Here is a 57,671-nt window from a genome sequence, read left to right on the forward strand (position 1 = left end):
TGGACCACTAAAAATTAAAATTGTTGCATAGTCGATCATGGCTCCTATCTCGCCAAATCACGCAACTCAGGGTTATTTGGGTATACATTCTGTAGATGCAACTGCATAATTCATAGATAAATAACAAACCTCTTCATAGTCATGAGCCCTTTTAATAAACCACCACAGAAAATCTGTATCCTTAGACTCTCTGCGATTGGTGACGTTTGCAACACCATCGCAGTTGTGCAAGCTATACAAAAGCACTGGCCAACTACGGAGATCACCTGGATCACCGGAAAACTGGAGGCTGAGTTACTTGAATCAATTCCAAATATCAACGTAGTGGTGTTTAACAAAAAGAATGGCTTTTCCGAATATCTAAGGGTTTGGAAGCTACTTAAAGGCACACGCTTTGATGCTTTGTTGCACATGCAGTATGCCATCAGAGCCAGCCTACTGACGATGGGGATCAAAGCCAAATACAAGCTTGGGTTTGATGCCAAGAGGAGTCAAGACGGTCAACGCTTGTTCACTAACGTCAAGGTCCCCTCTCCTGAGTCCAATCATGTTTTAGATGGCTTACGCCAGTTTGCGATTGAGCTTGGTGTGCCTGAATTCACCCCATCATGGTCGCTGGAATATAATGATGACGCACGAAGCTGGGCGACTAAACACCTTTCCAACGACAAAACAAACGTAGTGATTGTTCCTGGTGCGAGTAAGGCCTACAAGAATTGGACGGCTGCGGGGTATGCAGACGTGATTCATCATGCCATGGCGAACAATCTGAATGTCATTCTTGCCGGAAGTCCTGCGCAAGTTGAAAAAGACCTTGGTCGTGATATTGAACAAGCACTTGATACGCCTGTCACCAACCTTATTGGCCAAAGCTCACTGCTTCAAATGCTGGCATTGCTCGATAAAGCCGATGTTGTGATAGCGCCAGACACCGGACCAACACATATGGCCAATGCCATGAGCACTCCTGTTATTGGGCTCTATGCACATCATAATCCAGAACGTACCGGGCCTTATAACTATCGCTCGTTGGTCGTTTCAGCGTACAACGACGCGCTGTGGGCGGAGACTCAAAAACTGCCTTCTCAGGTCGACTGGCGTACCAGAGTGCAAGACGAAAAAGCGATGGAAAGAATTACCAGTGAGTCCGTCATTGCCATGCTGGATAACGTTCTAAATAACCTTCAATGCGAGCAAGTCAAAGCATGAATATCTGCCACGTGAATTTAGCGTCAGGGTACCACGGTGGTGAAAACCAGACGCTTCAGCTTATCAAACAGCAAGTTAAGTTAGGCTATGACCTCACTGTTGTCGCCAATCCTAAAAGCCCTTTCGCTGATGCCGTCCGTCAACTGGACGTAAAGCTGGTGCTCGCGACGCACTTTACTAAAGCTCATGCAAAGTCGATAACTCAACATTGTGCATTGGTCCATGTACATGAAGGCAGAGCCATTTACTGGGCTTTGATTCAGCACATGCTGTATGGCACATCATATATTGTCACTCGCCGTATCGACAACGCTTTAAAAAAGAAATGGTTAGCGAACCTGGCCTATTCTAAAGCAGAAGCAGTGGTCGGCTTAAGTACCGAGATTGTTCAGCGTGTTAATGATGCCTATCCCGCTTTACAGACACACAAAATCCCGAGCTCTCCTGTCCAATATCCGATTGACGAGAAAACCGTTCAATCAATTAAACAAAGATTTCCGGGCAAGTTTTTGGTCATTCAGGCCGCGAATATGCTTAAACATAAAGGGTTTGATATCACCATTTCTGCGGCAAAAAAACTCGAAGAATCCAGCCTGCCCATACAGTTCTGTTTACTCGGTGATGGCCCAGAGCGACCTGCTCTTGAGCAACAAGCTACATAATCAATTCAAGAAAATAAAGTTGAATGATGCATTTGTTATTGATACTAAGGGCATTTGGTAACTAATTTATAAAAGTGTTAATTATAATGGTTAGTGATTGTATTTATCAATTTTAGTTCCGAAATGAACTGATTTTACAATAAATAATATATTGATTATGGGACGGTTTTTATAAAGCTTTTATTTATTGCCTTCTTTAAAGTATAATAAAAAAGTGGGCTGTTACAGGTTTATATATTAATCGAAGTATCAGTTAATATGAATGACAATTGTAAAAACATTGTCCTTAGGAAAGTTCACGTACTTGTCAATATTTAAAGGGTTTGTGGCATACCAATTGCTCATTTTTGGATTCCCACTGGTTTGTGTTATCTCACTCTCGCCATTTAGCCAATTTATAGATTATTTACATTTAATTACTCGCTTGTTTCTTTTAAGCGATAAAATAGTAAAATGATTGAAACGCTACTAATGATTAATTTAAATATAAAATTATGTGTTTGTTATTAAAATAAACTTGGAATTCTTGAATTTATGAAACACCAAATCGTTATGGACGAATTGAAAGAAAAGTTGGACGATATTTTAAACCTACTGGAAAATAAAGATAAAGTCGTTTTTGTTGATTATCCAATATATTTAAATATAGGTGATCTAATCATCTGGCAAGGAACAGAAGATTTTTTTGAGAAAAATAATATTAATATAGTTGCTAGATACTCAGACTTGAATTTCGATATCAATGTAATAAATGAATACTTTTCAGACTGTGTCATAATCTGCCAAGGTGGTGGTAACTTTGGTGATACCTACCGAACACACCAACACGTGCGAGATGAATTAGTTAAGAAGTTTGAAGGAAAGGTAATCGTTCTACCTCAATCTGTTGATTTTAAATCTCAAGACAATAGTTCAAAAACCATTGAGCTTTACCAAAGTAAGAAAAACTTGTTTTTGTGTGGAAGAGATGAGTACAGTTATAATTATTTTTCAAAAATAAATCGTAACACACTCTTATTACCTGATATGGCTCACTATTCTTGGGAAAGTCATATTTCTTATAAAAAAGGAAATGACGAACTGTTTTTTATAAGAAGAGACTATGAGGCATCCGAAACAAACTTTCGATATATGACAGATAGAGCTGTTGATTGGATGAACTATTATAGTTATTTTGACAGATTTATGTTGAAGTTATGCAGGACAGTCGCACCCTACTGTAAATCACCTCTGAGAGCAAAAATTCTTTCAAAAGTTTGGAAGAAATACAGTGATTTCAAATTATGGAAAACAAAAAAATTCTTTCTTAATTATAAAAATGTAATAACATCGAGATTACATGGACATATTTATTCCTGCTTACTTTCAATACCAAATAAAACTATTGATAACAGCTATAAAAAGAACTCTAGATACTATAAACAATGGACATCTAGATCAGACATTACGGATTTTGAATCTTGATGAATTCAATAATCAAAATAATGCGTATTGCCAGTTTTAGGGTTTTTGCAGCAGCAGTAGGGTTTATTTTTAATATTGTTTTAAACCGGAAGTTGGGTATAAATGATGCTGGTTTATACTATGCTTACGTTGCGGTAGTAGAATTTGGTGTTGTTATATTTTCTTTAGGGTTAGTCAATATTATTTTGAAAAACTCATCCAGAGCGTCGGGTGAAAAACAGTCAGAAAAGATCGGCTTTTTGTTGTCAAGTTTAGCTATTATATTGATTGTTTATTTGGTTTTTTTACTTTCTGAATTAGTAACAGGTCAGGTCGTCTTAAGTCTGGCAAATGAAAATCTAATTACTTACAAAAATTATCTATATATTTCAATAATTTGTTTAATATTTTCTAGACTAATCGGAGTCTATCTTCAGGGTAGAAACCGTGTGAATATATTCATATTTATAAGTAGTGTATCTGTACCACTAATATTAATCATCAGTTTCTTGGTTTTTAACATTAGAGAAGTTTCTGAAGCTATAAAGTTCTATTGTATTTCTGTTATCGGAACGTTAATCATTGCTGGTTATTTTTGCTTATCGAGTAACATAAAAAACATCAAGTTGTCGTACAAAAGGGAAGATTATAATGGCCTTAGCGCCTTTTGGATAACAAGTATAATGACTGCGATAACTACGTCAGGTCTTGTTATTATAATGTCGAAATACTTAGAAAACTCTGATATTGCAATTCTCTCTGTTTCTAACAAAGTGGTGTTTTTACTTTCGTTTATTTTATCTACCATCAGTATAGTTTATGCCCCTAAAATAGGATTATTGAAATCAAAAAATGATATGCCTGGAGTTTTTAAACTTTATATAGATTCTACAAAAATAATTTTGTATATTTCTATACCAGTAGTCATATTGTGTACCTATTTTAGTACAAACATTTTAAATTTTTTTGGTGAAGATTATAGCGAAGGTAAGTTACCATTTCTGATCGTACTCTATGGTCAGTTTATAAATATATCGGTTGGTATTGTATGGACTGTTTTAAATCTAACTGGATATGAAAGAGTTGTAAAAAATGCAGTACTTTTTTTCTCAATTTTATCTCTTTGTGCCTTACCATATTTGAGTGCTCATTATGGAGTAGTTGGTGCGGCAAGTGTTATCTTTATATTTACGGCTGGAACAAATATATATTTATTTATTTATACAGTCCGAATATATTTTAAGACTATAAGGTAGGGATTTGAATTTGAAGTACTTTAATACACTAAGATGGTACGTGAAAACCTCCTATAAATACTTTGGTTTGTGTATAGGAAATAAAATCCCTAGATTTGGCGCTTTTAATAGATTTAGGTGTGTTTTTTATAGAACTGCCGGGATAAGTATTGGTCGGAATAGTATAATAACAGGTCCAATAGAGATAAGACCCGACGCAACTGAAATGGTCGAGATAGGCAACGATACTTATTTAAACTTCAATACAAGGTTTGGAGTTTTTGATAGTCGTGTGATTATCGGTTCAAAGGTGTTGGTTGGCCCAAATGTTTCTTTTGAAACTGCGTCGCATAGTCTTTCAATAACGCGAGAGTTGTTTACGAAGCCAATTATTATTAAAGATAACGTATGGATTGGTGCAGGTTCAATAATAATTCAAGGTGTTACGATTGCAGAAGGCTCTGTTATAGGAGCAGGTTCAATTGTGACTAACGATACTGAGCCTTTTTCTGTATATGCCGGAGTGCCTGCAAAGAAGATAAAGGACATTCAAAATGATCAATACCATAGAGATAAATGATATGCCTAAGTTAGGAATTTCGATTGTTGTTCTGAGTTATAATAGAGATGACATCATAATAAGTAACCTTGAAAATTTGGATTTGATAGCCTCAAAAAATCCGGAGATAAACATCGAAATTTTAGTCGTAGATAATAACTCGACTGATTCTACAAGAGTAAAATTAGATGAGGAAAGGTGGCAGTCGAACGTTAGATTAATTTACAATGATTCTAACTATGGCGTCGCTAAAGGCCGTAATATAGGAATCCTAGAATCTCAGAACGATTGGGTCTTGATCCTTGATGATGATTCTATACTGAGCAAAGATGCGTTCGCTAGATTAATTGAGTTTTTAAATCAAATAGATAATAAATCGATTGGATTAATTGGTTTGAACGTTATTGATATGAACAGTAAGTTATCAGTTAGTGATAGTATTCTGGACCACAAGAAGCTTTCAAACTTCCATGGTGCCGGCCATTTAATAAATAAAGAACTTGTGAAAAGTATTGGTTTATTAGACGAAAAATGCACTTTCGGTGGTGAAGAGTTAGACTACTCTATTCGTTGTCGTAAAGCCGGATTTAAATTAATTTTCGCTAAAGATGTTGAAGTAAATCACTATTGTAAAGTGAGAAATGATACTGATGGGCTGGAGCGAAGATATCGATGGCTATTCAATTATACTAGGGTTATATTCAAGCACCTTCCTTTTCAATATGCAGTTATTTATTCTTTTAGATATCTAATTGGTTATTTATATTCATGCATTAAGGTTTTTGGTTTTTTTACGTCATCCATATTGTTTAAAAGTTATATTATTGGTTCTTATAAAGGAAGAAGCGTTTACAAGAAAACCAAAAATACGGAACTTGATTTTTACTTTGATGAGAATAATAGGCCAGAATATGGAAATGTCTCGCTATTAAAGAAAATTAAAAATAGAAACTGACAATGAATGTTTTATTAGCCTTTACGCTTTCTCTAGGACCATTTTATTGGTTTTTCGGTATTGGTCCTAGTGCATTTATGCTTATTAAACTGGTTCTTTTATTTTGTCTCATCTTTGTCAGTGTTACTAAACTGAATGTGAGGATTAGTAAAGAAGTTTTAATTATTTGCTTACTACTTACTTCTCTAAAACTTATTTCAAGTTATGATCACGTTTTAGAATTATCAACATTAATTAAGCTCATATATCCACAAGTTTATATTTTTTTCATTTCCGTGGTTTTTTGTCATGCAATAGAAAATGAAAAATTTAACATTAATAAAATATTTATTTACATGAATGTCATTATATTTATTTCATGTTTGATTATTGTCATTAGTAACATCATTGGCATGACAATTATTTCTCCGTATGGCATTGGAACTATAGAGTTTTCAGGTTTTGGTTCTCTTAGAACTGGTTGGTCCGGCGGTTTAGCCATGTTTGTAGTCGCTAATTTATATTATTTAACACTTTGCAAGCACAATAAGACTATTTTTATAGGTGTTATTTTAAGTATAGTTGTGACTATTTATACCCAATATTTGAGTGGCGGCCGTGGTGGATTGCTTGCATCAATGCTGGCAATTTCAATATTTGTATTATTCAATTTTAAAAATAACCCTATTTTTTATTCTTCTTTTATTTTTTGTGGTGTTTTTTCTATATCTAATATTGTTTTAGTTAACGGTGTTGATGAACTTATAAGAGTAAATCATGATTCTGGAGATATATCTGCCGGAAGAATTCATCAATATATTGTTTCTATGTCTCTATTAGCTGAAAATTATTTATTGCCTATGGGTTATCATGGTTTTATTCCTCGATTTATTTCTTTGGGTATGGAACCGATAGAAATACATAATGTTTGGATTGGATTTGCAGTTCAATATAGCTTCATGTTCGTGATGATTTTTGTGTACTTTTTAGGTAGTCGAATTTTTCTCTCTGAAGTTAACTTTGTCGGTAAGTTAATGATTCTGTGTGGTTTGATTCCTACATTATTCGAACCCTCAGCTATTTTGGTTAATATTTCAAATTATATAGTGTGGTGGTTTGTATTTTTTACATTGAACTATGCTATTAGTGACAGTAGTTCTAATAATGTTATTTTTAAAAGGGCGCCCTTATGAAATTATGTATATGGATGAACATGCCTTCTCATCATCAAAGCGCTTTATTCAGAGAAATTCATAATACAGATGGTATCGACTTGCGTGTCTGTTATTACAATTCTATTACAGAGAAGAGAATAAAATTAGGTTGGGATAAAAATACAAATCTAGAATGGGAATATGATATTTTTGAATTAAATTCGATTGATTCATTGATAGTAGATTGGAAAGAACGAATACATGTAGTACCTGGTTTATCTTCTGATTTTACCAAGAACCTTGTTAACAAACTTTGTTCAAATAACGTGAAATGGATACATTGGAGTGAAAAGTCTGGGGTTAACTTTTCACGTATACTTGGATTCAACCCCATTTTAACAAAAATACTCAAGCCGCTATTCTTCTTCTATAAGGGTTATTATTCTTATGGGCAATCGATAAATCGTAATGCAATAGGTGCTTTTGCTATTGGAAATTCAGCTAAAAAAGATTTCTATCGTTGGGGAGTAAGACCCACTAAGATTAGAGTGGTCCCTTACGCACTAGATCCTTTATCTCATAATGCGCCACCTGATTTTTTATCAAAGAAAGAATTTATTGAGTTTTTGTATGTTGGGAGTTTGGAGAAGAGAAAAGGTATATCATTACTTCTAAGAGCATTTTCTCAACTTGAACATAGAGAATCTAAAATAAAACTTAGACTCGTTGGTAAGGACTACTCAAGCGGAAGGTATAAAGATTTAGCGAAGAAACTTGGTGTGTTAGAGCAAGTAGATTTCGATGGTGTTATTCAATCCAAGTTTATCAACCAAGTAATTAGTAACTCTGATGTGTTCATATTACCGACACTGTTCGACGGTTGGGGAGCTGTTTTAAATGAGGCAACTTCTTTAGGAAAGCCTATTATATCAACTAGAGAAGCAGGAGCTAGCGAGCACTTAGTAGAAAGCGGTGTTAATGGGTATATAATCGACTCTGGAAGTGTTGAACAACTTCGTATTGCAATGCAGTCTTATATCGATAATCCCAATTTGATTGATGAGCATGGAAAGTATTCATTAAAAATTTATAAAAATATAGCCCCATCGAACGTTGCAAGTTTGTTTATAAAGTCTGTTCGAGAATTAATAATATGATAGTTTTAATCAATCTTTCAAATCTTTCTGTTGGAGGTGGCGTTCAGGTAGGGATTTCTTTTATCCAAGAAATTAGCAAGTTATCTGAAGGTGATCAATATCATGTTGTAGTAAATGATAAAGTTAGAAGTTTGATAGGAAATAGCATTATTTCTAACGAAATTCATTTTCATAGTGTAAAAAATAGCCCAGCACAATTAAATACAAGAAGAATCATTGTAAATCAACTTCGTAAGATAGAAAGGGAGGTGTGTCCAGAGGCTTTGTTGCGTAATTCGATGGAACTAAATCAAGAAACTACGATCTGAGCGGCTACGCCCATCAATCGTCGTAGCCTCATGCCTAAACCTCGTTACAAAACAACTAACTGGAAGCAGTACAATAAATCCTTAATCAACCGTGGTTCTCTGACCTTTTGGATTGATGAGGAAGCGATAGCTGAGTGGAAGCAAAACAAACAAGGCAAGCGTGGTAGACCTCGCCGATTCAGCGACTTAGCCATTACTACCGCACTGATGGTGAAACGCGTTTTCTCTATGCCCTTGAGAGCGCTGCAAGGTTTTCTAGACTCCGTATTTAAGCTGGCTAACATCCCGCTTGTTTGCCCGCACTACACCTGTATAAGCCGCCGAGCTAAGGAAGTTGAAGTTTCATTTAAAACCAAAACCAGAGGAGCAATACAACATCTGGCCATTGATGCCACTGGCCTCAAGGTTTATGGCGAAGGTGAATGGAAGGTCAAGAAGCATGGAACTGATGGGAAGCGAAGAGTCTGGCGTAAGCTGCATATCGCGGTAGATACAAGCACCCACGAAATAGTCGCAGCAGAGCTGAGCTTATCTAACGTCACTGATGCCGAAGTGCTCCCCAACTTACTCAAGCAAACACGTCGTAAAATCATTGAGATATCAGGCGATGGCGCTTATGACACAAGGAATTGCCATGATGCCATACGGATCAAGCGAGCTGTTCCGCTCATCCCGCCAAGAGAAGGAGCAGCCTTCTGGGAACAAGGGCATCCTCGTAACTTAGCGGTAGGTTGCCAGAAGCTCTACGGCTCCAACAAGAAGTGGAAAAAGCGGTATGGCTATCATAAGCGCTCTCTGTCAGAGACCGCAATGTACCGAGTAAAACAGTTGCTAGGTGGGAAATTAAGTCTAAGAAATTACAACGCTCAGGTTGGCGAGACTTACGCCATGATCAAAGCACTGAACAAACTTACAGGGCTTGGTATGCCTGAAACTCAGTATATTGTATAAAAGTCGCTCAACTTTAGGAGGTTTGGTTTCTCGTCTGAATTACGCAACAAAGCCTTGATTATGATCCACCAACATCACATGGATATCAGTCTTACTCAGTGATTCATCAAGAGTTACTAAACGTATATTTTCTTCGTTCAAAGATTTGATATTTGGTTCAACAGCCAGAACTTCAGATGAGTGCTGAATTGCAATTGTTCTCGCGATTGATAGTGCAGGGCTTTCACGTAAATCGTCGATATCCGGCTTAAATGCTAATCCATAACAAGTGATGGTTACATCTTTCGCAGTTTTACTTGGATTAGCTTGCAAGAAATCAGCAATCGCAATTTTAACTTTTTCGATAACCCACTCTGGCTTGTAGTCATTTACTTTACGTGCAGTGTGAATAATTTTCGCTTGCTTTGGTGTCTTCGATACAATGAACCATGGGTCAACAGCTATACAGTGACCACCTACACCTGGACCTGGTTGTAAAATATTCACGCGGGGATGGCGGTTAGCCAAGGCGATTAATTCCCACACATCAATATCTAATTCATCACAGATAATAGAAAGCTCGTTAGCAAAAGCGATTTGAACATCACGAGAGCTGTTTTCAGTTAATTTCGCCATTTCCGCAGTTCTTGCGTTAGTAATCACGCACTCCCCCATGACGAAAGTTTTGTACAACTCAACAGAACGCTCTGAACAACGCTTTGTCATACCGCCAATGACACGGTCATTTTGAACTAACTCGGTAACGACTTTACCTGGTAACACTCGCTCTGGGCAGTGAGCAACGTTAATATCGGCTATTTCTCCCACTTGTTGTGGAAATGATAAGTCATCACGGTATTCAGCTAACCATTCTGACAATTGCTCAGTTGCCCCGACTGGTGAGGTTGACTCTAGAATAACTAAGTCGCCTTTTTTTAACACGGGTGCAATGGCTTTAGCCGCGCTGTGGATATAGCTTAAATCCGGCTCAGGAATATCACCTTCGTTACATGGTTTAAACGGTGTAGGTACAGCAATTAAAAAAGCATCTGCAGACTTCGGGGCAGTAGTCGCTTCAAGATAACCCTGTTGCACAGCCGCGCTAACTAACATGTCTAAATCAGGCTCAACAATATGTATTTCGCCTTTATTAATGGTATCCACCGCATGCTGATTTACATCAACCCCTATCACTTTTTTCTTACGGGAAGCAAACATGGCCGCAGTTGGCAAACCAATATAACCAAGACCAACAACTGAAATCGTTTCAAATGACATAATTTTTCCTAAACTTAGTTTACTAATTCGTTTAAAATTCTTTCACAGGCTTTGCCATCACCGTAGGGGTTGTGCGCAAAACTCATCTCTTTGTATGCTTCTTTGTCATTTAATAGTGAATCGAGACTGGACGTGATTTTTTGTACGCTAGTACCAACTAATTTCACTGTACCTGCGGCAACAGCTTCAGGACGTTCTGTTGTATCACGCATAACGAGTACTGGTTTACCAAGAGATGGCGCTTCTTCTTGGATACCACCAGAGTCCGTTAGGATGATATGGGAACGACTCATTAAGTAGATAAATGGAAGGTATTGTTGCGGTTCAATTAACAACACATTTTCAACATCTCCTAAAATTCGGTGAACTGGTTCGCGAACATTAGGGTTCAAGTGCATTGGATAAAGAATTTGTACATTTGGGTGTTGTTTCGCCGTTTGAGCTAATGCCTCGCAAATACGCTCAAAGCCACCACCAAAGCTCTCTCTGCGATGCCCTGTTACCAAGATTAGTTTCTTGCTTTCATCCAAGAATGGAAATTGCGCCGCTAATGTCGCATTCAAATCTTGATTAGTGTCGATCTTATCTTTCACCATTAGCAGAGCATCAATAACCGTATTACCCGTAACAAAAATGTCTTCTGGCGTGAAGTTTTCGCGCAGAAGGTTTTCTTTGGAAGTTTCAGTTGGGGCGAAATGATAGTTGGTGAGTACACCTGTCAGACGACGATTTGCTTCTTCCGGCCATGGCGAGTATATGTTACCCGTGCGAAGGCCTGCTTCCACGTGACCAACTTCAATTTGTTCGTAATATGCGGCTAAGCTAGCAGCAAAAGTCGTCGCCGTATCTCCATGAACCAAAACGACATCTGGCTGAAATTCTTGAAGGACAGGCTTTAGCTCTTGTACTATTCGAGCTGTCACATCATTGAGCGTTTGACCCGCTTTCATCAAATTCAGATCGTAGTCCGGCGTGATCTCGAATAGCTCGAGTACCTGGTCTAGCATTTCTCTGTGCTGAGCAGTTACGCAGCATTTTGCTTCAAAGCGATCATCTGCTGCTAATGCGTGAACAAGAGGGGCCATTTTTATAGCTTCTGGGCGAGTGCCAAAAACCGTAAGGATTTTCTTTTTAGTCATTCATATTTTCCTAGACAACCTAAATCCCCTGGACGTAAGGGGCATATAATGGTTTATATTTACCAACACAAGACCAGACTGAAAACGTACTGGCGTTATCAAACCCAACGTTTGCAGCCAGCGTTTTCTTATTGATTTTTTTGTCTGTGTTTATTGCCGCATGCCCATTTTGTTAAATAGAAGCGGTTTTTAGAGAAGTGTCTGTAGAATTCTTCATCTTAAATCGTGCATTTTTTCTACATTTCATCTCAGACTTCGGATGAGCTTGAGACAGTTTTTATTCATTTTGAGACAGTAAATTTTCACTAACTGCTTGTAATTGCTTGATTTGACCTATTTTGACTACCCCGCCCCAATAGGCCCTTCTGCAGCAACATACGGTGAGACAGATACCTTTGTTGAAGAACGTGAATACGAAGGTGCACTTAACGTCTACGGTTACTCGAAGCAACAATTTGATAACTACGTTCGTCGCCTATGGCAAGATGCTGAAGAGCACGGTGAGACCCTGTCTCAAATCACGGGCTTCCGTTACTTCAATGTCTACGGCCCTCGTGAAGATCATAAAGGCAGCATGGCATCCGTTGCCTTCCACCTAAATAACCAGCTAAATGCAGGTGAAAACCCGAAACTGTTCGCAGGTAGCGAGACCTTTAAACGTGATTTCGTTTACGTCGGCGATGTATGCAAAGTAAACCTGTGGTTCCTGGAAAATGGCGTATCAGGCATCTTTAACTGTGGCACAGGTCGCGCAGAGTCATTTGAAGAGATTGCAAAAGCAGTTATCACGCACCACGGCAAAGGTGAAATCGAAACGATTCCTTTCCCAGAGCACCTAAAAGGCGCTTATCAGGAGTTTACACAAGCCGATCTAACTAAACTACGCGCAGCAGGTTGCGACGTAGAGTTCAAGACGGTTGCTGAAGGTGTGGCAGAATACCTGGCCATCCAAAACCGCTAAGTATCTTTGTTCGCAATTATGAGGTGGCGGTGATTATGACCTGCCACCTTTACTCAGTCTCAATAGCCTGTATCATTTCCTTTATCTGCATTTAAATCACTCGTCCTCCTACATATAGGTAACTAGACTCCCCATGACCAATAAACGTGATGATTTCGATCCCAAAGCCTATAACCCTGAGTTTGAGTACTCCTTTCTCAAGCCTAAATATTGGGGAACTTGGCTCGCTGTTTTTAGCTCCGTCCTTATCGCATTGCTGCCCCTCGCTTTTCACCAGTGGCTGGCAAAGATGCTGGCATCACGTTTAGTTAAATCTAAAGCCAACTCAGTCAATAACGTAAAGACAAACTTAGCGCTGTGTTTCCCTCATCTAAGTGAACAAGAGCGCGACCAGCTGGTTTACAAGACCCTTTATACCGCAGGCGTATTTACACTTAGGTTTGGCCTAGTCTCTTTACGATCACCAGAATGGCTTCAGTCAAAGTGTGATTTTGTGAACCCAGAACAGTTGTTCGACCTTACAGCACAAGATCAAAAAGTGATGTTATTAGTGCCACACTCTTGGTCAATTGACATACCTGCGGTGCTGCTTGCTTCAAAAGGCTTACCCGTTTCTGCAATGGCGAAAAGGCAAAAAAACCCAGTAACAGACTGGTTAATGCACCGTCAGCGTGTGCAATATGGCGGCCGCGTGTATGAGCGCTCTGGAGGGATTAAACCCTTCATAAAATCAATTAAAGAAGGTTACTTAGGTTACTACCTTCCGGACCAGGATCATGGTGCTGAACTCAGTGAGTTTGTGGATTTCTTTGCTACAACCAAAGCGACACTGCCAGGTCTGACAAAACTGGCAAGGCTGTCAAAGTCCAAAGTAATCCCGACTTTTGCTTCACTCGATCCGGAAACTGGTCGCTTTAGTATTGAGTTCATGCCAGCGCTGACGCTTCAGGAAACCGATAGCGACGATGCTCGCTCACTCAATGAAGCTGTTGAGTACTTTGTGACGAAAAACCCAGAGCAATACATGTGGACCCTGCGTCTACTGCGTACTCAGGCGGATGGCAGCAATCCATACAGTGAAATGCGTGAGCATGGCTTTATTAAAGAGAAGTGATATCAACATGTCGAAAAACAAAATTCTAATTATTGGTCCTTCTTGGGTTGGCGATATGGTGATGTCGCAATCCTTATATATCGTTTTAAAGCAACTGAACCCTGAAAGCGAAATTGATGTGATTGCTCCCGGATGGTGTAAACCAATCTTAGAGCGCATGCCCGAGGTAAACCAAGCGATACAAATGCCGATTGGTCATGGTGAGTTTAACCTTCTGGGTCGCCGTGAAATTGGTAAGACACTACGTGAGAAGAAATATGACCACGCTTACATCCTACCAAAATCGGCTAAGTCGGCACTGATACCTTGGTTTGCTAACATTCCTCTTCGCACCGGCTGGAAAGGCGAAATGCGCTATGGCTTGCTGAATGATATTCGTCCAAACATGAAATCGTTCCAATACATGGTGGAGCGTTATGTGGCTTTAGCTTATCCAAAATCGGAGATGGTGGACTCATCATCACTAGGTGGATTAGAGACGCTGCCTCGCCCTCGCCTTGCTATCAATACAGAAGAGCAACAAGCCACTATCCAGAAGTTCAATCTGAATCAAGAACGTTCGATTATTGGCTTGTGTCCAGGTGCAGAATTTGGCCCGGCGAAGAAGTGGCCAGAAACCCATTATGCGGAAGTGGCCACACAGATGTGTAAAGAAGGCCATCAGATCTGGTTGTTCGGTTCGCAAAAAGATCTAGAGACTTGCAATGGCATTCGGGCGCTCGTTCCACCACAGTTCCATCAACATATTCATGTTCTAGCCGGACAAACCAGTTTGATCGAAGCCGTTGATTTATTGGCTGCGTGTAAAACCGTCGTAGCAAATGACTCAGGCTTAATGCACGTGGCAGCCGCGGTTGGTTGTAATGTCGTCGCAGTATATGGTTCGACATCGCCAAAATACACGCCGCCACTTGCGGAGAAAGTCGAGATCGTACATACCGATATTGATTGTCGCCCATGTTTTCAACGTGAATGCCAGTTTAACCACCTTAAGTGTTTAACGGAACTGTCTCCAAAACAAGTACTGCACAGTATCCAAAAGCTCGAAGCCATTACCATTAGCTCATGTTAATTCGTCTAATATATACATTACTGCTAGCACTAGTGTCGCCAATTCTTTTGTTTGGTTTGTACAAGAGCAAGCCAAACAAGCCTAAATTTGGTTCGCGCTGGAAAGAGCATTTCGGTATCACACCAAAGCTCAATACTGATCAACGCCCAATATGGATCCATGCCGTATCGGTCGGAGAAAGCATCGCTGCGGCACCACTAATAAAAGCGTTAAAAAAGCAAAATCCTGGGCAGACGATTCTGGTTACCACGACAACCAGCACCGGGGCTGAGCAAGTGGCAAAATTAGGTGATTTAGTTGAACACCGCTACACGCCGATTGACTTTAGTTTTGCGGTAAAAGGTTTCTTGAAAGCCACAAATCCAAAGCAAATGCTGATTATTGAAACCGAACTCTGGCCAAATACCCTAAATACGGTACACAAAGCCGGAATTCCAATCACTGTCGTTAATGCACGCTTGTCTGAAAAGTCATGCCGCAACTACGCCAAAGTGCAGACTTTGTTTAACCTTTTGCATCCAAAACTTACTCAGGTGTTGTGCCAAACCGAATCGGATGCTGAGCGTTTTTCGCGCTTAGGCGTCGATAGCAATAAACTATTCGTGACAGGTTCAATTAAGTTCGATATCCAAATTTCAGACAGTGTGAAAGCAAAAGGAAAAGAATTACGTTCTGCTCTTGGCGAACACAGACCTGTCTGGATAGCGGCAAGCACTCATAAGGGCGAAGACGAGCAGGTATTAGAGGCTCACAAGCAAGTGCTTAAATCAAATCCAAAGGCCTTACTAATCCTAGTCCCTCGCCATCCGGAGCGTTTTGATAGCGTCTTTGAACTTTGTCAGGGTCAAGGCTTTGAAACCATTCGTCGTACATCACAGTCAGAGGTAGCTGAGTCAACTCAAGTTTACCTCGGCGATACCATGGGTGAGATGTTGATTTTAATCGGCGCAGCTGATGTTTGCTTTATGGGCGGAAGTTTAGTTGGTGATAAAGTTGGTGGACACAATGTGTTGGAGCCAGCGGCTTTGGGGGTACCAGTGATCACCGGCCCTAGTTACTTTAATTTCGCAGAAATCGTAGATAAGTTTATTGCTCTAAATGGGTTACTTGTTGTCTCTGAGGAAACCGAATTAGCGAAAATGATAAATCAACTATTTCAGTATCCAGAACAGATAGAGCATTATCAAACCATCGGCGCACGTATCGTTAACGATAACCGCGGCGCACTCCTCCGTACCGTTAGCTTTATCAACCGTTGATACCAAAAAGAAAAACGGCGTTAAGCCGCTTTTCTTCAAACAAATAAACTTCGGTATTAGTTGTTAGATGAGAAAAACTCTTCTATTGCACTGACGACAGCATCCACTTTCTGCTCTTCAAGACCATACCACAATGGCAATCTCACCAATCTTTCACTTTCTTTAGTTGTGTAATTATCTACACCTGCAAACCGGCTGAAACACTCTCCTGCTGGAGCACTATGCAGTGGTACATAATGAAAGACACTAGCAATGCCTCTGTCTTTTAAGAAGCTGATAAACTTGGTTCGCTCTTCAAGGTTTGACAGCTTAACATAGAACATATGCGCATTATGCGTGCATTCGCCAGGAATCGTCGGTAGAGATATTTTTCCTGCATTGGCAAAATCAGATAGCAAACGACGATACCTTTCCCAAGATGCTAAACGGTTATCGTTGATCCTATCGGCAGCTTCAAGTTGTCCCCATAAATAAGCCGCTTGAAGCTCACTAGGTAACATACTGCTACCCAAATCAACCCAAGTGTACTTATCTACTATGCCTCGTTTAAACTTACTACGGTCGGTGCCTTTTTCTCTCAATATTTCAGAACGCTCGACAAACTCTGGATTATTAACAATCAGCAGACCACCTTCACCACCGCTGGTATAGTTTTTCGTATCATGGAAGCTAAAAGCACCAATATCCCCAATAGTGCCAAGTGGGCGACCTTTATAGCTAGACATCACACCTTGAGCCGCATCTTCAATAACAAATAAGTTATGTTTCTTAGCGATCCCCATTATGGTGTCCATTTCGCAAGCAACACCAGCATAATGAACAGGAACAATAGCGACAGTTCTATCTGTAATGGCTTGCTCAATGAGTGTTTCGTCAATATTCATCGTATCGGGACGAATATCAACAAAAACGATTTTAGCCCCTCTCAGAACAAAAGCATTTGCCGTACTCACGAAAGTGTAGCTAGGCATGATCACCTCATCACCTGGCTTGACATCGATTAGAAGAGCAGCCAGCTCAAGTGCATGCGTACAAGACGGAGTTAACAGGCTTTTGGCACAGCCAAGGTGATTCTGGAACCACTGATGGCACCTCTGAGTAAACTCACCATCACCAGAAAGAATCGGCTTTTTCATTACTTCCGTAATGTACTTATCTTCATTTCCGGTATAAGGCTTGCGGTTAAATTCGATCATTTTTCTTTCTTCAGTAAACTTTGTAAAGACGTGACAGTAGGCTTTTCTGCTAGAAGAGTATAATTCTCCTTTATTTTATCCAAAGACCAACTCCACCATTTTAGCTCTAGTAATAAACTAATGACGTCATCCGTAAATCGATACTTTATAATTTTTGCTGGTGATCCTGCGACAATTGCATAGGGAGGAACATCTTTCGTCACAACGGCATTAGCAGCAATGACCGCCCCATCACCAATTGTCACTCCTCGCGTAATAACAGCGCCTGCAGCTACCCATACGTCATTTCCAATAATAACTTGCTCAACAAATCGATCATATGCAATCGGCATGTTATCTGGCCGAATGTTATCCACACCATTGTACAGGAAAGAGTGCTGAGTCATTCTAGTATAGTCATGATCAGCGCCACCAATCGACACGTTCCAAGATATGGAACAAAACGCAGAGATATCCGCACACATAACCACAGTCCCCATCCCTGTGTAGCTGTGTCTTCCTATAGTGCTGGAGTAAATATGATTATTTCTGTCGATTCTTACATTATTATCTAACTGTGAGTAATCAACTCGGCTAAAATTTCCAACCACGCATAGTTCACCTAACTTCGAGGCTTGAACACGAGATCCTTGATAAAGTGCACATGTGTTTGGGACAATACTATTTATTTTTTCCACTGTCATATTTTAATCACAATAAAAGTTAACATATATATCTTCTATCGCCATTTTTATACTGTAATCAGGCTTCCAGTCAAACGTGTCATAGAACTTACTAGAGTCCATAAGAGAATTTTCCACAACTATTTTTCTGTTTTCTTTAATAGAGAACAAATAAGGCTTACCAAATACTAAACATATATTTTCAGCAATACCTTCAATACTATTTACTTCTCCAGTCCCAAGATTAAATATTCCCGATTTTTCTTTATCCATAATAGAAGAAGATAATGATGAAACCACATCCTTTATATATATATACTCTCTAGAGACGCCTTTTACACTAACTTCCAAAGGCTTATTATTTTTAGCATTGTTAAAGAAAACATTTAATAACCCACCATTAAACTCATCATGAGAAAAAACCTGAGCCAAACGCAATACTTTTATCTTCGTATTAAAATTTTCATTAAAATATTTTGCGTTAATTTCAGATACAACTTTAGATAAAGAGTAATCACTAAGAGGAGCAACTTCTTCCGATTCCTTCCATGGTATTGGCATATTTCCATAAACGGTTCGAGAGGATATAGACGTAACATTGTCGATACCTAGATCTGCTGCTACTTTATAGACTAAATAGTCTAGCTTTGTGTTTTCTAGGTAACAACTACCTGTAGAATAAGGACGTACAGATGCTAGATGCAATATCGCATCTATGCCTCTACATATATTCATCAATGAATCATAGCTGTAGTCAGTTGAGACCCAAGTAACCTTGTCCGGACATTGTTCCGGTGTAATTTTATTTCTCGTTAGTGCGGTAATTTCATAATCACCAGCGCAATGCTCAATAAAATGACGCCCAATTAATCCATTTGCACCTGTAACTACGACTCTCATGTTTACACCTTGAACTTACGCTTCGTTCAAAGGAAAAATGCAGTATCCACACTTTTCCATTTTTCCATTCATCTCTTTAACTTGATCGCCAACCTTGTAGTACAACTCTTTGTAGATATAGCTATCATGGTCTAGTGGTAAAGAGAATTGCTCTTTAGGGGGTTGACAGAAAAACTCTAAACACATGTCATCGACCGGCCAACTTTCTGGGATGTTTATGTCCGCTCCCATAAGGTGCTGAACAGCAAGATCGAGTAAATTAACTCCACAAGCAAGACTTATCAGTCTCCACATATGGCAGCCATCCAATCTGGGAGTAACTTCAATTAAATATGGGGAATCTTGTTCCATCTTTATTTGAAAATAAACAGGACCATTATTTATCTCGAGCGCTTTTGTTGTTTCTTCAACCAGTTTTCTGACATTTTCTATAGCTTGAGTAGATAGCGTTGAAGGCAATAAATGTTTATGGATGATGCCACCATCAAACATATCCCAAGATACTCGACCTGATGGAAGAAAGAACTTCAATTCACCGTCAATGACATAAGCATTTACAGATATTTCTTCACCTTCTATCTTCTTCTCAACAATCACTTTTCCGGATTTAGAGTATGTGATTGCTTTTGCAAAAGAGGCTTTGAGTTCTTGAATACTTTGGGCTGTAGAAACACCACGCTGCCCTTGACTATCGACTGGTTTTACAATCAACGGAAATGGAAGATACACTTGTGTATCTTCGTCTTCCATTACAGTAAAAGGTACGGAACCGAAACAATGCTTGAGCTTTTCGCGAAATACATTTTTGTTGTTGCAGCTTACAGCCGTCTCGTAAGAAACAAAATGAGGAAGATCTAACTCTTCACTTACATATGCCACCGTTGGCATTGCCACATCAGAACCGACAGAGTAGATGATTTCAATTTCATGCTCAGCACAGTAGTTTTTAACTTTCTCTTTATCGGTAATGTCAATTAAGCTGAAGTGGTCAACATAATCTAAGCCTCTGCCATCATTTGAGTAACTTAAGGCATGAACTTCATAGCTACGACTTTCATTTAGCAGTCTTAATACATCGACTTGCGCATTACCAATACCAAGAATTGCAATTTTTTTCATTTTTATTTCACCAAGTTAGCTAAATATCTCATTCAAGTTTTTGATAAGGTTATCTTTTGAGTAATAGGCTTTGATTGCATTAGCATTTCTATTACTTTCTTCCTCAGAGAGCGCTAAGTTGAATTCATTAATATCTGATACTTTTGCACCAATATCAGTTAGAGTTTGATAAGAAGAAGTGCTTTTTCTTAAATATACTTTTTTTCCTAGTCCAAGTAATACCCTAATATTACTCATTGCCTGTTGCCTGTTGTGGTTAAAAATAGCAATATCTACAGTAGACAACAAATAGATATAGTCATCATACTTCATATAATCTAGAATAGGTTCAAATGAAGTACCAAACAGTTTCGAACCAAGTTTAGTAATTTTATCGGCGTGCGTTTTTCCACCATAATTCAATGGACAAATCACTCTCACCTTGTCATTAATATAAGGCTTAATGATATTAAACACTTCTTCATGATTGTTTGAAGGATCGGCTGAATTACCAACTAATATAGTTATTTTATCGTCTTTTTTTTCAGGCACATCTACATCGTGGTACAAGCTTGCTGGGTACATAAAATAAGGTAAATGTGGAGCCTTAGTACCATACCATTTAACTGCATTTTCATAGTCACCCTTAATACTGGTAATGATATACCCCATATCTTTGATGACTTTTTTTCTAAAAAACTCTCGATATCTGCCTTTTCGCGTCAGTAAGTTTTCTTCTCTACGGTAAAGGTCTCCTCCCCAAATAGCCCAATGACACTTAGGTAAAAGGAATCTAAACACCCAAAGTAGTTGAACAACTTTGAACTTCACCAAACCATGAAGAATGATTTTTTTTGATTTACTGCCATGCTGAATAAATTTCTTTAAGAACACTAGGTAGTCAAAAAAATTATTTTCTTTTTTACTATAACTATAAACATTCGGATGTATCTTTATTGGAAACCTATGATGACTGCGAAATATAAAAAAAACATGCTCATCAAAATTTAGATTTTCTTCTACAAAATCTAAATAGTCGGCGGTGAATTTATCATCGTTCATGATGTTGACAAATTTCATTGCTACTTCACCAATGCTTTTAAATATTGACCATACGAGTTTTTGTCTAGTTTACTTGCTAGTTCTAATAGCTGATCTTGGCCAAGCCAACCGTTCTTAAACGCAATTTCTTCTAAACACGCGATCTTCAATCCCTGAACATTCTCAATGGTTTCTACGAAGGAAGAAGCTTCATGCAAGCTGGCATGGGTGCCTGTGTCTAACCAGGCAAAACCACGTCCGAGTAGTTTGACGTTTAGCTTGCCGCGGTCCAGATACATCTGATTCAGCGTAGAGATCTCCAGTTCACCTCGCTCAGATGGCTGGACTTGCTTTGCCAGCTCAACGACGTCGTTATCGTAAAAGTACAAGCCTGTAACCGCATAATTTGATTTCGGTACCTTAGGCTTCTCTTCAATAGAAATGGCTCGCATGTTGTCGTCAAATTCCACAACACCAAAACGCTCTGGGTCTTTCACTTGGTAACCAAATACCGTCGCCCCTTCTAAAGAGCTCGCTGCATTTTTTAGAATTGGAGTAAAACCTTGACCATAAAAGATATTATCCCCCAACACTAAGCAAACAGAATCGTCACCAATGAACTCTTCACCGATGATGAAAGCTTGTGCTAAACCTTCAGGCTTTTCTTGAACCGCATACGTTAGGGAGATACCAAAATCAGAACCATCCCCAAGTAAACGTTTGAAGCCCTCTTGGTCTTCAGGAGTCGTGATAATCAAAATATCTTTAATTCCCGACAACATTAATACAGACAATGGGTAGTAAACCATTGGCTTGTCGTACACTGGTAATAACTGTTTTGATACACCACGTGTAATTGGATAAAGTCGAGTCCCAGAACCACCCGCAAGAACAATACCTTTCATTTTCAGACCTTTTTCAATTAGTTACCGAGGCGTTCTAAGCTATACGAACCATCTAAAACACGCTGCCACCAGTTTTCATTAGCTAAATACCACATAACGGTTTTACGCAGACCTGTTTCAAAGGTTTCTTGCGGAGTCCAACCTAGGTCGCGCTCAATCTTAGAAGCATCGATGGCGTATCGAACATCATGCCCCGGACGGTCTTTAACGAAGGTGATAAGATCTCGGTAATGAGCAATACCTAGCGGTTTTTCTGGCACCAACTCTTCCAACAATTCACATATAGTTTGTACGACATCAATATTCGCTTTTTCGTTGTGCCCACCAATATTGTATGTTTCACCAATCCCGCCTTCTGTCACGACTTTGTATAGCGCTCTTGCATGGTCTTCAACAAATAACCAATCGCGAATCTGCATGCCATCACCATACACTGGTAACGGTTTTCCTTTTAGCGCATTCAAAATCATTAATGGGATCAGTTTTTCAGGAAAATGATACGGACCATAATTGTTTGAGCAGTTAGTGATAATTGTCGGAAAGCCATAAGTGCGTTGCCACGCTCTTACTAAGTGGTCACTCGAAGCTTTAGATGCGGAATATGGTGAAGATGGCGCATAAGAGGTATCTTCTGTAAACAGCTCATCAGTGCTGTCTAAATCTCCATAAACTTCATCAGTCGAAATATGGTGGAATCGGAACGCTGCCTGTTTCTGTGAATCAAGTTGCTTCCAGTATGCACGCGCTGACTCTAGCAACGCATAAGTGCCAACAATATTTGTTTCAATAAACGCAGCAGGGCCATCGATAGAGCGGTCAACATGGGACTCAGCTGCCAGGTGCATAACCATGTCTGGATGATGTTGCTCAAATACGCGATCAAGCTCAGCACGATCACAGATATCGACCTGTTCAAACGCATAACGCGTATTATCAGACACTTCAGTCAAAGACTCCAAATTCCCGGCATAAGTTAGCTTATCGAGATTAACAACAGAATCTTGAGTATGATTGATGATATGACGCACAACCGCAGAGCCTATAAAGCCTGCACCGCCAGTAACTAATATCTTCATTTGAATAATTTCCAACGTGAAGGTCAATCAGTCGTTTATTGTTTTAGTTAAACGGAAGCCATAGCGTCAAAACGTTCTGCAACTCATCGACCTAAAACATAAACACTGATTTATTGTCTAAACCTGATGGGGAGATTGTAGAGCAGTGAGTAATTACCGCAATTACTTTCTAAATGGACTCATATACCCAAGTAACTTCAAGATGAAGGATTCAGAGTCTTATCATCGGTGCAAGTTCAAGAATAAAGACAGTTTTTTCGATTCCAAGACGTTACACCAACTTTGTTCCATCAGTTTCCACATGCCTCATATTAACAAGTGATGTTTTCACCTATACTATGTGCCTTGTCAATAGCTCATGAGTAATGATCTACTCTTAGGTGGCGTGGATATACCATAGAAACCTACCTGTAAAAGCTCCTCAGTATAGTTCCAAGTCCAAAAGTATGCAGTTTAGAAAAGATATCAATGCACTAAGAGCATTAGCTGTAATCTTAGTTGTCGTTTACCATTTTAATTCCAGTTGGGCGCCCGGAGGATTTGTTGGCGTTGATGTGTTCTTTGTCATTTCGGGTTTTTTGATGACCTCGATAATCCTCCAAAGAGAGGAAGTAACCCTATCATCATTAATCAATTTTTACATAGCACGGTTAAACCGCATTGTACCTGCGCTCGCATTCCTTTGCGTCGCATTATTAGCCTTAGGCTGGTTTTATTTTGCTGGAGAAGAGTATGAGACTCTAGCCAAACATGCCAGATACAGTTTAACGTTCTTATCAAACCAAGTTTATTTAGGAGAAGCGGGATACTTTGCTGCTGCCTCCAAAGAAAAGTGGTTGCTACACACATGGTCACTTTCTATCGAATGGCAGTTTTATTTACTTTACCCGATCTTCATTGGCATCGTATTGAAGCTATTTTCGAGGTCTCGCCTTGCAGTCGCTATCAATACATTACTCCTAATCAGTTTATTTTACTGCGGATATTTATCATCTAGTGGTGATACAAGTGGCTACTTTATGCTTTCAGCACGTGCTTGGGAGATGCTTTTAGGTTCATGGGCGGTTCTTTACAAGCCGAGGAGACCTTACCCAGTGTATGTAGGTTGGCTGCTAGTTTTGAGCTCGGCATTGGTAATCAATAAGGATTACGTATGGCCAAGCTTGGTAACGCTGCTCCCCACACTCGGTGCACTCATTATTTTATGGGCAAACCAGAACAGCCGGGTGAATGACTCTTATGTTGTCCAACAGATAGGTTTATATTCGTATTCGATCTACTTATGGCACTGGCCTGTCGTTGTTCTTTTCTACAAACTAAACTTAACCACTCCGTTATGGTTGTTTGTTGGAATCACACTGAGTCTATTATTAGGTGGCTTCAGTTACCATACCGTGGAACAAATCCGATTCACTAAAAACATACATTCCGCTAAACGCCTACTTCTTCAATGTAAGCCTTTGTGGATAATTCTAATTTTGGTCGGTACTACCAAGTTCATAGCAGAAGAAAAGGGCTTTCCAACAAGAGGCACGTTAGAACCGGAACTCGTAGAGCTATATGAAAAGTTAAGCAAAAAAGCACAAATGAGTCCATTCCGGGCCAAATGTCATATCGTTAAATATACAGGGCAACAACCAAAGGATGCCTGTACTTTTTCTTCTAAAGACCCTGAATGGGCTGTTATTGGTGACAGTCACGCTTCAGAGTTAGCGTTCTCATTAACGAACCAGTTAAACAAGATAGATAAAGACTTAACCCAATTTACAATGTCCAATTGCCCCCCGTCGTATAAGCAAGCTGAAAGCTTTAGCCTCTGTACACGCTGGACAAACGATGTGGTAGATTTTGTGGCATCCTCGAATCAGATAAAGAAAGTCGTTGTAGCATACCGATATTCTGATCATTTGTTCGGTAGGAATGAAGATTCTTACCCAGAGCTGCCCAAAAACTACTCAGATGAAAGAAGAGAGCAGGTGTTACAATCACTAAAACTCACAATAAATACTCTTCTCGAACAAGGAAAGGAAGTGTATTTAGTTATGCCAGTGCCAGAAATGGGGATTAGTATAAAAACCCTTGTGGACCAAGCATACATGCAGAAAAAAGACCTAACGAATATTCCGTCTGTCACAGTCTCGTACTATGAACAACGAAACCAATTGTTTTATTCTTTTATGTCTAAATCAACTTTTAAACCGGGATTACACCCCGTTGAGATAAGAGACTTCTTCTGTGATGAGAGTCAGTGCTACGCTGTTAGAGATAAGGTGCCACTCTACTTTGATGATGATCATCCAGGTCTATCCATTACCAATGATATAGCTGCTAAGATTCTTAACAGCAAGAGTTAGTCTATGCGTGGGACATTGGCTCATGTTGTGAGAAAAATATCAGGGAAACCATAAACATGAGGTGCGAGGGAAAATAAGAACGAAAGCGCAGGCAGGTTTTTATCTCGTTCGTCGTACAACTAAGCCAATCATCTGTCACTTATATCCAGCAAGAAGATGATTAAACTCATCTTCTTGCCAGTGAATTGATCGCTTGCGCTGTTCTTTGCGAAAAGAACGCAACAACCTATCTAAGTTCGTTCTTTGCCATTCTGAGCCAGCTTGTTGGCAGCACTTATCAAAATCAATAATCCAAACTTTCTCGTGAGTATCGATTAGAATATTATGAATATTCAAATCCGTGTGGTTAACACCAGCACCGTGCATCTTGGCAATCTCTTGCCCAACTTTACGGTACGTCTCCGCCGGTAAAGCCTGCTCTTGAAGGATACTGACTAAATCTTTCGCATTGGGAATACGCCCACTGAGTAAATCTGCCTGATAGGTTAAGCCTGTTTTTACTGCTCTTGCTGCGATGGGCTTAGGTACGTTAACCCCCGCCTCCGTGAGCGTGAGTAACAGCTGAAACTCCTCGGCACTGCGCGTCTTGTCCCAACCAGAAAACCAGTAATGATCTTTCACTAACTTTCCGAACAGACCACCACGTCGATAATGACGCAGCGCAGCTTGCATGGTATCAAGTTGAACAAACCAAGTGGTTCCACGCCCAGTTGCACTGCCAACAACCGCGTTCAGACTCTGCCAGTATTCAATATCAAACAGCGCTTTTTCCGGCTCTGAAACTAATGACTCGTCATACCAAACTCGAGTATTGCCGTGATGAAAAAGTTTCATGGTGTTCCTTAAAAAAAGAGGAGCGTTGACCAAGTAAACGCAGCCAAAAGCAACGCAACCATCACCGCTGCCGAGCCAATGTCTTTCGCCCGGCCACTGAGCTCATGTTGCTCCACGCCGATGCGATCCACTACCGCTTCAATGGCAGAGTTAAGTAACTCGACAATCAGCACTAATATGACACTACCAAGCATCAAAACACGTTCTGTCGAGGACAAATCCAGCCAGAACACGATAATGGCAGCACAGACGAATAAGGCCATTTCTTGTCGAACGGCCGCTTCATGTTTGAATGCCGCTTTTAGTCCTTTAGCGGAATAAAAAGTTGCGTTATAGATACGTTTAAGCCCAGTCTGACCAGGCTTTCCTGAAGTGTTTTCGCTAGTTTTTTTCATGTAGCCCCATGATTAAGTTTCAGCTCAAGCGTCACGCGGAGTATTCTACATGGTTATGATGACAGTACCAATGGAGCTGAATGGAAGATCCTTTCTCTTTCTGGCCCAGAAAATACAGCATTAACAGCATCTTTACTCGACGACCTTTGGTAAACTTAGAGCATCAGCTAACATAAAAACCATTTTCTGTTTTAGGGTTCATAATGAAGATTGCACTGATTCACATGCGTCACGCTAAGGTTGGCGGCACAGAACTGTTCTTAAATCAATTGTCCAAATACCTGTGTGAACAAGGTGAAGATGTCACCATTATTTGCCGTTCTCACGAAGAGCCAAGTCACCCAAACATTAAGTTTGTCACACTAAAACCGATAAGCATTGGTAAAGCGCATCGAGCCTATCGATTCGCAAAAGCGGTTGAAAAGCACGTCAATGAAAATGACTATGATATTGTTTATGCGTTGGGGAAAACCTGGACACACGACTTGATTCGCGTTGGTGGGGGCACTCGTAAACACATCGTTGATTTGAGAAAAGACAAGCGCCCAACACCAAGGGATCGCGTCTCCATGTATATCGAACGTAAAGCATTGTCGTCTGCCGATAATTTATTTGTAGTATCGAACTCGCATAAAAGCAGTACTGAAATCATGGAAGATTACGGGGTGTCTCCGGAGAAAATCGCCACTATTCATAACGCGGTTGATTTGAACCGTTTCTCGCGTAAAAACTGCGCGTCACAAGTCGCGGAGTTAAAGCAGAAACTGAAAATTGACGATCAGCACCCTATCTTCCTATTTTTAGGTTCTGGCTATCACCGCAAAGGGTTGGAGCCGACACTCAGGGCATTTAGCCTGCTTAACGAACAGGCAAGCCTGGTTATTGTGGGTAATGAGCAACACCCTCAACAATACAAAGATCTCGCTAAAGAACTTGGTATTGAAGATAAATGTTACTTCTTAGGCAAACAAAGCACCCCTGAAGTCTTCTTTAGCATGGCTTCTTGTTATGTTTTCCCAACTAAATACGAGCCATTTGGTTTTACTGCTATTGAAGCGTTATCAAGCGGCTGCCCTGTGATTACCACTGTTGACTGCGGAGCAAAAGAAGTGATGAACGACGACGTCAGCTCTATTCTTGAATCTGACTTTTCGCCTGAAAAGCTCGCAAAAGAAATGAGTTATTGGGCAAACAAAGCAAGAGCTGACGAATTCCGAGAAGCCTGCCGTGAGTCAGTCGCACCACTGGACGTGAATAATATCATGGAAAAGAACTATCAACTGATCAAGCAAGCGTGGAAAAAGAAACAGCAATGATACTTAATGCCGTTCGTTTAACAGCGAATGGCATATTTAACTCTCTTCTTCCTGAACAGCGGCGAAGGAGCGTGATTCAGGATCTAACTTCCGAGCACTTTATAGCCAAAGTGATTTCATTTAGCTGCTCAGCGCGCTGCCATTAGATTCCTAGTCTCGCTAGGGCTCGCTGGAATGACAAAGATAAAATCGTTAAGTGATTTGTATTAAGCAATGATACTGCAATTAACTCAACATCTTAAAGGCTTCTTACTGACCTCGATAGATGCTAAGAAGCCTTTTGCCATATAAGTATCTGGTTGGCCGAACAGGTTAGCTTTATACCGCCGCCGCCGGCGGAGTGTTTCGACTTAACTCCATCAAAGATAAGCTACTCACCCTTTCTACAGATATAGATTCTATAGACTTGCTACACTCAGAAGGGAACACACACCAAGAATGATCAGTACTGTGGTACCACTCTGGTAATACGAAATAAGGCGCCTTTGCCGAATTTTTGCAAAACTCCCAACCCCAAATCATCACCATCGGCACTTTCATCATCTGGAAGATATGGCACGGGCCACAATCGTTCGACAACGTTAGCGCAGACTCATTGGCAATATCGACTAATCGAGAAATAGAGGGAGAGTGCTTTATTTCGTATGGTATGTCTTGTAATAAGTTATCTACAATTGCTGACTTCGAGCTTTCTTGAGGACCAAGAATAACATTCACTTTTTCAATCTTATCTGACTTAAGGTAGATCTCTTTCGCAGCTTCACAGTACTTTTCAATTGGCCAGACTTTAAAAGCACCAGCGCCACCAGCTGGCACCAAAGTTAACGCGCTTTTCTTTGCATCTTGTCCGGTTTCGGAGCCCAGCATATTTATAATCGTGGTATCGTAGTTAGTACCAAATGCGACATTAGCTAAATCGAGATTGTTTTTTGCGATGTACTGTCGACCTTTTGGCGTAAATAAATGCTTGCTATAGAAACCACATTTATTCAAAAACCTGGAGTTACTAAACGCGTATTTTTCTTTTGTTTTCGCCAGAAGTAGTGCCGCATGAACACGCTCAGAGCCGGAGTAAATATTAAAAACTTTATCAAATTTATTCGAATTGATACTCGTTACTATTTTTAGAATATTCCAACCTTTGTAGTTAATGACGTTATCTGCAAGTCCATTACACACAAGAAGTTGACTGCTTTTGGCCTTGGTATAAATCGTAATATTTGCGTCTCCAATTTCTTTCCTTATGGCGCAAAGCAATGGAATTTGCGTTGTGATGTTTCCAAATTGTGCTCTGTGTGGAACAAATACAGCCACGTTTGTCATTAATATATCCACCAATTACGATAAGTATATGTCACTTTCCTTACAGCAAAGACTAAAGTATGGGTCTAGACGCATAAGGCCAAGTAAAGTTTAAATTTATTTTTAATAGAAAACAGAGAAATAATATCAAAAACTGACCTGGTTTTTACAATTAGCACTCTATTCTGTGCTCCTGAAACCAAAAATTCATCCTAGTTCAACTTTTTGGCAAAAGACTGTACTTAGATCAAGCAAAATGATTAAAGAAACCTCTTAATACTCAAGGGTTGGACCACTAAAAATTAAAATTGTTGCATAGTCGATCATGGCTCCTATCTCGCCAAATCACGCAACTCAGGGTTATTTGGGTATACATTCTGTAGATGCAACTGCATAATTCATAGATAAATAACAAACCTCTTCATAGTCATGAGCCCTTTTAATAAACCACCACAGAAAATCTGTATCCTTAGACTCTCTGCGATTGGTGACGTTTGCAACACCATCGCAGTTGTGCAAGCTATACAAAAGCACTGGCCAACTACGGAGATCACCTGGATCACCGGAAAACTGGAGGCTGAGTTACTTGAATCAATTCCAAATATCAACGTAGTGGTGTTTAACAAAAAGAATGGCTTTTCCGAATATCTAAGGGTTTGGAAGCTACTTAAAGGCACACGCTTTGATGCTTTGTTGCACATGCAGTATGCCATCAGAGCCAGCCTACTGACGATGGGGATCAAAGCCAAATACAAGCTTGGGTTTGATGCCAAGAGGAGTCAAGACGGTCAACGCTTGTTCACTAACGTCAAGGTCCCCTCTCCTGAGTCCAATCATGTTTTAGATGGCTTACGCCAGTTTGCGATTGAGCTTGGTGTGCCTGAATTCACCCCATCATGGTCGCTGGAATATAATGATGACGCACGAAGCTGGGCGACTAAACACCTTTCCAACGACAAAACAAACGTAGTGATTGTTCCTGGTGCGAGTAAGGCCTACAAGAATTGGACGGCTGCGGGGTATGCAGACGTGATTCATCATGCCATGGCGAACAATCTGAATGTCATTCTTGCCGGAAGTCCTGCGCAAGTTGAAAAAGACCTTGGTCGTGATATTGAACAAGCACTTGATACGCCTGTCACCAACCTTATTGGCCAAAGCTCACTGCTTCAAATGCTGGCATTGCTCGATAAAGCCGATGTTGTGATAGCGCCAGACACCGGACCAACACATATGGCCAATGCCATGAGCACTCCTGTTATTGGGCTCTATGCACATCATAATCCAGAACGTACCGGGCCTTATAACTATCGCTCGTTGGTCGTTTCAGCGTACAACGACGCGCTGTGGGCGGAGACTCAAAAACTGCCTTCTCAGGTCGACTGGCGTACCAGAGTGCAAGACGAAAAAGCGATGGAAAGAATTACCAGTGAGTCCGTCATTGCCATGCTGGATAACGTTCTAAATAACCTTCAATGCGAGCAAGTCAAAGCATGAATATCTGCCACGTGAATTTAGCGTCAGGGTACCACGGTGGTGAAAACCAGACGCTTCAGCTTATCAAACAGCAAGTTAAGTTAGGCTATGACCTCACTGTTGTCGCCAATCCTAAAAGCCCTTTCGCTGATGCCGTCCGTCAACTGGACGTAAAGCTGGTGCTCGCGACGCACTTTACTAAAGCTCATGCAAAGTCGATAACTCAACATTGTGCATTGGTCCATGTACATGAAGGCAGAGCCATTTACTGGGCTTTGATTCAGCACATGCTGTATGGCACATCATATATTGTCACTCGCCGTATCGACAACGCTTTAAAAAAGAAATGGTTAGCGAACCTGGCCTATTCTAAAGCAGAAGCAGTGGTCGGCTTAAGTACCGAGATTGTTCAGCGTGTTAATGATGCCTATCCCGCTTTACAGACACACAAAATCCCGAGCTCTCCTGTCCAATATCCGATTGACGAGAAAACCGTTCAATCAATTAAACAAAGATTTCCGGGCAAGTTTTTGGTCATTCAGGCCGCGAATATGCTTAAACATAAAGGGTTTGATATCACCATTTCTGCGGCAAAAAAACTCGAAGAATCCAGCCTGCCCATACAGTTCTGTTTACTCGGTGATGGCCCAGAGCGACCTGCTCTTGAGCAACAAGCTAGCGGACTTAATAACGTTAGCTTTGAAGGTAAACAAACGAATATGGGTGACTGGTTTAGCGCTGCAGATCTGCAAATCCACCCGTCATACACGGAAGGACTTGGTTCAGTAATCTTAGAGGGTATGTCTGCGGGTTTACCTGTGATTGGCTCGAACACCGGAGGGATCCCAGATATTATTGAGCACGGCTATAATGGCTTATTAATAGAGCCCGGAAATGCCGATGCATTAGCCGATGCCATTGTGTCACTCTATGAAGACGAACAAAAACGAGCAAGCTTCATACAAAACGGCATTAAAAAGCTCGAGACGTTCGACATTCGTTATACTTCCCAGCAGTACCTTGAGCTTTATAAGAAAATAGAAAAATGAAAAGAGTAATATACCCAGGAACTTTTGATCCAATTACCAACGGCCATCTGGACCTGATAGAACGTGCCGCTGATATGTTTGATGAAGTGATTGTCGCTGTCGCCGAAAGTCCAAGTAAAAACACTATGTTTACACTGGAAGAGCGCGTCAACTTTGTCAAAGATGTCACCGCGCATCTCAACAATGTATCTGCCCAAGGCTTTTCCGGACTGATGGTGGACTTTGCTCGTGATGTCAATGCGAACGTGCTGATACGCGGCCTGAGAACCACAGTAGACTTTGAATACGAATTCGGTTTAACCAATATGTACCGCCGTTTACTTCCCGGGTTAGAAAGCGTGTTTCTCACTCCGGCCGAAGAGTATGCGTTTATCTCATCGACAATCGTTCGCGAAGTCGCTATTCATGGTGGTGACGTCAGTGCATTCGTACCAAAAATAGTCGCGAACGCGATGCACAGCAAAAAGCGCCATTAATGGAAAAGCCTGAATTAACCATGTTTGGTTACTTCAGGCCTCCGCTTCTCCACAATCCATTTATTTCAAAGCACTTCTAGCGAAAAATTTTACTTCTGGCATTCATCGCAGAAAAAAGTATTACGCTGACCAATCTTCTGCTCTTGAAGCGGCTCTCCGCATTCAGGACAAGGATTTCCTGCTTTACCATATACCAACAGCTCCTGGGCGAAGTAACCGGGTTTACCATCTGCCTGCGCAAAATCCTTAAGGGTAGTACCACCTTGATTGATTGCGATTTCTAGCGTGGCTTTGATGTGGGTAACCAGTAACTTCCACTCTTCTGCCGTTACTTGGCCTGCAGGTCTGGTTGGATGGATCCGCGACTTAAACAGGGATTCATTCGCGTAGATATTACCAACGCCGACAACAACTTTGTTGTCCATAATGAACTGCTTTACAGCGACACGCTTGCCGTGAGCTTTTTCTACCACATATTCAGCATTGAATTCGTCCGTTAACGGCTCAGGCCCCATATGATCAAGCACGGTGTGAGACTCACCTGGCGCGCACCATAACCACGCTCCAAACCGACGTGGGTCGTTGTAGCGCAATACTTTGCCATTAGTCAGCTTCAGATCCACATGATCGTGTTTCGCCGGAGGAAAATCGGCATCAAGCACACGTAGCGAGCCCGACATGCCGAGATGAACAATCGCGGTTCCCATATCTGTCTCAATAAGCAGGTATTTAGCACGACGCTTGATTGCGCGAATAACCTGCCCTTCAAGCTGTTTCAGTTCCTGGGGGATATCCCAGCGTAGTTTGGGGGTACGAAACACAAACGCCTGGATCGTTTGATCAAGCATATGCGGCGTGATTCCCATACGGCTGACTTCGACTTCAGGTAATTCAGGCATTGTTGGCTCCGTTCAATTGTCTATTCTTATTAATCTGCTCGGCTAGCATAATCGAAAACTCGTGGATAAATACAGGGATGATTCAAGCAGTCATATTACTTAGGAAGGAGGTAACCATCATCCACTGAAATCGCAATCCATTTATCTTGCCAGTTCTTGAACAGCCAAAAATCGCTTAAGCGGTAGAAGGTGATACGCTGTGGTTCATCAAGATCCTGATACCATACTTCGATCGACTCTGGCGCTTTAAGTTGATGTTTCAACGCCTCATATTGCTGCTCAGTAAGCTCCGTGCCCTCTAAAGACTGCCAGCGAGCCACAAGCTCTTCAGAAGGAATACTCACTTTAATATTGGCCTGCCACTCGCCGTTCTTAAGTTCTAATTCCCAACCGCTATAGTAAATCGCACTCACCTGATGATCAGATCGTAGTAAATTAGGATATGGATTCACCTCTTCTGATAATAAGTAGGTTTTGATCCACATCGGCGCATTTAAGATCACGATAAAAGCGATAACACCTAGGATAAGGATATTGTTCCATCGGCGACGACGAGCCGGACTAATGCGCATAATCACTCCTAATTTCTGTAAGTCACAGTAAATTAGCAAAGCAGATAAATATTGACTAGAAAATCTGTAAACAGATGCTGAAAGCAGTGAGGAAGAGTAATTGGGATGGGAGCTAGGAACTGGAGGTAATAAAAAACCCAACTCGAAAGTTGGGTTTTTCAATTCGTAAAAGAGTCAGAAACCAATTACTTGATTTTTGCTTCTTTGTACATAACGTGCTGGCGTACAACTGGATCAAATTTCTTGATCTCAAATTTGCCTGGCATGTTACGCTTGTTCTTATCAGTTGTGTAGAAGTGGCCAGTACCTGCAGAAGATACTAGACGGATTTTCTCACGAACGCCTTTCTTTGCCATTGCTTATTTCCTCTTAAACGTTTTCGCCACGTGCACGCATATCAGCAAGAACAGTATCGATACCTTTCTTGTCGATGATGCGCATACCTTTAGCAGATAGACGTAGTTTAACAAAACGTTTTTCGCTCTCTACCCAGAAACGATGAGTTTGTAGGTTCGGCAGAAAACGACGCTTAGTAGCATTTCGTGCGTGTGAACGGTTGTTACCCGTTACTGGACGCTTACCAGTTACTTGGCATACTCGTGACATGAATGTCTTCTCCAAAATCGTTTCAGCTCGATATCAACCTTGGTGGCCGAACCTCTCTATCTCTCAAAAAGAAGTTAGAGGTTAAGAACCGCTATGGAAAATCCATACAAGGCTATCAAAGGTCGCGCATTATACTAACTTGACATGCATTGCTCAAGACCCGAACAGATCCTTTTTACAGGTTTTCGTGATCTTTTTTTAGACAGCAGGTTTTTTCTAGCAGTCCAAGCTGAATTCAGTTTAAAATTTAGTGGCGTGGATGATAGCAGATTTTTTGCAACTAACAACCTAAAAAACGCACAGTTATATCCATCCTCTTTCAGCAAAAGAGACACTTTCTCCATCACCGATGACGAAATGGTCCAAAATGCGAATATCTACCAGTGCTAAAGCGTCGATTAAACGGCGAGTAATTCTTCTGTCAGACTGGCTCGGCTCCGCCACACCAGACGGATGATTGTGAGCGAGAATCAAGGCTGCCGCGTTATGATGCAAGGCTCGCTTCACCACTTCTCGCGGATAAACCGACGCCGCATCCAACGTTCCTTCAAATAAGATTTCATCTTTTATAACTCGGTGCTGGTTATCGAGAAAAAGAATGTAAAAAGCCTCTCTTTGTCGATCTCTTAAAATGGAGGAGAGGTACAACTTTGTCTGTTCCGGACTGGTTAAGGCATCACCACGCTTTAAAGTTTCCGCTAAATAACGCTGAGTCATCTCAAGCACGGCTTGTAGTTGAACATATTTAGCTTGCCCTAAACCTTTATGTTGGCAAAAGTCTTTCTCTGAGGCCGAAAACAGCTGCCTGAGCGAGCCAAAATCCTGAATTAGGAAATCCGCCAACTCAATCACATTCATGCCTTGCGTGCCCGTACGCAGAAATATAGCGAGTAATTCAGCATCGGTTAGCGCTTGTGGTCCTCTCTGGAGCAACTTCTCCCGAGGCATCGACTCATTCGGTAAGGATTTGAGTATCATCGACTGTCTCTTTATAGGTAAGAGCCCCTATTCCACAAAACAAAAAGCGAAAGTCGAGTATGACTTTCGCTTTTTTAGTTCCGTTCTGATTTTCTGTGTAATTTAGTGGTTCATCAAAGTTTAAAATTACCAACCAGATCGTTAATCTCAGTTCCGGATTGCGACAGCTTAGTACTGATCGTCTCCGCGTGTTGCAGGGTGTCAGTAATGCTATTTACGATTTGTTGAATCGCAACCAAGTTATGATTGATGTCTTCAGAGACCGCGCTCTGTTCTTCGGCTGCCGACGCAGTCTGAATTCCCATATCCCTGATGGTGCCAATGGATTGATGAACGCTCGACAGAGACTGCTGGATAAGCGCTGATTCTTCTGCCGTTTTCACTCCGCGTTCTTGGCTTGCAGACATGGTGGTTACAGCACGTGAAACGCCGCTTCTCAACAGTTTCAACATGTCTCCAATTTCATGGGTGCTGTTTTGCGTACGGCTGGCAAGCGAGCGAACTTCATCGGCCACCACAGCGAAACCTCTCCCTTGCTCTCCCGCTCGCGCGGCTTCGATCGCAGCGTTCAACGCCAGTAAGTTTGTTTGCTCAGCAATCTCTCCAATCACATCCAATACTTTAGTGATTTGATCTGTCTGCTGGCTCAGCGCCAAAATAGCATCCGATGTGCTGTTAATTTCCGCAACTAAATCAGTGATGCCATCAATCGCCTGCTCTACTTCACGCTGAGCTTCCGTCACTTGGCTGTTCGCATCTTCTATTGCCTCTGCCGTTGCACTGGTATTACTGGCGACTTCTTTTGCGGTCATACTCATTTGTGTTACCGCTGTCACCACTTTATCGGTTTCCAGGCAATGGTTTTGCATCTGGTCACTCGCTGTGATGGTTTTGTCATTTAGCTCTTTAGAAACACTCTGTACAGTCGATGCAGAACGGTGAATGTCTGTCATTAGCGGATGCAGCTTATCCATGAATTCGTTAAATGCTGCAGCCAATTCCCCTACTTCATCTTTGCTTTCTACTTTTAACCGAGCGGTTAAATCACCACCGCCAGCTGCCACATCTTTCAGAGAGTTGGCCACATGCTGTAAAGGCTTGATGCCTTTAGAAACCACGATGCTAGTTAGGATACTGGTAAAAATGAGGCCAATGACCGAGATCATCACGGCAAATAAAGTGTTTTGATTCAGCTCCTGGATGCGTAGCTCACGCTGCTTGGCAACCTGATGGTCAATATCATCAATGTAAATGCCAGTACCGAGAACCCAATCCCATTTCGACAAATACTCTGCGTAACCTAACTTAGGTGCTTGTGCGTCGATGGTTGGTTTATGCCAAGAGAAAGACAAAAAACCATCGCCTCTTTTTGAAGAGTCAATTAAGCCAGCAATCACTGCAACGCCATTTTCATCTTTAAGGTTATATAAGTTTTTGCCTTCTAGTGATGGCTTGATGGCATGCAACGTATTCACGCCTTTGGAATCGTAAGCAAAGAAGTAGCCATCACTTTCAAAGCGCATCGCCCTTAAAATTTCTTTCGCGGCCTTTTTATTGCTACCGTTTATGTCAGCGTCATAAAGCGGCTTAATCGCGGTTACCGCCATCATCATGTGGGCAGCCAGCTCTTTCTTGCGAGTCTCGAACAACTCATGCCTATCGCGAACCAACTCCTCTTCTAGACTGTTACTACTATTGATGTAATACACCACCGATATCAATGTAGTGATCAACAGTAAGGGAATTAAAGTGATCAGCAACAATTTATTTCGACTTTTTAATATCATGAACTATGACCTTATTTTTCTTTTCAATCATTCAAACTAGGTTCAAATTTGCCGGGAAGTATGCGGAATTTTTATGGCTGCTCAACCGAATACTATTCCGAGTTTGATTTCGATTAGTTTCTGGAGAGAAATACCCCAAAATGACTTCAAATTAAGAGTTCAGAGCGTGGTAACTGAGCGCTATTGCCAAGTAATTCGATATAGGAATGGTGGTTGCGACGGTGTTTTCAGCACGAGCTTAAACCGCTTCTCAAGGTTATTTGGGGTTATACGGGGTGGCAGAAGTTTGAGTTGTGCTAAACTCGTCGCCAGAAAAATTGGAGATCTCACATGCAAACACTAGCAGGAAAGAAAATTCTACTCGGCATCAGTGGCGGTATTGCCGCGTATAAATGTGCGGAGCTAACCCGTCGCTTAATAGAGAGAGGCGCACAAGTACGCGTCGTGATGACCAAGGCGGCTCAGGAGTTTATTACTCCACTCACCATGCAAGCGGTCTCTGGCCACCCAGTCTCTGACAGCCTATTTGATCCCGCCGCTGAAGCGTCGATGGGGCATATTGAATTGGCAAAATGGGCCGATTTAGTCCTGCTTGCTCCAGCAACGGCAGATTTGATTGCTCGACTGTCGGCAGGGATGGGGAACGACCTAGTGACAACGTTAGTGTTAGCTACTGATTCGCCAGTTGCGGTATCTCCGGCAATGAACCAACAGATGTACAGTAACGTGGCAACACAAGAGAACATCGCCACCCTAGCTCGTCGCGGCATGCACATTTGGGGCCCTGGTGCCGGTGAACAAGCATGTGGCGATGTCGGTCCAGGTCGTATGTTAGAGCCAATGCAACTGGTGCATCTGTGCGAGCAGTTTTTTCAGCCTAAAGTACTCGAAGGAAAATCCGTACTCATCACTGCAGGTCCAACCCAGGAAGCCATCGATCCCGTGCGTTACATCAGCAACCACAGCTCTGGTAAAATGGGCTTTGCACTGGCGAACGCAGCGGCGCAACTGGGGGCTAAAGTCACTTTAGTCAGTGGTCCAGTCAGTTTAAGCACACCTGCTGGCGTTGAGCGCATTAACATCGCAAGCGCTCAGGAGATGTTTGATGCAGTGATGGAACGCGCCACCAGCCATGATGCATTTATCAGCTGTGCTGCCGTAGCCGATTACCGACCTGAAGAAATCGCGTCTCAAAAGTTGAAAAAGACCGAAGACAACGACCAGATGGTCATCAAAATGGTAAAAAACCCTGATATTGTTGCGTCAGTTGCAGCAATGACAGATAAGCGTCCGTTTACCGTCGGCTTCGCCGCAGAAACCAATGATGTCGAAACGTATGCGCGAGGCAAGTTAGTGAAGAAAAACCTCAACATGATCTGCGCCAATGACGTATCGGTTGAAGGTCAGGGGTTCAACAGCAATGACAATGCGATGACGCTTTTCTGGCCAGAGGGTGAACTCGCTCTCGCTCTCGAATCAAAACAAGCACTGAGTTTTAGAATCCTCGAAAAAATGCACGCATTAATGTAATTAGTGTTCATTTTTTGATAGCTGCTGATTTTTTAATAAAAGTTGGCGAAAATTTAGAACATCCATGACAACTGAGGGTGTTATCTCTCCCAATCCACCCTCAGTAGTCTAGTTTGATCCAACTTAGCGTTTTATAATCCCTCCGCTCAACTTTGTATTTTGAAAGGAAATAACTAATGGCCGGCAGTAAAAAATCCAATCGTCGTGAAGAGATCTTGCAAGCTTTAGCACAGATGCTTGAATCTACAGAAGGTGCTTCACGTATTACTACGGCAAAACTGGCGAAGCAAGTTGGCGTTTCAGAAGCGGCGCTCTACCGCCATTTCCCAAGTAAAGCGCGCATGTTCGAAGGTTTGATAGAATTTATCGAAGAAGCGTTAATGACGCGTATTAACCGCATTCTGGACGACGAAAAAGATACCTTAGAGCGCATTCGTATGGTGATGCACCTGATTTTGGTTTTCTCAGAACGTAACCCTGGATTGACACGCATTCTGTCAGGTCATGCTCTAATGTTTGAGAATGAACGGCTGCGTGAGCGAATCAATCAGCTATTCGAACGAATTGAAACGCAACTGCGTCAGATCCTACGTGAACGTAAACTTCGTGAAGGGAAATCTTTCCCTGTAGAGGAACGCATTCTTGCCGCGCAGATCCTGGGGCAAGTTGAAGGAAGCCTGAACCGATTTGTTCGTAGTGACTTCAAATATCAGCCTACTGCCAACTTTGATGAATATTGGGCATTGCTCAGCGCACAAATTAAGTAGAGATTATGAGTAAAGACAAACTAACGCAGCCAAAGTTTTCTCTTTCCCTTCTCCATCCACGTAACTGGGGCGTGTGGATAGGGTTTGGTCTACTGGCGATCATCGTTAATATTCTTCCTTATCGCTTGCTTCTGTCGTTGGGCCAATCCGTGGGTAAGCTCGGCATGCGTTATGGTAAAAAACGGGTACACGTCGCAAAGCGTAACCTTGAGCTGGCTTTTCCGGACAAGTCTCAAGAAGACATCGATCGTATCGTTACCGAAAACTTCAAAAACACCGGCATGGCACTGATCGAAACCGGCATTACCTGGTTCTGGCCAACTTGGCGCTTTAAAACGCTGCTAGTGGAAAAAGATGTTGGTGCTCTGAAAGAAAAAGCGCAAGAAGGCAAAGGCGTCCTACTCTGCTGTGTGCATGCATTGAACCTTGAAATCACCGCACGTGCTTTTGCAGTCATGGGACTGGCTGGCTACGGCGCTTTTCGTCCACACGATAATCCAGCTTACAACTTTATTCAGTACTGGGGTCGTACCCATAACGGCAACAAACTGATTGACCGTAAAGATGTGAAAAAGATGATTCGCGTCTTGCGTAGTGGTGAACGTCTGTTCTATCTACCTGACCACGATTACGGACGCAACAAATCGGTGTATGTGCCATTCTTCGCTGTAGAAGATGCGTGTACCACCACAGGTACGAGCATTCTGGCTTATACGTCGAAGTGTGCCATCGTTCCTGGCTCTGGTTTCCGCAATGAGCAGGGCAAGTATGAAATCATTGCAGATAAATGCATTGAAGCCGATTATCCGCAAAAAGACGAAGTTGCCGCCGCAGCGTACATGAACAAATACGTGGAAGAAGTCATCTTACGCGCTCCCGAGCAATGGATGTGGCTACATAAACGCTATAAGACCATGCAGGATGAAAACGTGCCAAAAGGCATTCGTTATAGATAACCCAAGGTCCTAAAGGTCCTAGGTTCACTTGTTGGGATTACGGATTACGGATTACGGATTACGGATTACGGATTGTTTTTTAACCACCCAAGCCCAATGTCAAGCATTTCGGTATTCCGTAAGCGAAGCGCCCTGTATTCTGTATTCCAAAACAACAAACACCTGATCTTATATTTCTAACTGAACTTACTACAAGCTCTTCTAGGACCTAGGATTCTAGCAACCTAGGTCCTTTCCTTTCTTAAATCCCGTATTCCGCGCGGTATGCTTTTACAGCATCTAGGTGCTCTGCAGCGTTGCCTTTCTCTTCAAGGTAAGTCACTAGGTCACCCAAACTCACGATAGAGATAACCGCACAGCCGAAGTCGCGCTCAACTTCCTGAATCGCAGAGAGCTCACCCTTGCCTTTTTCTTGACGGTCGATAGCCACCAACACGCCAGCTAAGTCAGCACCGTTCACCTTGATGATTTCCATCGATTCACGAATTGCGGTACCTGCTGTGATCACATCATCAACCAGCATAATGCGACCTTCAAGAGCTGAACCTACCAGGTTGCCGCCTTCACCGTGGTCTTTCGCTTCTTTACGGTTAAAGCAGTAAGGTGTGTCGATATCATGGTGATCCGCAAGTGCGACTGCTGTTGTCGTCGCGATAGGGATACCTTTGTACGCTGGGCCAAATAGCACGTCGAACTCGATACCCGAGTCTGCCAATGCTGCTGCGTAGAAACGACCAAGACGAGCAAGGTCGCGACCTGTATTGAAAAGACCAGCGTTAAAGAAGTAAGGGCTCTTACGGCCTGATTTCAAAGTAAACTCACCAAACTTAAGAACTTCTTTCTCAAGTGCAAACTCAATAAATTCACGCTGGTATGCTTTCATGGATTTCTCTCAATTTTCAGTGTGTGGATATCAGTATTAAAGTTCTAGGACGAAAGTCCTAAAAATACGCAAAAAAATAGCTTCCTTTGCGGGGAAGCTATTTTTAAAAATTAATTTTCTAACGCCGCCTTCTGCGCCGTGACAATTTCGCTAATGCCGATTTTCGCCGACTCCAGCAGAGCCATCAGTTGCTCGTGACTAAACGGTTCACCTTCTGCAGTGCCCTGGATTTCAATCATCTTGCCTTCTTCAGTCATGACCACGTTCATGTCAGTATCCGCGGCTGAATCTTCAACATATTCAAGGTCACACAGTACTTCATCACCTAGCAAACCAACAGAAACCGCCGCTACGTGGCCTTTCATTGGGTTTGCTTTTAGCTTGCCGCTCTCAATTAGGTGCTGGAACGCATCTGCCATCGCAACGCTTGCGCCACTGATTGAAGCAGTTCTTGTGCCGCCATCCGCTTGAATCACGTCACAGTCAACGGTGATCATGAACTCACCCATCGCTTTTAAATCGACAACAGCACGCAGACTGCGAGCGATAAGGCGTTGGATTTCCATCGTGCGGCCACCCTGCTTACCGTTTGCCGCTTCGCGACGAGTACGAGAGTGTGTTGCACGTGGCAGCATGCCGTATTCTGCAGTTACCCAGCCTTTACCTTGGCCTTTTAGCCAGCGTGGTACAGATTCTTCGACGGTCGCATTACACAACACTTTGGTATTACCGAACTCCACTAATACTGAGCCTTCAGCGTAAGCGGTGTAGTTACGAGTAATTTTGATTGGGCGAACTTGGTCCGCCTTGCGATCGTTTGGACGCATGGGCATCTACCTTAAATATGAGGAGAAGACGATTTGGTTGGGCGAGGATTATAGCGGAATCGATTCCGGATTCCTAGGTCACAAGTCATGCAATCGATGCACATTTCCCTAGTACATCGCGCTACATCCCGCGCACCTATTCTCACTCCGTGATACACTCTCTAAGTAATTTTCAAAAAATTGAAGACAGGAAAATTCGATGATTTACAGTATGACAGCGTATGCGCGCAAAGAAGTGAAAGGCGACTGGGGTTCGGCGGTATGGGAAATCCGCAGTGTAAACCAGCGCTACCTGGAAACTTACTTCCGCATGCCAGAACAATTCCGAGCACTAGAACCCTTGCTACGCGAGCGTTTTCGTAAGCGCCTAGCTCGCGGTAAAGTTGAGTGTAACCTTCGTTTTGAAGCGAACCCAGCCGCGAAAGGTGAACTTAGCATCAATGAAACTCTGGCAAACCAAGTGATTAAAGCGGCAGAGCAAGTGATGCATATGACGGGCGAACTAAGCCGCATCAACCCATTCCAAGTCATGCAATGGCCAGGTGTGATGGAAACGCCAGAGCAAGACATGGATGAAGTAAACAAGGTTTTACTGAGTGCTTTTGATGAAGCTTTGAGTGAGTTTATTGATGCTCGTGGCCGTGAAGGCGACAACATGAAAGCGCTTATCGAACAACGCCTAGACGCTATAACGGCAGAAGTGGTAAAAGTTCGTGCGCGCATGCCAGAAATCCTGGAGTGGCAACGTGAGCGTCTGTTCTCTAAGTTTGAAGATGCCAAAGTGGAACTGGATGCTTCTCGCGTGGAGCAAGAGCTTATCCTTTTAGCGCAAAAATCTGACGTCGCAGAAGAGCTGGATCGTCTCGACTCTCACGTAAAAGAAACCACTAACATTCTGAAAAAAGGGGGCGCTGTCGGCCGTCGTCTGGATTTCATGATGCAAGAGTTCAATCGTGAGTCGAACACTCTAGCGTCTAAATCAATCAGCACGGACATCACAGCGTCTGGCGTAGAATTAAAAGTTCTGATTGAGCAAATGCGCGAGCAAATTCAAAACATCGAATAAGCTTCTAACCTACCTATTAGCATGTTTAAAGCCCTTTTTTATAAGGGCTTTTTTATGTGCTTGACCTACAACACCGAACCTAACCAATCAAAAAACAGAACAATAATTAAACTTTTTTTGATTAAATATTTGACACCTATCACACCAGTAGTAAAATACGCCCCGTTCTTAGACACGTACCAATAACTACGGTGAAAAAATGAACTCAGCACTTTTATCAATATTAGACGGTAAAAATAATCTTGAATTAGGAAAAGTGTTAACGCCTTCAATCTCTGCTGCACTGATGTGTTTTTCAACAACAGCAGTTATTGGACTGTTAAGTCTAATTTCTATGGCATAGTTTACTGCCCGTCAGAATTCAAAATAGAAAAGACGCTTACCATAGCGTCTTTTTGTTTGATTACCCCAGTCCAACATCCGTGTCTGTCGCCCCTCGGACCAGACTAGAATGCATACAAAATTGTCATACCACTTAAGGTATCCTCCTGCTTTCCTGCACCCAAATTATCTTCTTCTGTTTTTCTAACTTCACCAGAAATAATCAACTGCGGTGTCGCATGGTAGCTTAAACCAAATGAGTAAATGCTACGTTCCCCATCCATATTTACCGAACTGTCATCAAAATCAACTTGCGAAAGGTAAATATAAGGACGTAAGCCAATGTTGAAGTAATAGTGTGCATACATATCGTAAGCGCTAGCGTCAGCATAAAGGTTTGCTTTAGTGCTTTCGGTCACACGGTAATACAATAAATCGGTTTCATGCGCTTTCTTACCATCAGTAAATGCAGCGGAAATTTGAAAACCTTCATATGCATATTTTGCTGCAACTGTCGTCAGTTCCTGGGAGTCGCCATCATTAAGTCCGGCAAAAGAGCTGCCCTCCACTTTGTTTTGCATATGAGTTGCGCCAAGACTTAAACCAAAGTCAAAATCATAGCTTACCGCCAGGGCAACGTTGTTATCTCGACCTAAGTTCTGATTGTATCGGTTGTTTACCCCATTAAAGCCATACTGAGCAGAGACATTCAGCGAATCGAAGCTCTTGCGGTAAACAACCAGGTTGTCACCACGAGCTGTGGCCATAAAGCCACCATCTTTACCATCACTGAATAATGGTGTTGCATCCGGATCGAACACAATAAGGTTATCCATGTATCCCGCGACATCATGATACGCGGAATATTGCTTACCGACTCGAACACTACCGAACTCTTGATTTGCAACCGTTATATAGCCCAGCCGACTTCTGAACTTATCACCATTCTGCGTTTCAAATTCGTTCGAAGGAGGGTTTAGAATCGTATCCCACTCAAATTTTACATCGGTTGACCAACCGTTCTCTAATTGACGCTCGATCGCAATACCTAACGTACTGCGGCTGGCATTAAAGTAGTGATCAAGGAATTGAGCGGGTTGCCAATAATCCATTAAAAATGCGCCAGATACTTCTACCTTGTTTACGTCATCTTGATACACCGTTAGCGCATACGATTGATTTGAAAGAATTAAACCAGAGATGAATAGTATATTTTTATTATTTAGTTTCATTTCACGTTCCAACATTTATAAAAAACGGGCACAAAAAAAGCATGACAATAAATCACATTATGAAATTATCATGCTTCTATTTTTAAATAGGTGTAGAGGTGTTAAAGCGTATTCAGCGGTCGTTATGTCGTTGCTATCACTTCAATTTCCACTTTTGCATCCATGGGTAAACGAGCGACCTCAACACAAGATCGAGCAGGGAATGATGCGTTGTGATTCTCAAAAAAGTCACCGTAAACTTTGTTAACAACAGTAAAGTCATTTAAGTCTTTAACAAATACGGTTGTTTTCACAATATTTTTGGCGCTCAACCCGGCCTCTTCTATGATGGCCAAAGCATTGTTTAATGATTGCAGCGTTTGTTCAGCGACATCCTCCGACATCTGTTTTGTTTCTGGGTTAATTGGAAGCTGACCCGAGGTCATGATCATGCCACCTAAATTAACACCTTGAACATATGGACCAATAGCTAAAGGCGCTTTTGAAGTACTAATAATATTTGTCATTTTTTATCTCAAGTCAGTTGTAAAAGTTGCGATTTGTTGAGGACTAAATGCTAAACACAGGGAGAAGGTTCAACATTGACATGAAATGGAACACCGCTGTCAGCACACCAAACAGAATCAGTACGCCAACCATGGCATTCCCTCCAGGGGCGACAAATCCTTCATGGCTTCCCTCTAGACGGCGTGACTTGCGAGCTAATAACGCAGGGATCAGACATGCCCAAACCGTAGCTGCCGCACCGGCATAACCAATTGCAATAACGAAACCAAACGGAAATAACAAAGAAAGCACCAGAGGGGGTAAAAATGTAGCCAGCCAGGTTTTTGTTCGGCCTTGTTTTGTGTCTTCAAACTTGAATAAGTCCGCTAGGAAATCGAAGACGCCTAACCCGACCCCAATAAACGAGGAAAGAATGGCAGCCATAGAGAAGGTGTTAATGGCGTTGGCCACTTTGTCAGAATCAATTGCTGAGCCTAATGCTGATAATAATGCTTCTACATTACCGCCTTGCTCAATAACAGGGCCGAATTCACTGCGTGGCAGATTGCCGTAAATACTCACCATCCATAAGAAATAAAGTGTCAGCGCAATGACCGTTCCACCTAAAATGGCTTTTTTTGCACGATGCTCGCAACCGTAGTAAGAGCGCATACTTGCGACGGAGTGATGGTAACCAAATGAAGTCAACGCGACAGGCAGCATCGCCATTGCATAAGGTGCATAGCTGGTTTCTTGATTGACGCGGTCAAACAGAATCGACATATCGATATTTGCAGCTAAGCCAGATACACCGAAAATAAAACTGAGGCCCATAAAGGCAATAAGAACAACGGAAATTCTATCTACCGCTCGAGTGGAGTGCCATACGAAAAGAGAAAATATTGCAACAAATAAAACTGAAGCTACTTTATTATTGAGACCTAATACGCCTTCTAAGATTAAACCCGAAGAGGTAATATAGGCATAAAGTAAAATACCACCAACGAAATATACTGCTAAATTATTAATTCGGTTAACGGTACTCCCTAGCATATCTTTCGTTACCGTATTAAAAGATACTTTTAAATCATAGCGCTTAAAAGCTTCTAACAGCATCCAGCCTGATACTGTCATCATAATCATGGTAAAGGTAATTGCAATTAATGACCATGCGGTCCAAGCACCTGCGCCTGCGCTTGGTAAACCAAGCATTCCCGCCCCAACACAGACACTTGCGATAATACAAGATCCGCCGACTAAAGATGGACTATTTTTCATGACCTATGTCTCTATAATAGTGTTTTAAATAGGTATAAACAATCAGCCAACATTTACAATTTATATTTAATGTTATTTGTAATTTTATTTATAGTAAGAGGTAGATATTAAGAATAAGTGCGCCTCAGCAGAGGGAAGAGACGCACCCATTATTTATTGCTTAATGATTTACTATTTAATTACCAGGAATTAAATTTCTTTTAGTCGGGCAGTGAAGTGACGAAGTACTTTCGGTTCGTAAGTAAAATCGAGACCTTTCACGTTTTGGGCATTGGCTTTCACTTTCTCAAAGGCTTCGATAACAAAGTCCATGTGTGTTTGTGTATACGTCGCACGAGGAATCGTCAGGCGCAGCAATTCAGCCGGACATTCATGCTGCTTACCCGTTGCTGGATCACGGCCTAGTAACAGAGAACCGATTTCAACGGCACGAATACCCGCTACTTTATACAGTTCACAAGCAAGAGCATGCGCTGGGAATTGATGCGATGGAATGTGAGGCAACAGTTTACCTGCATCTACGAACGCCGCGTGACCGCCCGCTTGCTGACAAACAACACCAATTGCTTCTAGGCCATCAACTAAGTACTGAACCTGACCGATACGATACTCCAGCCACTCCTGACGCATACCGTCATATAGACCAACCGCTAAGCGCTCCATAGCGCCACCTTCAAGGCCACCGTAAGTAGGGAAGCCTTCCTGTACAACACAGAGAGTACGAGATTCGGTGTATACATCCATCATAGATTCGTCTTTGAAACACAGCAGGCCACCCATTTGTACCATTGCGTCTTTCTTCGCTGACATGGCTAGCGCATCCGCGTACTTGTAGGTTTCGCGAGTGATCTCTTCAATCGTCCAGTCTTGGTAACCTGGCTCACGCTGTTGTACGAAATAAGCGTTCTCCGCATAACGAGCCGAGTCCATGATAACTGGGATATCGTAGCGTTTAGCGATTTCATAAACCGCTTTCAGGTTTGCAATGGAAACGGGTTGGCCACCTGCTGAGTTACAAGTAATCGTACTTACAATGTACGGAACGTTGGCAGGACCCGCTTCTTCAATCGCCATTTCCAGTTTTTTCAGATCGAAGTTCCCTTTAAAGTCGGCATTTACTGATGTGTCAAAGGCTTCGTCTGTATAAACGTTTTTTGCTACACAGCAGTTCACTTGAGTGTGGCCTTGCGTTGTATCGAAGAAGTAATTAGACAGAGCGACCATTTTAGAACGGTCGAGGCCTTTCTCCTGCTCACGCTTCTTGATAAGAATTGGAATATAAATCTGCTCTGCACCACGGCCCTGGTGAGTAGGAATTGTCAGTTCATAACCAAAGATATCTTTAACCGCATTGGCAAGCGCGTAGTAGCTGCGACTACCACTGTAGGCTTCATCACCCATTAACATTGCCGCTTGCATTTTTTGTGTGATCGAACCAGTACCACTATCGGTGAGTAGATCGATAAATACATCTTCACTGTCTAATAAAAATGGGTTCATACCCGCCTTTAAAATGGCTTCTTCACGGTATTCTCTGGTCGTGGTTTTTACAGGTTCAACAACACGGATACGGAATGGTTCTGGTAGATGCTTAAAGTTTTCCATAATAATACCTATAAATATATTTTTTATTATTCAGACGATATTAATTACACCTGAAATTTAATTTTGGTGTACTAGACCGCACTGAATAATGAATCAGTTAAATTAAAATTTAAATTTAGATAAAATACGACTAAGGAGCTGAATTAGTAGTACAGAACTGTAATGTCGGATTTTAAAATGATGTCAAAGGGATTACGAACATTTAGCAAAAAAATTAGTTGCTAAAAACACGCATTAATTAGGCATGAAGACAAGAAGGAAGAATTTTTAGATCAAAGTCGTGCGTATACCAAGCTAATGAGCTTGACCATAACTTATTTTGATTTTTTAGATTTTCACTCATTTCTAATTCCATCATTAGTTATAGCTAGTTGACCAATGCATTCATTTTTGGCCAAAAGATAAATAAAGTAAATTACACAGAATAATAAATGTGACAAATATCCTTATACATGATCTTGGAATAAGTTGCATGTCACAAATAAACGAGCACATGCAGAACACAGACTCATAAGAACTCATACGAAAAAGAATCGTCATTCATAATCCTGATAGTTAATAACGATACTCCAACTCATTGACAACATAACCCTACCCAAAAAGCCAGAAAGCAAAAAGGGCGGTGCCTACAAAAGGAAACCGCCCTTTAATATTACTTTTTAAGCGACTTACCGCTCTTGTTCCAACAAACGAAGATAAGCGTTTCTCATTCGCTGTTGATAGGTATTGAAGTACGCTGGCGTTAACCTAGAACGGTTAAGGTACTCACGTTCAAGACTGTGTTGCAGCTCAACAGACTGACCAAGTCCGGTGTTGATATTGTTGTGAGAGTCATTAACTCGAGTTTGTACCGTCAGTTCATACTGATCGATACCTCTGACTTGCAAGTAGCCTGGCTTCATGTCTCGCCATGGCGTCAACGGTAAAGAGACGCCAAGAGTCAGAAACTCTTCATCTTCGCTGCTTAAGTATTTCGCAAAGAATTTAGCATCACCGAGCCAATGCGTTGTGGTGATATCATAACCTTGATCCCCACGCCAGTACTCTCCACCTCGCAAGCTTAGCTGCCAGTTCCAATCTGGTCTTGAATAGGTATAGTTAGCTAAACGAGTGGCTTTGTCTTCAATTTCACGACCGCGTGAGTCAACGTCATCCTTATAGGTGAATTCGCTGATCTGAAAACCAATGCCGTGATGTCCCTCAGGTGAGTTCCACTGGGTTTCATTCATTCCTCCAAGGTAACCGCTATAGATATAACCTGCCGAAAACTGAGTCATGATATCCATAGGTAGACGAAAAGCCTGGTGAACAAGAACACGGTTAATCTCATTTTCTAAGCTTTGATTTTCCCAGTACCCACCTTCCTGATAGTCATCACTATCATCAAGAGGCAATACGTGTCGGATATCAAACGCAGCGCCTTGCCACAGAGGTGTGTACAGGTTGGAACTCAGACCAACAGAATAATCAAAAACACCATATTCCGTGGCAACGTTGTAATTCATAATTGGTGCAAAAATAAGCTGCGAACGCCCCATACCATCGTTGATATGCTGATGGATCCACTGAGTCTGTTTCCGATATTCATTCAAGTGCTGTGAGGAAAACGACGTCTGTTTACATAACTCGCCTGTCTCCAAAAAGTCTTGATAGCAGTCTAGCGTGGTGGAAACTCGCATTACTGGTATATTGTTATTCAGCAGCAGCAAGTTGATCACTGGAGCATAATCACTACCAACAATATCGGTAAGTGTATCATGGCTTAGGTTTGTTGCTATTAGGCCCAGAGCTACACCAACACCGTCAACTTCATTGTGGTTGTAACGACGGTTCTCGAGGGCAATGACCAACTGGTTAAGATGAGTACCCGTTTGAATATTAATAAAGCCTTCATTCTTAAGCGCTTGCTGCAAAGATGTCCGACTTGTCGACTTGCTAGCAGCCAACTGAGAGGTAAGACGCTGCTCGGTACTTTCTAGTTCTGGCTGTTTTAATCGCTTACGGCTATTGCTACTATATCCAACCAATGGAATGTCTGTATTGATCCCCCATAACGTCTGATCACTGTTCTCGTGACCAGTGTAAAGCTCAACATGGGCAGAAGTCTGAATACCATAGGGTAAAAAGCCCTCAGGGGTAAACACTTTCGCCGTAACATTGAGTTCGCTGGCATCGTATTCACCTACGAGTTGGGCAAAAGAAAGCGGTTGCCACTCGACCCCACCAAAAGGCCCGTCCATAATCCCAAGACTAAGATCTGACTTACCAAAACCTGAACTAACACGTAATCCGTAGCCTTCGAAGGTTTTATCTGCGACGACATAAGCCGCTCTAAAGTTACTGGCAGCACCGCCAACATCTTGAGCCCCGACGGCTAGTTGGATGCCAGTTAAGTCATAGACATAGGGTACTTGAGCCTTAAATGATGCGGATAAGTCTCGAATACCGCATCCATAGTCGAAGTAACCATTACAATCGTAAGTTTGAGTAACAATTCTCCCCCCAGCTTCAACACCGGGAAGAATACCTGCGGCAAGAAACCAGTCATCAAGTTGGGCGATACTTCCTAGATAGGGCACTCCTTGACTGAAAGAGATATGGAAATCCCCAGTGTCAATCACCTGAGCATTCGGGGTGAACCCCAACCCGGTGAAGCTCTGATAAGAAGTTAGGTTATCGGGTGAGGCAAAACTGGTACAGGGGGCAAAGAGCAAAACTGTCCGTATGCAGTTTTGTAATGAAAAGTTAGGTCTGAACATGTGATACATCCATTTATAAAAAATCACCCAAAGCGTGTGCTATGGGTGACTAATCTTTTAGCTATGATAAGGAAGGAGAAAGCTATTAAGCGCCACCGCCGCCTTCACTACCACTACCACCTGTACCACCTGTACCACCTGTAGGTGGAGTCTCAGGCTCAGGAACGGGCTCCGCTGGCTTACCCGTTGCTATATCTTCATTAAGTTCATCAAAAATTGGATCATCCTGATTGATATCTTCGTCTTGTTCTGCATCAGCAATTGTGTTGAATACAGTCTCATCTTCCAGAGCTCCAGAAAGTTCGACATAGATTTCATCACCATCGTTATTGGTCGGATAGTTTGGATGTTCATCCAAAACAACCTGACTTACTCTTCTCGTCACAGTAGTAAGTTGCTCAACAGTAACATCTGAATTTTCACCTTGAGCAGCTAGTGCATCAGAAAGAACCACTGTGGTAACCATAATTTCTGAGTAAACGGTTGGATTTGATTCTTTTAGATCACCCAATACAGTTTCAGGATCAGTGAGCAAATCGATAACATTAATTTCCACGCCTTCGTTGTTTAAATTATCAACATCGATACCCAGGCTTTTCAAAGTCGCCTTAGCAACTTCTTCAGAATAATCGTCATCACCCAGAGCTTTGGCAATAATTGTCGTCAATGGCGTTGCCGCTGCTTCTTGACCCGCTTGGAGCAAGCCTTTTGGCACACTGTAGCTTACATTCGACATGTCTTTACCGTTAGAGGTATCCACGGCACCGTCAGTTTTATTGAAGGTTACAGAACAAGTTTCAGGGCTAGTTGCGAACGTTTCATCTTCAATGGTGATAAAACCATCGTAGTCAGTAGTCCCGTTGATAGCGCCGCCTGAGCCATCAGTACAATCAAACTGACCAGTCATACCTTGAACAGCACCATCGAATGCACGTACATCCTGAGAAAACGATACAGTATCAGTGCTACTATCATTACAGCCGACTAAAATTATGGAGCCAACCGCGATTGCTAATAGTGAAAATTTCACTTGAATCTCCTTTTTTTTTGCAAGTGAGGGTATACCAATGAAGGGCCGCGATAATAGTTTCTATTATTTTTAACCTTGATTAATATAACAATTTTAGCTTTTGACCAATAATATAAGAAATACCTATGAATGTAAAAAAACTGTTTGCTTCGAGCCGACAGATAAATTACTCAAAATTGACAAGACTTGTATGCCAATTAGATAAGGCTAATCCTGACGGTTCAAACGGCTATCATGCAGTAGAGGTATAAAACTTGGCAACAAAAAAGGTAATATCTATATTATTCAGTGATATTGCTCTAAAAACAGCACCACTTACTTAGGCTTAAAAACATCAACCAACATCGACTTAAGTAACAACATTAAAAATAAAGTCCAATATTGGTGCAAAAAAATAGTCTAGATACTCAATCAACCTATATGTATCTTCAAACCCATATTTATAAAAACCTTATTTATATGGTTCACCTCACTTTCAAGCAGATACCTCGAACCAGCCCTCAAATGAGACTAAAAAGAAGAAATCAAAAGTAGTTCTAACAAAAAAGAGGCCAAAGTTAGCTTTACTCATCCTTTTCTGCTGTACGCTTATCCACATATGGCCAATAATGGTGACCCGCGCGAATTAAAAGCGTCGCCGCCGCAAGAATCAGGGCCGCAAGAGATAGCCAAACAACAGGAACCGCATCCAACTCTTTCATACCCAGAGTAATGTAACGAGCAATTGCCATCATCGCGATATAGATGGGGTAACGCACCGGAATTTTCCCGTTCATCACAAACTGCCGTACCATCGCCAACACTTCGAGATAAATAAACATCAATAAGATGTCAGTTAACAAAACACGTTTTGCAACAAAGACATGGATGAACTCCTCCGCCATGGCATACAAGGTAGCCAAGGTAATGGCGACTAATAATATCGCCTCAAAGAAGTGGAAGATTTTTAAGAACGGTCGGCTGAATGATTTCGGTAAATCTGACGCCATAGTCAATTATCCAAACAAAACCAAAGAGATAAGCCTGAGTGTAGCATGTAAGCGTAAAAAGCATACAAAAGAAAAACGCCCCGACTACTTGGCGGAGCGTTGCTTGTTTACATTCGCAGTGGCACGGCTTACGCCACTCGCTGCTTTTTTTCAGCCACACGTTTTTTCTTTCTGTATTTAGGATGCGTAATTGGGATAGCAGAAAGCAGCTTTTTGGTGTATTCGTTTTGTGGGTTAGCGTAGATTTCTTTCGCATTGCCCGCTTCGACAACCTTACCAAAGTACATCACCGCGACTTTATCTGAGACATGCTTCACTACGGACAGGTCATGGGAGATAAAAATGATCGCCAGATTCATTTCTTGCTGTAGTTGTAACAACAAATTGAGAATCTGTGCCTGAACGGAAACGTCCAAGGCCGAAACAGACTCATCACAAATCAGAAGTTTTGGTTTCAGCGCAATCGCACGAGCAATCCCGATACGTTGACGCTGGCCACCAGAAAACTCGTGCGGGTAACGATTTACCGCGGTTTCTGGCAGGCCGACTTTAACCAATAACTCTTTCACCCACTGTTTACGTTCAGCAGGCGTACCTACTTTGTGAATCACAAACGGCTCTTCCAGAATCATACCGATAGTATGACGCTGGTTGAGAGATTCCATTGGGTCCTGAAAAACGATCTGCATGTCTTTTCGCAGAGAACGCATCTGCTTTACTGACAGCTTAGTGATATCTTTGCCTTCGAAAAAGATTTTGCCTTCCGTTGGTTCGTAAAGCTTTAATATTGTTCGGCCTAAGGTACTTTTACCACAGCCTGACTCTCCTACCAGGCCCAGCGTTTCCCCTTCTCCGACAGACAGGGAAACCCCATCTACCGCTTTAATCGTGTAGCCTTTCTTAAACAGCCCTTTACCAGATACAAAGTGCTGCTTAAGATTTTCAATTCTTAATACTTCTTTTGCCATAACATCCTCTTTTATGACTCGTTCACTTTGTACTAGTGAGCAAACATACTTGCATCTATTGGTTTGATGTCGATCATCTGCTTAGGTTCATTATCTAAGCTTGGCATCAATCCCATCAAACGCTCGGTGTATGGGTGCTGCGGGTTATCAAACAGTTCAAAAATCTCTGCTTTTTCAACAATGCGCCCGCCATACATCACTGCCACGTCATCGCACACTTCTGCCACCACACCAAGGTCGTGCGTAATGAAGATCATCGCCATACCCGTCTCTTCCTGAAGATCATTCATTAGTTCAAGGATAGACGCCTGTACGGTTACATCCAGTGCAGTTGTTGGTTCGTCACAGATCAAAATGTCTGGTTTACAGGCCAGTGCCATTGCGATCATGACACGCTGACGCATACCGCCAGACAAGTTGTGCGGATACTCGTTAAGACGCTTTTCTGGCATTGGAATTTTTACTTTATCCAACATTTCAATCGCATAGGACTCGCGTGACTTCTTATCCAGCTCTGGGCGGTGTAGTTCGAGTACTTCACAAATCTGACGGCCGATGGTGTGAACAGGGTTCAATGCCGTCATTGGATCCTGGAAGATAATAGAAATGCGGTTACCACGCATTGCATACATTTCATTTGCAGGCAAATCCACCAGATTGGTTCCGCGGTAGTTCACTTCACCCTTAACAATATTGCCGTATGGCTTCGGCAGCAACCCCATAATAGACATTGAGGTCACACTCTTGCCACTGCCCGACTCACCCACTAAGCCTAGAGTGCGTCCGGCTCGAACATCAAAGTTCACACCATGGAGTACTTTTACCGGCCCATCGTCGGTCGTAAATTCTACTTCGAGGTCTTTAACACTTAAAATTACATCGTTTTCCATAACACCTCCTTACAGCTTATAGGTGTCGTCGATTTCAACTACAGGCTCGAATGTCTTACCCGATTTCATCGCTTTTTGAGTTTCTTTTTTCACATCACTGTCGATCCAGTATGTGCCGTCACCAATAACACCATCACTGTAAAGTGCTTCTGTCATACGGTTCATCGGTTTTTCTGGTAGCTTCAGCCAGCGCCAATGGCCGTAGCGAACGTAAGGCACCATGTAGCCCGAGATGATCACGTGCGCGTCGATAATATTGCGCTGAATTTCGTGTCCCAGTTTGATTTTCTTGTCCATATCTAAACCGAAACGATACTCCATGATTTTTTCATCCAGCTCTGGTGTGCTGTAATTGGTGAAGTTGTTCGTTTGCGGCTTATTGGCATTGACCGAATGGAAGTATTCCCAATAGGTTGGAATCTCAGAAGTACTCATGGTCAGGAAAGCGAGATCGTGCTTTTTCTCACGCACATATTTGAACATCGAAGAACCATCCACCAGTTTCAGTTCAATGTCCAAACCGGCCAACTTAGCCTGCTCTTTTAGATAAGCGATACGCGGAGTGTGGACAGGCGTTCCATAAGTCAACTCGAAACTCAGTCGCTGACCTTCAGAGTTAACGCGAATACCGTCAGACCCAATTTGGTCAAAGCCTGCGGTTTCAAATGCTGCAATAGCTTTATCGACATCAAAGGCGGGTGCTTTTACATCTGGCAGCGAATATTTGCCATGGCCAAAACCGGTTGGATTAGGCTTACGGGAGTAGTCACCGCGCAAGACATTTTCGATCATGCCATCGAAATCCGTCGCGTAGGTGACACCTTTGCGCACATTAAGATCATTCAATAGCGGTTGCGCCGTGTTGATCCAAAGGCCACCAGCCCCTACAGGATATTGGTTGTAGCCCCAGAACTTCTCGATGTAGCCCTTTTGATACGGTTCCGTGTTCGATTTATCATGCCACAAACTTGGTAGTATTAAGCCAAAGGCATCGAGATTGCCTTTCTCAAAGTGCTTCATAGCAATGTCATTATCACGAATGACAGTGATACGAATCTTGTCGACGTTGTAGCGGTTTTGGTAGTACTTATTGCTATAGCCCCACCAGTCTTTACCAACGTGTTTAAACGTTACGCTTTTGCCTTTCTTGATATCATCCAGGTAATAAGCGCTTGTGGTTGGTTCACTTTTAAAGTTGTAGTAACGAACAAAATCATCATGGATGCCATCGCCGTTTTCATCTTTGGCTGGATTAGCATAGAAATGAGCAGGTCGTGGACGTAACGCGCCCATTCTTAACATCAGTTCTTCTTGGTTGAACTCTTTAGCCGCAACAACTGAAAACGTGTGATCATCGAATTTAACGACGTCTGCGACCGTTTTGTTGTAGTAGTCGTTATACCAAGGCTCAAGAATATCTGCGGAACGGTAGAACTTGAGCATGAAGACAAAATCGTCTGCAGTCACTGGCTTGCCATCCGACCATTTCGCTTCCGGGTTTAGTCGGAAGTAAACCGTCTTATTATCACCAGCCAACGCCCATTCATTTGCCAGCTCAGGAATGAATTCCAAAGTATCCGGATGGCGCACCACTAAACCCGGTGTGTCATCTAACAAGAAAGCACGCAGTCCTGCGTTCGCGTCTGGCCCTACGCTACGTAATGTCTGTGGAAAACTCGACATATAAGTGCGATAAGTGCCACCACGCTTAGCTTCTGGAGAGCCATATTGCGGCTCATCCCAGTTTGTTTTCCATTCTAAGTCAGTCGGGAGCGTCGCGGACATTGCACCGAAACTCAGGGCGGTCAACGTAGACGCTAAAAGTAATCTATTCATAAAACTTCCCTTTTTTATGTTTTGTTCACACGCTTAATTAAACATAGCGTGTGAATTTTTTCGGGTCGAAAGCCGCTCGGATCGCTTCACCAATGAAGGTCACCATCACCAATACCAATACAATCGAAGTCACTACTGAAGACACAATCCATGGCGAGTCTAAATTCGACTTACCTTGTTGCAGTAGCTCACCCCAGCTCGGTGTTGGTGGCATTAGGCCAAGGCCTAAGTAATCTAACGCTGTTAGTGCAGTAATGTTAGCCGCAATAGTAAATGGAGCCAGTGTTACAATCATAACCATCGTATTAGGAAGTATATGATTAAATAGAATACGTCCCGTTGATGCACCCAAAGCACGCGCTGCCATTACGTATTCACGAGCCGATTCTTTGTAGGTCATGGTCCGCATGTACCACGTCATCCCCATCCAGGAGAAGAGAACGTTGATGGCGACGAAGAGCGCGAAGGTGGGCTGAACGATTGAAACCAGAATCATAATCACGTACAGGAATGGCACCATCGACCAAATTTCGATCAATCGCTGAACGAACAAATCGAATTTGCCTCCCCAGAAACCCATCGCACAACCGACTGCTGTACCAATCGCGTACGAGACGATCATGGTTAGCAAAGCAAATCCCATCGCGGTTCTAAAGCCATAAACCAGACGAGCTAAGATATCTCGACCGATAACGTCAGTACCTAAATAGTGCTTGTTCTCAGCGCTCGGTGCTGTTGGTGGGAAATCACCGCTGAAATCCTGCTCATACGGGTTCCAAGGAACGATCGGCAAAATGACAAAATTATCTCCACCTTGCTCTTCAAACACCTTCTGCAGTACACGGTAATCTGCTTCACTTGCGGAGTTTTGGCCGAAATCACTGCCTAAGCGTACATCACTGACCACAGGAA

Annotated in this window: 53 protein-coding genes and 2 pseudogenes (1 of these 55 running past the window's edge); 24 read left to right on the forward strand and 31 right to left on the reverse strand. The window is 42.1% G+C overall.

Annotation, left to right across the window (positions count from 1 at the left end):
• Window positions 1–141: 141 nt before the first annotated feature.
• From L9Q40_RS16350 to L9Q40_RS16395, 10 genes and pseudogenes are all read left to right on the forward strand, one after another.
• A complete protein-coding gene (locus L9Q40_RS16350; protein WP_498793957.1) occupies window positions 142–1,209 on the forward strand; it encodes a glycosyltransferase family 9 protein in 1,068 nt (355 codons plus the stop codon).
• Window positions 1,206–1,865 (forward strand): annotated as a pseudogene (locus L9Q40_RS16355) (glycosyltransferase family protein); the annotation flags it as partial. The gene L9Q40_RS16350 and the pseudogene L9Q40_RS16355, both read left to right, overlap by 4 nt.
• A 540-nt stretch (window positions 1,866–2,405) precedes the next feature.
• On the forward strand, window positions 2,406–3,335 hold the full coding sequence (locus tag L9Q40_RS16360; RefSeq protein ID WP_498793958.1) for a polysaccharide pyruvyl transferase family protein: 930 nt from the start codon (window positions 2,406–2,408) through the stop codon (window positions 3,333–3,335).
• Window positions 3,335–4,570, forward strand: a complete 1,236-nt coding sequence (locus L9Q40_RS16365; protein WP_498793959.1) for a lipopolysaccharide biosynthesis protein — start codon at window positions 3,335–3,337, stop codon at window positions 4,568–4,570. The genes L9Q40_RS16360 and L9Q40_RS16365 overlap by 1 nt, the downstream gene beginning before the upstream one ends.
• A gap of 40 nt (window positions 4,571–4,610) precedes the next feature.
• Window positions 4,611–5,129, forward strand: a complete 519-nt coding sequence (locus tag L9Q40_RS16370; RefSeq protein ID WP_498793960.1) for an acyltransferase — start codon at window positions 4,611–4,613, stop codon at window positions 5,127–5,129.
• Window positions 5,104–6,063, forward strand: a complete 960-nt coding sequence (locus L9Q40_RS16375; protein ID WP_498793961.1) for a glycosyltransferase family 2 protein — start codon at window positions 5,104–5,106, stop codon at window positions 6,061–6,063. The genes L9Q40_RS16370 and L9Q40_RS16375 overlap by 26 nt, the downstream gene beginning before the upstream one ends.
• A 2-nt stretch (window positions 6,064–6,065) precedes the next feature.
• Complete coding sequence (locus tag L9Q40_RS16380) at window positions 6,066–7,235, forward strand: hypothetical protein (protein ID WP_498793962.1); 1,170 nt, start codon at window positions 6,066–6,068, stop codon at window positions 7,233–7,235.
• Window positions 7,236–7,255: 20 nt separating this feature from the next.
• Complete coding sequence (locus L9Q40_RS16385) at window positions 7,256–8,353, forward strand: glycosyltransferase family 4 protein (RefSeq protein ID WP_498793964.1); 1,098 nt, start codon at window positions 7,256–7,258, stop codon at window positions 8,351–8,353.
• The gene (locus L9Q40_RS16390) at window positions 8,350–8,661 is read left to right on the forward strand and encodes a hypothetical protein (RefSeq protein ID WP_498793965.1); all 312 of its coding nucleotides are present in this window, start codon (window positions 8,350–8,352) and stop codon (window positions 8,659–8,661) included. Before L9Q40_RS16385 ends, L9Q40_RS16390 begins: the two co-directional genes overlap by 4 nt.
• Before the next feature lie 30 nt (window positions 8,662–8,691).
• Window positions 8,692–9,612: an IS5-like element ISVa2 family transposase gene (locus tag L9Q40_RS16395; protein ID WP_010446562.1), complete on the forward strand. Its 921-nt coding sequence runs from the start codon at window positions 8,692–8,694 to the stop codon at window positions 9,610–9,612.
• Window positions 9,613–9,651: 39 nt separating this feature from the next.
• On the opposite strand, the gene wecC is transcribed toward L9Q40_RS16395, so the two are convergent.
• Both wecC and wecB read right to left on the reverse strand, forming a co-directional pair.
• A complete protein-coding gene (gene wecC / locus L9Q40_RS16400) occupies window positions 9,652–10,869 on the reverse strand; it encodes a UDP-N-acetyl-D-mannosamine dehydrogenase (RefSeq protein ID WP_498793966.1) in 1,218 nt (405 codons plus the stop codon).
• A gap of 14 nt (window positions 10,870–10,883) precedes the next feature.
• Complete coding sequence (gene wecB / locus L9Q40_RS16405; protein WP_498793967.1) at window positions 10,884–12,008, reverse strand: non-hydrolyzing UDP-N-acetylglucosamine 2-epimerase; 1,125 nt, start codon at window positions 12,006–12,008, stop codon at window positions 10,884–10,886.
• 361 nt (window positions 12,009–12,369) lie between these two features.
• On the opposite strand from wecB, the pseudogene L9Q40_RS16410 reads away from it, so the two are divergent.
• From L9Q40_RS16410 to waaA, 4 genes and pseudogenes are all read left to right on the forward strand, one after another.
• Window positions 12,370–12,969, forward strand: a pseudogene (locus L9Q40_RS16410) (NAD-dependent epimerase/dehydratase family protein); the annotation flags it as partial.
• Between the two features lie 133 nt (window positions 12,970–13,102).
• Complete coding sequence (gene lpxM / locus L9Q40_RS16415; protein WP_264903319.1) at window positions 13,103–14,083, forward strand: lauroyl-Kdo(2)-lipid IV(A) myristoyltransferase; 981 nt, start codon at window positions 13,103–13,105, stop codon at window positions 14,081–14,083.
• A gap of 7 nt (window positions 14,084–14,090) precedes the next feature.
• Window positions 14,091–15,155 (forward strand): lipopolysaccharide heptosyltransferase II, encoded by a 1,065-nt coding sequence (gene waaF, locus L9Q40_RS16420; protein WP_319553539.1) that lies wholly within the window; start codon window positions 14,091–14,093, stop codon window positions 15,153–15,155.
• Window positions 15,149–16,414: a lipid IV(A) 3-deoxy-D-manno-octulosonic acid transferase gene (gene waaA, locus L9Q40_RS16425; RefSeq protein ID WP_498793968.1), complete on the forward strand. Its 1,266-nt coding sequence runs from the start codon at window positions 15,149–15,151 to the stop codon at window positions 16,412–16,414. The genes waaF and waaA overlap by 7 nt, the downstream gene beginning before the upstream one ends.
• Window positions 16,415–16,470: 56 nt before the next feature.
• On the opposite strand, the gene rffA is transcribed toward waaA, so the two are convergent.
• Genes rffA through rffG form a run of 7 tightly spaced genes read right to left on the reverse strand, consistent with a single transcriptional unit; the run spans window position 16,471 to window position 23,292 of the window.
• A complete protein-coding gene (gene rffA, locus L9Q40_RS16430) occupies window positions 16,471–17,610 on the reverse strand; it encodes a dTDP-4-amino-4,6-dideoxygalactose transaminase (RefSeq protein ID WP_498793969.1) in 1,140 nt (379 codons plus the stop codon).
• On the reverse strand, window positions 17,607–18,293 hold the full coding sequence (locus tag L9Q40_RS16435) for a CatB-related O-acetyltransferase (RefSeq protein WP_498793970.1): 687 nt from the start codon (window positions 18,291–18,293) through the stop codon (window positions 17,607–17,609). The genes rffA and L9Q40_RS16435 overlap by 4 nt, the downstream gene beginning before the upstream one ends.
• Before the next feature lie 3 nt (window positions 18,294–18,296).
• Window positions 18,297–19,172: an NAD-dependent epimerase/dehydratase family protein gene (locus L9Q40_RS16440; RefSeq protein ID WP_498793971.1), complete on the reverse strand. Its 876-nt coding sequence runs from the start codon at window positions 19,170–19,172 to the stop codon at window positions 18,297–18,299.
• Between the two features lie 15 nt (window positions 19,173–19,187).
• A complete protein-coding gene (locus L9Q40_RS16445) occupies window positions 19,188–20,291 on the reverse strand; it encodes an ATP-grasp domain-containing protein (protein ID WP_498793973.1) in 1,104 nt (367 codons plus the stop codon).
• Between the two features lie 15 nt (window positions 20,292–20,306).
• Entirely contained in the window at window positions 20,307–21,350 is a 1,044-nt protein-coding gene (locus L9Q40_RS16450) for a TDP-N-acetylfucosamine:lipid II N-acetylfucosaminyltransferase family protein (RefSeq protein WP_498793974.1), read from the reverse strand.
• Window positions 21,351–21,352: 2 nt separating this feature from the next.
• Window positions 21,353–22,216, reverse strand: a complete 864-nt coding sequence (gene rfbA, locus L9Q40_RS16455) for a glucose-1-phosphate thymidylyltransferase RfbA (RefSeq protein ID WP_264903326.1) — start codon at window positions 22,214–22,216, stop codon at window positions 21,353–21,355.
• 17 nt (window positions 22,217–22,233) lie between these two features.
• Window positions 22,234–23,292, reverse strand: coding sequence for a dTDP-glucose 4,6-dehydratase (rffG, locus tag L9Q40_RS16460; protein ID WP_498793975.1), 1,059 nt, complete (start codon window positions 23,290–23,292; stop codon window positions 22,234–22,236).
• A gap of 446 nt (window positions 23,293–23,738) precedes the next feature.
• Here rffG and L9Q40_RS16465 point away from each other — a divergent pair, with 446 nt between their 5' ends.
• Complete coding sequence (locus L9Q40_RS16465; RefSeq protein ID WP_498793976.1) at window positions 23,739–25,646, forward strand: acyltransferase family protein; 1,908 nt, start codon at window positions 23,739–23,741, stop codon at window positions 25,644–25,646.
• Between the two features lie 135 nt (window positions 25,647–25,781).
• Here the strand turns inward: L9Q40_RS16465 and L9Q40_RS16470 are convergent, their stop codons facing one another.
• Together L9Q40_RS16470 and L9Q40_RS16475 are read right to left on the reverse strand one after the other, a co-directional pair.
• Entirely contained in the window at window positions 25,782–26,480 is a 699-nt protein-coding gene (locus L9Q40_RS16470) for a 3-deoxy-D-manno-octulosonic acid kinase (protein WP_498793977.1), read from the reverse strand.
• 8 nt (window positions 26,481–26,488) lie between these two features.
• On the reverse strand, window positions 26,489–26,875 hold the full coding sequence (locus tag L9Q40_RS16475) for a diacylglycerol kinase (protein ID WP_498793978.1): 387 nt from the start codon (window positions 26,873–26,875) through the stop codon (window positions 26,489–26,491).
• A gap of 203 nt (window positions 26,876–27,078) precedes the next feature.
• On the opposite strand from L9Q40_RS16475, the gene L9Q40_RS16480 reads away from it, so the two are divergent.
• Window positions 27,079–28,191 carry a glycosyltransferase family 4 protein gene (locus tag L9Q40_RS16480; RefSeq protein WP_498793979.1) on the forward strand — a complete coding sequence of 371 codons (1,113 nt, stop codon included), beginning with the start codon at window positions 27,079–27,081 and terminating at the stop codon, window positions 28,189–28,191.
• 318 nt (window positions 28,192–28,509) lie between these two features.
• Here the strand turns inward: L9Q40_RS16480 and L9Q40_RS16485 are convergent, their stop codons facing one another.
• Entirely contained in the window at window positions 28,510–29,514 is a 1,005-nt protein-coding gene (locus L9Q40_RS16485) for a glycosyltransferase family 9 protein (protein ID WP_498793980.1), read from the reverse strand.
• A gap of 408 nt (window positions 29,515–29,922) precedes the next feature.
• Here L9Q40_RS16485 and L9Q40_RS16490 point away from each other — a divergent pair, with 408 nt between their 5' ends.
• From L9Q40_RS16490 to coaD, 3 genes are read left to right on the forward strand one after another with little or no spacing between them, the layout of a single operon-like run.
• Complete coding sequence (locus L9Q40_RS16490; protein WP_498793957.1) at window positions 29,923–30,990, forward strand: glycosyltransferase family 9 protein; 1,068 nt, start codon at window positions 29,923–29,925, stop codon at window positions 30,988–30,990.
• On the forward strand, window positions 30,987–32,018 hold the full coding sequence (locus L9Q40_RS16495; protein WP_498793981.1) for a glycosyltransferase family 4 protein: 1,032 nt from the start codon (window positions 30,987–30,989) through the stop codon (window positions 32,016–32,018). Before L9Q40_RS16490 ends, L9Q40_RS16495 begins: the two co-directional genes overlap by 4 nt.
• On the forward strand, window positions 32,015–32,494 hold the full coding sequence (coaD, locus tag L9Q40_RS16500) for a pantetheine-phosphate adenylyltransferase (protein ID WP_319553529.1): 480 nt from the start codon (window positions 32,015–32,017) through the stop codon (window positions 32,492–32,494). The genes L9Q40_RS16495 and coaD overlap by 4 nt, the downstream gene beginning before the upstream one ends.
• Before the next feature lie 89 nt (window positions 32,495–32,583).
• On the opposite strand, the gene mutM is transcribed toward coaD, so the two are convergent.
• From mutM to L9Q40_RS16530, 6 genes are all read right to left on the reverse strand, one after another.
• A complete protein-coding gene (mutM, locus tag L9Q40_RS16505) occupies window positions 32,584–33,393 on the reverse strand; it encodes a bifunctional DNA-formamidopyrimidine glycosylase/DNA-(apurinic or apyrimidinic site) lyase (RefSeq protein ID WP_498793983.1) in 810 nt (269 codons plus the stop codon).
• A 95-nt stretch (window positions 33,394–33,488) separates the two neighbouring features.
• A complete protein-coding gene (locus L9Q40_RS16510; protein WP_498793985.1) occupies window positions 33,489–33,965 on the reverse strand; it encodes a hypothetical protein in 477 nt (158 codons plus the stop codon).
• A 185-nt stretch (window positions 33,966–34,150) separates the two neighbouring features.
• Window positions 34,151–34,321 (reverse strand): 50S ribosomal protein L33, encoded by a 171-nt coding sequence (gene rpmG, locus L9Q40_RS16515; RefSeq protein WP_004410866.1) that lies wholly within the window; start codon window positions 34,319–34,321, stop codon window positions 34,151–34,153.
• 13 nt (window positions 34,322–34,334) lie between these two features.
• Window positions 34,335–34,571: a 50S ribosomal protein L28 gene (rpmB, locus tag L9Q40_RS16520; protein WP_005384783.1), complete on the reverse strand. Its 237-nt coding sequence runs from the start codon at window positions 34,569–34,571 to the stop codon at window positions 34,335–34,337.
• Window positions 34,572–34,874: 303 nt separating this feature from the next.
• Entirely contained in the window at window positions 34,875–35,549 is a 675-nt protein-coding gene (gene radC / locus L9Q40_RS16525; RefSeq protein WP_014230584.1) for a RadC family protein, read from the reverse strand.
• A 113-nt stretch (window positions 35,550–35,662) separates the two neighbouring features.
• Entirely contained in the window at window positions 35,663–37,336 is a 1,674-nt protein-coding gene (locus L9Q40_RS16530; RefSeq protein WP_498793986.1) for a methyl-accepting chemotaxis protein, read from the reverse strand.
• Between the two features lie 330 nt (window positions 37,337–37,666).
• On the opposite strand from L9Q40_RS16530, the gene coaBC reads away from it, so the two are divergent.
• The 3 genes from coaBC to L9Q40_RS16545 all read left to right on the forward strand — a co-directional run bounded on the left by coaBC (window position 37,667) and on the right by L9Q40_RS16545 (window position 40,589).
• Complete coding sequence (gene coaBC, locus L9Q40_RS16535) at window positions 37,667–38,866, forward strand: bifunctional phosphopantothenoylcysteine decarboxylase/phosphopantothenate--cysteine ligase CoaBC (RefSeq protein WP_498793987.1); 1,200 nt, start codon at window positions 37,667–37,669, stop codon at window positions 38,864–38,866.
• A gap of 176 nt (window positions 38,867–39,042) precedes the next feature.
• Window positions 39,043–39,633, forward strand: coding sequence for a nucleoid occlusion factor SlmA (gene slmA, locus L9Q40_RS16540; RefSeq protein ID WP_014230582.1), 591 nt, complete (start codon window positions 39,043–39,045; stop codon window positions 39,631–39,633).
• A gap of 5 nt (window positions 39,634–39,638) precedes the next feature.
• Window positions 39,639–40,589 carry a Kdo(2)-lipid IV(A) acyltransferase gene (locus L9Q40_RS16545; RefSeq protein WP_498793988.1) on the forward strand — a complete coding sequence of 317 codons (951 nt, stop codon included), beginning with the start codon at window positions 39,639–39,641 and terminating at the stop codon, window positions 40,587–40,589.
• Window positions 40,590–40,830: 241 nt separating this feature from the next.
• Here the strand turns inward: L9Q40_RS16545 and pyrE are convergent, their stop codons facing one another.
• Window positions 40,831–41,472 carry an orotate phosphoribosyltransferase gene (gene pyrE / locus L9Q40_RS16550; RefSeq protein ID WP_498793989.1) on the reverse strand — a complete coding sequence of 214 codons (642 nt, stop codon included), beginning with the start codon at window positions 41,470–41,472 and terminating at the stop codon, window positions 40,831–40,833.
• Between the two features lie 110 nt (window positions 41,473–41,582).
• Window positions 41,583–42,299: a ribonuclease PH gene (gene rph / locus L9Q40_RS16555; RefSeq protein ID WP_025533765.1), complete on the reverse strand. Its 717-nt coding sequence runs from the start codon at window positions 42,297–42,299 to the stop codon at window positions 41,583–41,585.
• Window positions 42,300–42,498: 199 nt separating this feature from the next.
• Here rph and L9Q40_RS16560 point away from each other — a divergent pair, with 199 nt between their 5' ends.
• Both L9Q40_RS16560 and L9Q40_RS16565 read left to right on the forward strand, forming a co-directional pair.
• The gene (locus tag L9Q40_RS16560; RefSeq protein ID WP_020335715.1) at window positions 42,499–43,365 is read left to right on the forward strand and encodes a YicC/YloC family endoribonuclease; all 867 of its coding nucleotides are present in this window, start codon (window positions 42,499–42,501) and stop codon (window positions 43,363–43,365) included.
• A gap of 199 nt (window positions 43,366–43,564) precedes the next feature.
• Entirely contained in the window at window positions 43,565–43,708 is a 144-nt protein-coding gene (locus tag L9Q40_RS16565) for a hypothetical protein (protein ID WP_237315949.1), read from the forward strand.
• 103 nt (window positions 43,709–43,811) lie between these two features.
• Here the strand turns inward: L9Q40_RS16565 and L9Q40_RS16570 are convergent, their stop codons facing one another.
• The 11 genes from L9Q40_RS16570 to L9Q40_RS16620 form a co-directional block, all read right to left on the reverse strand.
• Complete coding sequence (locus L9Q40_RS16570) at window positions 43,812–44,918, reverse strand: porin (protein WP_498793990.1); 1,107 nt, start codon at window positions 44,916–44,918, stop codon at window positions 43,812–43,814.
• A 122-nt stretch (window positions 44,919–45,040) separates the two neighbouring features.
• A complete protein-coding gene (locus L9Q40_RS16575) occupies window positions 45,041–45,424 on the reverse strand; it encodes a Rid family detoxifying hydrolase (RefSeq protein ID WP_498793991.1) in 384 nt (127 codons plus the stop codon).
• A gap of 43 nt (window positions 45,425–45,467) precedes the next feature.
• A complete protein-coding gene (locus L9Q40_RS16580; RefSeq protein WP_498793992.1) occupies window positions 45,468–46,682 on the reverse strand; it encodes an aromatic amino acid transporter in 1,215 nt (404 codons plus the stop codon).
• 189 nt (window positions 46,683–46,871) lie between these two features.
• A complete protein-coding gene (gene tnaA / locus L9Q40_RS16585) occupies window positions 46,872–48,287 on the reverse strand; it encodes a tryptophanase (RefSeq protein WP_498793993.1) in 1,416 nt (471 codons plus the stop codon).
• Window positions 48,288–48,955: 668 nt separating this feature from the next.
• Complete coding sequence (locus L9Q40_RS16590) at window positions 48,956–51,046, reverse strand: YjbH domain-containing protein (RefSeq protein WP_498793994.1); 2,091 nt, start codon at window positions 51,044–51,046, stop codon at window positions 48,956–48,958.
• An 85-nt stretch (window positions 51,047–51,131) separates the two neighbouring features.
• Window positions 51,132–52,076, reverse strand: coding sequence for an excinuclease ATPase subunit (locus L9Q40_RS16595; RefSeq protein ID WP_498793995.1), 945 nt, complete (start codon window positions 52,074–52,076; stop codon window positions 51,132–51,134).
• 563 nt (window positions 52,077–52,639) lie between these two features.
• Window positions 52,640–53,065 carry a phosphate-starvation-inducible protein PsiE gene (locus tag L9Q40_RS16600; protein WP_498793996.1) on the reverse strand — a complete coding sequence of 142 codons (426 nt, stop codon included), beginning with the start codon at window positions 53,063–53,065 and terminating at the stop codon, window positions 52,640–52,642.
• Between the two features lie 128 nt (window positions 53,066–53,193).
• Window positions 53,194–54,033 carry an ABC transporter ATP-binding protein gene (locus L9Q40_RS16605; protein ID WP_498793997.1) on the reverse strand — a complete coding sequence of 280 codons (840 nt, stop codon included), beginning with the start codon at window positions 54,031–54,033 and terminating at the stop codon, window positions 53,194–53,196.
• 32 nt (window positions 54,034–54,065) lie between these two features.
• Window positions 54,066–54,923: an ABC transporter ATP-binding protein gene (locus tag L9Q40_RS16610; RefSeq protein WP_014230572.1), complete on the reverse strand. Its 858-nt coding sequence runs from the start codon at window positions 54,921–54,923 to the stop codon at window positions 54,066–54,068.
• 9 nt (window positions 54,924–54,932) lie between these two features.
• Window positions 54,933–56,759 (reverse strand): extracellular solute-binding protein, encoded by a 1,827-nt coding sequence (locus L9Q40_RS16615; RefSeq protein WP_498793998.1) that lies wholly within the window; start codon window positions 56,757–56,759, stop codon window positions 54,933–54,935.
• 37 nt (window positions 56,760–56,796) lie between these two features.
• Window positions 56,797–57,671, reverse strand: the 3' portion of a protein-coding gene (locus tag L9Q40_RS16620) for an ABC transporter permease (protein ID WP_014230570.1). 169 nt of this gene lie beyond the right edge of the window; the window shows 875 of its 1,044 coding nt (coding positions 170–1,044); its start codon lies beyond the right edge, outside the window; it ends in the stop codon at window positions 56,797–56,799.

The organism is Allocatenococcus thiocycli (genome assembly GCF_921292965.1).
In the GTDB taxonomy this organism is placed as follows: domain Bacteria; phylum Pseudomonadota; class Gammaproteobacteria; order Enterobacterales; family Vibrionaceae; genus Vibrio; species Vibrio natriegens.

What these genes read in the sequence shown, in the direction of transcription:
- L9Q40_RS16360 (WP_498793958.1), top strand. Translation starts at nt 2,406, where the DNA reads ATGAAACACCAAATCGTTATGGACGAATTGAAAGAAAAGTTGGACGAT.
- L9Q40_RS16570 (WP_498793990.1), bottom strand. Translation starts at nt 44,918, where the DNA reads ATGAAACTAAATAATAAAAATATACTATTCATCTCTGGTTTAATTCTT.
- waaA (WP_498793968.1), top strand. Translation starts at nt 15,149, where the DNA reads ATGTTAATTCGTCTAATATATACATTACTGCTAGCACTAGTGTCGCCA.
- rffA (WP_498793969.1), bottom strand. Translation starts at nt 17,610, where the DNA reads ATGATCGAATTTAACCGCAAGCCTTATACCGGAAATGAAGATAAGTAC.
- L9Q40_RS16475 (WP_498793978.1), bottom strand. Translation starts at nt 26,875, where the DNA reads ATGAAAAAAACTAGCGAAAACACTTCAGGAAAGCCTGGTCAGACTGGG.
- L9Q40_RS16395 (WP_010446562.1), top strand. Translation starts at nt 8,692, where the DNA reads ATGCCTAAACCTCGTTACAAAACAACTAACTGGAAGCAGTACAATAAA.
- L9Q40_RS16615 (WP_498793998.1), bottom strand. Translation starts at nt 56,759, where the DNA reads ATGAATAGATTACTTTTAGCGTCTACGTTGACCGCCCTGAGTTTCGGT.
- L9Q40_RS16435 (WP_498793970.1), bottom strand. Translation starts at nt 18,293, where the DNA reads ATGACAGTGGAAAAAATAAATAGTATTGTCCCAAACACATGTGCACTT.
- L9Q40_RS16350 (WP_498793957.1), top strand. Translation starts at nt 142, where the DNA reads ATGAGCCCTTTTAATAAACCACCACAGAAAATCTGTATCCTTAGACTC.
- coaBC (WP_498793987.1), top strand. Translation starts at nt 37,667, where the DNA reads ATGCAAACACTAGCAGGAAAGAAAATTCTACTCGGCATCAGTGGCGGT.
- L9Q40_RS16510 (WP_498793985.1), bottom strand. Translation starts at nt 33,965, where the DNA reads ATGCGCATTAGTCCGGCTCGTCGTCGCCGATGGAACAATATCCTTATC.
- L9Q40_RS16600 (WP_498793996.1), bottom strand. Translation starts at nt 53,065, where the DNA reads ATGGCGTCAGATTTACCGAAATCATTCAGCCGACCGTTCTTAAAAATC.
- lpxM (WP_264903319.1), top strand. Translation starts at nt 13,103, where the DNA reads ATGACCAATAAACGTGATGATTTCGATCCCAAAGCCTATAACCCTGAG.
- mutM (WP_498793983.1), bottom strand. Translation starts at nt 33,393, where the DNA reads ATGCCTGAATTACCTGAAGTCGAAGTCAGCCGTATGGGAATCACGCCG.
- tnaA (WP_498793993.1), bottom strand. Translation starts at nt 48,287, where the DNA reads ATGGAAAACTTTAAGCATCTACCAGAACCATTCCGTATCCGTGTTGTT.
- L9Q40_RS16380 (WP_498793962.1), top strand. Translation starts at nt 6,066, where the DNA reads ATGAATGTTTTATTAGCCTTTACGCTTTCTCTAGGACCATTTTATTGG.
- rfbA (WP_264903326.1), bottom strand. Translation starts at nt 22,216, where the DNA reads ATGAAAGGTATTGTTCTTGCGGGTGGTTCTGGGACTCGACTTTATCCA.
- L9Q40_RS16610 (WP_014230572.1), bottom strand. Translation starts at nt 54,923, where the DNA reads ATGGAAAACGATGTAATTTTAAGTGTTAAAGACCTCGAAGTAGAATTT.
- L9Q40_RS16490 (WP_498793957.1), top strand. Translation starts at nt 29,923, where the DNA reads ATGAGCCCTTTTAATAAACCACCACAGAAAATCTGTATCCTTAGACTC.
- L9Q40_RS16485 (WP_498793980.1), bottom strand. Translation starts at nt 29,514, where the DNA reads ATGACAAACGTGGCTGTATTTGTTCCACACAGAGCACAATTTGGAAAC.
- L9Q40_RS16495 (WP_498793981.1), top strand. Translation starts at nt 30,987, where the DNA reads ATGAATATCTGCCACGTGAATTTAGCGTCAGGGTACCACGGTGGTGAA.
- L9Q40_RS16560 (WP_020335715.1), top strand. Translation starts at nt 42,499, where the DNA reads ATGATTTACAGTATGACAGCGTATGCGCGCAAAGAAGTGAAAGGCGAC.
- rpmG (WP_004410866.1), bottom strand. Translation starts at nt 34,321, where the DNA reads ATGGCAAAGAAAGGCGTTCGTGAGAAAATCCGTCTAGTATCTTCTGCA.
- L9Q40_RS16545 (WP_498793988.1), top strand. Translation starts at nt 39,639, where the DNA reads ATGAGTAAAGACAAACTAACGCAGCCAAAGTTTTCTCTTTCCCTTCTC.
- L9Q40_RS16445 (WP_498793973.1), bottom strand. Translation starts at nt 20,291, where the DNA reads ATGAAAAAAATTGCAATTCTTGGTATTGGTAATGCGCAAGTCGATGTA.
- slmA (WP_014230582.1), top strand. Translation starts at nt 39,043, where the DNA reads ATGGCCGGCAGTAAAAAATCCAATCGTCGTGAAGAGATCTTGCAAGCT.
- rffG (WP_498793975.1), bottom strand. Translation starts at nt 23,292, where the DNA reads ATGAAGATATTAGTTACTGGCGGTGCAGGCTTTATAGGCTCTGCGGTT.
- L9Q40_RS16440 (WP_498793971.1), bottom strand. Translation starts at nt 19,172, where the DNA reads ATGAGAGTCGTAGTTACAGGTGCAAATGGATTAATTGGGCGTCATTTT.
- L9Q40_RS16565 (WP_237315949.1), top strand. Translation starts at nt 43,565, where the DNA reads ATGAACTCAGCACTTTTATCAATATTAGACGGTAAAAATAATCTTGAA.
- L9Q40_RS16480 (WP_498793979.1), top strand. Translation starts at nt 27,079, where the DNA reads ATGAAGATTGCACTGATTCACATGCGTCACGCTAAGGTTGGCGGCACA.
- L9Q40_RS16450 (WP_498793974.1), bottom strand. Translation starts at nt 21,350, where the DNA reads ATGAAATTTGTCAACATCATGAACGATGATAAATTCACCGCCGACTAT.
- wecC (WP_498793966.1), bottom strand. Translation starts at nt 10,869, where the DNA reads ATGTCATTTGAAACGATTTCAGTTGTTGGTCTTGGTTATATTGGTTTG.
- radC (WP_014230584.1), bottom strand. Translation starts at nt 35,549, where the DNA reads ATGATACTCAAATCCTTACCGAATGAGTCGATGCCTCGGGAGAAGTTG.
- rpmB (WP_005384783.1), bottom strand. Translation starts at nt 34,571, where the DNA reads ATGTCACGAGTATGCCAAGTAACTGGTAAGCGTCCAGTAACGGGTAAC.
- L9Q40_RS16365 (WP_498793959.1), top strand. Translation starts at nt 3,335, where the DNA reads ATGAATTCAATAATCAAAATAATGCGTATTGCCAGTTTTAGGGTTTTT.
- coaD (WP_319553529.1), top strand. Translation starts at nt 32,015, where the DNA reads ATGAAAAGAGTAATATACCCAGGAACTTTTGATCCAATTACCAACGGC.
- L9Q40_RS16530 (WP_498793986.1), bottom strand. Translation starts at nt 37,336, where the DNA reads ATGATATTAAAAAGTCGAAATAAATTGTTGCTGATCACTTTAATTCCC.
- L9Q40_RS16385 (WP_498793964.1), top strand. Translation starts at nt 7,256, where the DNA reads ATGCCTTCTCATCATCAAAGCGCTTTATTCAGAGAAATTCATAATACA.
- L9Q40_RS16580 (WP_498793992.1), bottom strand. Translation starts at nt 46,682, where the DNA reads ATGAAAAATAGTCCATCTTTAGTCGGCGGATCTTGTATTATCGCAAGT.
- L9Q40_RS16590 (WP_498793994.1), bottom strand. Translation starts at nt 51,046, where the DNA reads ATGTTCAGACCTAACTTTTCATTACAAAACTGCATACGGACAGTTTTG.
- pyrE (WP_498793989.1), bottom strand. Translation starts at nt 41,472, where the DNA reads ATGAAAGCATACCAGCGTGAATTTATTGAGTTTGCACTTGAGAAAGAA.
- L9Q40_RS16575 (WP_498793991.1), bottom strand. Translation starts at nt 45,424, where the DNA reads ATGACAAATATTATTAGTACTTCAAAAGCGCCTTTAGCTATTGGTCCA.
- L9Q40_RS16465 (WP_498793976.1), top strand. Translation starts at nt 23,739, where the DNA reads ATGCAGTTTAGAAAAGATATCAATGCACTAAGAGCATTAGCTGTAATC.
- L9Q40_RS16375 (WP_498793961.1), top strand. Translation starts at nt 5,104, where the DNA reads ATGATCAATACCATAGAGATAAATGATATGCCTAAGTTAGGAATTTCG.
- waaF (WP_319553539.1), top strand. Translation starts at nt 14,091, where the DNA reads ATGTCGAAAAACAAAATTCTAATTATTGGTCCTTCTTGGGTTGGCGAT.
- L9Q40_RS16605 (WP_498793997.1), bottom strand. Translation starts at nt 54,033, where the DNA reads ATGGCAAAAGAAGTATTAAGAATTGAAAATCTTAAGCAGCACTTTGTA.
- wecB (WP_498793967.1), bottom strand. Translation starts at nt 12,008, where the DNA reads ATGACTAAAAAGAAAATCCTTACGGTTTTTGGCACTCGCCCAGAAGCT.
- L9Q40_RS16390 (WP_498793965.1), top strand. Translation starts at nt 8,350, where the DNA reads ATGATAGTTTTAATCAATCTTTCAAATCTTTCTGTTGGAGGTGGCGTT.
- L9Q40_RS16470 (WP_498793977.1), bottom strand. Translation starts at nt 26,480, where the DNA reads ATGAAACTTTTTCATCACGGCAATACTCGAGTTTGGTATGACGAGTCA.
- rph (WP_025533765.1), bottom strand. Translation starts at nt 42,299, where the DNA reads ATGCGTCCAAACGATCGCAAGGCGGACCAAGTTCGCCCAATCAAAATT.